The sequence below is a fragment of the Chromobacterium violaceum ATCC 12472 genome (assembly GCF_000007705.1).
GTDB lineage: Bacteria > Pseudomonadota > Gammaproteobacteria > Burkholderiales > Chromobacteriaceae > Chromobacterium > Chromobacterium violaceum.
In genome coordinates this window covers 895,246-951,222 of the sequence record NC_005085.1, presented here as the reverse complement: position 1 = coordinate 951,222, position 55,977 = coordinate 895,246, and the positions used below count along the sequence as shown (strand labels likewise).

Below are 55,977 nucleotides of genomic sequence, written 5' to 3'. Positions count from 1 at the left end.
GCGATTTCGTCTGGAACATCGCCCACACCGACCAGACCTCGCCCGACCTGGAGGCGCCGATGTGGCTGGTCTACCTGGCCATCCCCGCCGGCTCCACGCTGATGTGCTTCCGCTTCCTGCAGGTGGCATGGAACTTCGTCAAGACCGGCGACCTGCCCAAGCATGACCACGGCCACGTGGAAGGCATCGAGGGCAACGAGGCGCTGGACAACCTGCATCCGCACGACATGCATCACGGAGGCCGTCCATGAGCGCCCTGATCATTTTCGGCCTGCTGCTGGCGCTGATGCTGACCGGCATGCCCATTTCCATCTCGCTGGGCCTGACCGTCCTCACCTTCCTGTTCACCATGACCGAGGTGCCGATCACCTCGGTCGCCCTCAAGCTGTTCACCGGCATCGAGAAGTTCGAGATCATGGCGATCCCCTTCTTCATCCTGGCCGGCAACTTCCTGATGCACGGCGGCGTCGCGCGGCGGATGATACGTTTCGCCACCACCCTGGTCGGCCACTGGTACGGCGGCCTGGGCCTGGCCGGCGTGGTGTCCTGCGCGCTGTTCGCCGCCATCACCGGCTCCTCGGTCGCCACCGTCGTCGCCGTGGGCTCCATCATCCTGCCGGCGATGCTGAAACAAGGCTACCCGCAGCGCTTCGGCGCCGGCGTGATCACCACCTCCGGCGCGCTGGGCATCCTGTTCCCGCCGTCGATCAATCTGGTGATGTACAGCATCGCCACCGCCGGCATGGACGTCACCGGCCCCAGCGGCATGAGCGTGTCCACCGCCTCGGTCGGCCAGCTGTTCATGGCCGGCGTGCTGCCCGGCCTGTGCCTGTCCTTCCTCTTGGGCATGACCACCTGGTTCCGCGCCAAGAAGTTCGACTACCCTAGGTTGCCTCGCGCCAGCTGGGGCGAGCGCTGGCTCGCGTTCCGCGAATGCGTGTGGGGCCTGCTGCTGATCGTGCTGGTGATAGGCGGCATCTACTCCGGCGTGTTCACCCCGACCGAAGCGGCGGCGATGGCCGCGGTGTACGCCTTCGTGATCGCGGTGTTCGTCTACAAGGACATGGGGCTGAAAGACGTGCCCAAGGTGCTGATCAACGCCGCGTCGATGAGCGCGATGCTGCTCTACATCATCACCAACGCGGTGCTGTTCTCCTTCCTGATGGCGTCCGAGCAGATCCCGCAAACCATGGCGGCCTGGATGGCCAGCCAGGGCTTCGGCATCGTCGCCTTCCTGCTGTTGACCAACATCCTGCTCTTGGCGGCCGGCAACTTCATGGACCCGTCGGCCATCGTGCTGATCATGGCGCCCATCCTGTACCCGGTGGCGGTGAAGCTGGGCGTCAACCCGGTGCATTTCGGCATCCTGATCGCGGTCAACATGGAGGTGGGCATGTGCCACCCGCCGGTGGGATTGAACCTTTACGTCGCGTCGGGGATCACCAAGATGGGGATCACCGAGTTGACGGTGGCGGTGTGGCCGTGGCTGCTGACCATGCTGGGCTTCCTGCTGGCAGTGACCTTCATCCCGGAAATCTCGCTTTGGCTGCCGCGGATGCTGGGCATGATGAACTGAGTTTCCCGCCCCAAACGACATGCCGCCGCGATGGGCTTTGCCCATCGCGGCTTTTGTCCGACACGGCATAGCCCAGGCCTGGCATAAGCCTTATAATGCGAGGCTGATTCTCCCTTACCGACATAAAAGAACATTTCTCAATCAGGAGCCTGCGAATGGACGAGCAATTGCGCCAAAGCGCACTGGAGTTTCACCAGTTCCCGACACCGGGCAAGATTCAGGTTGCCCCGACCAAGCCGCTGACCACCCAGCGCGATCTGGCACTGGCCTACTCCCCCGGCGTGACCGCCCCGTGCGACGCCATCGTCGAAGACCCGCTCAACGCCTACAAATACACCGCCCGCGGCAACCTGGTGGCCGTGATTTCCAACGGCACCGCTGTGCTCGGCCTGGGCAACATCGGCGCGCTGGCCAGCAAGCCGGTGATGGAAGGCAAGGGCGTATTGTTCAAGAAGTTCGCCGGCATCGACGTGTTCGACATCGAGGTCAACGAGCTCGATCCCGACAAGCTGGTCGACATCATCTGCTCGCTGGAGCCGACCTTCGGCGGCATCAACCTGGAAGACATCAAGGCGCCGGAGTGCTTCTACATCGAGAAGAAGTGCCGCGAGCGCATGGGCATTCCGGTCTTCCACGACGACCAGCACGGCACCGCCATCGTGGCGGCCGCGGCTGTGCTGAACGGCCTGCGCCTGGTGAAAAAGGAAATCGGCGAAGTGCGCGTGGTGGCCTCCGGCGCCGGCGCCGCCGCCATCGCCTGCCTGGACCTGTTGGTGGCCCTGGGCGTGAAGCGCGAAAACATCACCATCTGCGACTCCAAGGGCGTGGTCTTCGTCGGCCGCGACGAGAAGCTGGACGAATCCAAGCTGCGCTACGCCATCCAGGACAACGGCTGGCGCAAGCTGGCCGACGCGATGGCCGGCGCCGACATCTTCATGGGTCTGTCCGGCCCGCGCCTGGTGAGCCAGGACATGGTGAAGAGCATGGCCCGCGATCCGCTGATCCTGGCCATGGCCAACCCGGAACCGGAAATCCTGCCGCCGCTGGTCAAGGAAGTGCGCCCGGACGCCATCATCGGCACCGGCCGCTCGGACTTCCCGAACCAGGTCAACAACGTGCTGTGCTTCCCCTTCATCTTCCGCGGCGCGCTGGACGTGGGCGCGACCACCATCAATGAAGAGATGAAGCTGGCCACCGTGCGCGCGATCGCCGACCTGGCGATGGCCGAGCAGAACGACGTGGTCGCCTCCGCCTACGGCGACCAGGAGCTGTCCTTCGGTCCGGAATACGTGATTCCGAAACCGTTCGACCCGCGCCTGATCGTCAAGATCGCCCCCGCCGTGGCCAAGGCCGCGATGGATTCCGGCGTCGCCACCCGTCCGATCCAGGACTTCGACGCCTACGCCGACCAGTTGGCCCAGTTCGTCTACAAGACCAACCTGTTCATGAAGCCGGTGTTCGCCCAGGCCAAGAAGGATCCGAAGCGCGTGGTGATGACCGAGGGCGAGGACGAGCGCGTGCTGCACGCCACCCAGGAGATCGTCACCCAGGGCCTGGCCAAGCCGATCCTGGTGGGCCGCCCCAGCGTGATCGAGAAGCGCATCGAGAAGCTGGGCCTGAAGATGCGTCCGGGCGTGGACTTCGAACTGGTCAACAATGAATCCGACCCGCGCTTCAACGACTACTGGCAGGACTACTACCAGCTGATGAAGCGCAAGGGCGTGTCGCAGGAGCAGGCCCGCCGCCGCGTGATCGGCAACACCACGCTGATCGGCGCGATGATGGTGCGCCGCGGCGACGCCGACGCGCTGATCTGCGGCACCTACGGCCCGTACCGCCAGCACTTCGACATCCTGGAGAACGTGCTGGGCTACGCCAACAAGGACAAGGTGGCCGGCGCGATGAACGCGCTGATCCTGCCGACCGGCAACATCTTCATCACCGACACCTACGTCAACGCCGAGCCCTCCGCCGAGCAGCTGGCCGCCATCACCAAGATGGCCGCGCAAAGCATCCAGCGCTTCGGCATCCAGCCGAAGGCCGCGCTGCTGTCCAACTCCAGCTTCGGCGCACTTAACACCGCGTCGGCGCAGAAGATGCGCGCCGCCTTCGACCAGATCCGCGCCGCCCAGCCGGAACTGGAAATCGACGGCGAGATGCAGGGCGACGCCGCGCTGGTGGAAAGCATCCGCCAGCAGGCGATGCCGGACTCCACGCTGAAGGGCTCGGCCAATCTGCTGATCATGCCGAACGTGGAAGCCGCCAACATCAGCTACAACCTGCTGCGCGTGTCGGCGTCCGACGGCGTGACCATCGGCCCGATCCTGATGGGCATGGCCAAGCCGGCGCACATCCTGACCCCGATCTCGTCGGTGCGCCGCATCGTCAACATGGTGGCGCTGGCCTCGGTCGACGCCCAGGTCGCCGCGCAACAGGGCTGATCCGGCGCCTCAGGCGTCTTATACTGAACGGGCAAGCGTCGCTTGCCCGTTTTTTCATTGCAGGAAACGTCGATGAGCCAAGACAACCATAACGACCCGTTCGCCCTGTTCCGCCAGTTCTGGCAACAAGCCACGCCGCCCGGCATGCAGGCCTTCCTGCCGCCGATGTCGGAAGAGGAGATCGAGCGCAAGCTGGCCGAACTCAGGGTGGTGGAAGGCTGGCTGACAATGAATCTGGGCGTGCTCTCCATGCAGATCAAGACGCTGGAAATGCAGAAGACCGCGTTGCATTCGATGCGGCCGAAAGATCCGCCTGTTGGCTGAGCGCCCCGCCCCGCTCCGCTGGGCGCCGCTGCTGGCGCTGTGCCTGCTGTGGCTGCTGCCCGGCCTGGTCGGCCACGAGCCCTGGAAACCGGACGAAGCCTACACCTTCGGCCTGGTGCGCCATATCGCCGCCAGCGGCGACTGGGTGGTGCCCACGCTGGCCGGCGAGCCCTTCATGGAAAAACCGCCGCTGTTCTTCATCAGCGCCGCGTGGACCATGCGCCTGTTCGAAGGCTGGCTGGGCGCGCCCGACGCCGCCCGGCTGGCTGCGGGCCTCTGGAACCTGATCGCCTGGCTGGGCCTGGCGACCGCCGCGCGCGCCCTGTTCGGCCCCGGTCACGGCCGCTGGGCGCTGGTGCTGCTGATCGGCACGCTCGGCCTACCGCTGCGCGCCCACCAGCTGATTACCGACACCGCACTGCTGGCCGGCTTCTGCTGGGGGCTGGCCGGGCTGAGCCAGGCGCTGACGTATCCCGCCCGCGCCGGGCTGATGCTGGGCGCCGGCGCCGCCATCGCCTTTCTCAGCAAGGGCCTGCTCGGACCCGGCTGCCTGGCCGCCGCCGCGCTGGCGCTGCTCGCCCGCCGCGACTACCGCCAGCCCGCCTACCTGAAAACGCTGGCCGTCGCGCTGGCGACCGCCTTGCCCCTTCCCCTGTTGTGGATGGCCAGCCTTTATCAACGCGATCCGGGCTTGTTCCACCTCTGGCTGGACGCCAACAACTTCGGCCGTTTCCGCGGCACCGTCAATCTCGGCCCGCGGGCAGGGCACGGCTTCTACGGCCTGACGCTGCCCTGGTATGCGCTGCCGGTCTGGCCGCTGGCGCTGCTGGCGCTATGGCGCGCCGCGCGCGGCCGGATCGCATGGCCGCCGCTGTTGCCGCCTCTCGCCTTGTTCGCTTGCACGCTGGCGGTGCTGGCCGCCGCCGGCTTGCAGAGCGCGCGCAGCCCGCTACGCTGGCCTGGCCACGCGCTGACCCTGCTGCTGCTGGCCCTGCTCGCCTACCTGCTGCTGGTCGCCCATGCGCTCAGCTTCCCGCTGGGCGCGGACTGGGGACGGGAACTGCTCGGCCGGAAATTCAGCGGCTGGACGCCGCAATTCCAGCCCGGGCGCTGGCTGCTGTTTGCCGCGTCTGCCGCCCTGCTCGCCTGGTGCTGGCTGCAACCGCTGGCCGGCGGCTATCGCCTGGCCTGGCGCTGGAGCGTGGGCCTGACGCTGCTATGGTGCGGCATGGCCATTTTGTGGCTGCCGGCCCTGGACCACGGCATGCGCTACCGCGAAGCCTTTGCCGCGCTGAGACCCGGACCGGACACCCTGATCCTCCCCGGCGACTGCGTCGCCAGCCTGGGGCTGGGCGAGCCTCAGCGCGCGCTGCTCGAATACTACGCCGGGCTGCGCACGCGGCGGCTGGAGGTCTCATCGGGCGCCGGGAGCTGTCGCTGGCTGTTGTTGCAGACGCTGCACGACCAGGTGCCCGCGCCTTACAATACATTGCATCCCATTTATACCTTTCAACGTCCAGGAGACCACAAGGAACGCTTCAGGCTGTATAGCCTGCGGTAAATTGGCATTTTTCAGCATGACAGCGCTATCTTGCGTCACATTCCGTCACACTGTCCCACATAACTATTAACAAATTCTTGTGCAAATTTATCTTATCCTGACATTCCCAAGGATGAGGTATTGCATGACTGTCACAAACTCCGTGGATTTGTTCTGGTCGCTGGCGACGGGCGAGTTCTCCCGACGCGATGGATTCGACGAGGGCAAGAACCGCTTCAAATTCGTCTTCCGCGGCATGCTGACGCTGCCGTGGACCTTGCGCTGGCTGGACACTTTCCGCCAGTCGCAGACGCTGTTGAGCTATCTGCGCCGCAATCCACGGCTGGCCAGCAAGCTGCATCGCCCCTACCTGTTCCGTTCGCTGGGCTGCCGCGGCAAGCTGGCGGCGCTGTGCGCGCACTACGAGCTGCTCGAGCAGCGCTTCGGCGCCGACACCCGCAGCCAGTTGCTGTCCAGCGCGCCGCTGCGACTGGCCGACCTCGCCGGCAAGAACGACGGCCGGCTGCAGTTGCTGCTGACGCATCAGCACAATTTCGACAAGGAAGGAGAAATGTCGCTGCAGGTTTGCGACGCCGGCCAAGTGCCGCTGGCGACGCTGACCTTCACGCTGACCCGCCGCGGCGAAGAGATGGTGATGGTGGTGGGCGGACTGCAGGGCCCGCGCAAACCCTACGGCGCCGAACAGGTGCAGCAGGCGACCAAGACCGCCCACGGCCTGTTCCCGAAGCGGCTGGCGATGGAAGCGCTGACCGCGCTGGCGCGCAAGATCGGCGTCGACGACATCCTGGCGGTCGGCAACCGCGAGCATATCTACAGTTCCTGGCGCTATCGCCGCAGCTTCTTCGCCGACTACGACAGCTTCTGGCAGACGCTGGAAGCCGAGCCGGTGGACAACGGCCGCTTCCACCGCGTTCCGCTGACGCTGCCGCGCAAGGCGATGGCCGACATCGCCAGCAAGAAGCGCTCGGAATACCAGCGCCGCTACAACCTGCTGGACGACCTGTCCGCCCAGACCCTGGCCGCGCTCTGACAGCCTGTTCAAAGTCTTTGAACAGGCTGCGGTTCAGGCCGGCCTTTCCAGCGTGAACGCCTCCTCGGCCAGGCTGTAGCGGTTGCCGCCCAGCTTGCCCACCGCCTGCAGCGCCTGCTCGTCTATCGCGCCGTCGCGCCACAAGCCTTCGGCGACGTGGATGCACTTCACCTCGGCCAATACCAGATTGCCCGCCCCGCTGCCGTGGCCGAAAGTCAGGCACTGGTGCAGCGTGCACTCCAGCCGCACCGGCGCCTCGGCCACGCCCGGCGGCTTGACCGTCGAGCTGTCGGTCTTGGCCACACCGGCCAGCTCGAACTCATCGACATCGGCAGGATAGGCGCCGCAACTGGCGTTCATCGCCGCCGCCAGCGGCTGGCTGACGATGTTGACCACCAGCTCCCCGGTCAGGCGGATGTTGGCCAGCGTGTCCTTGTCCCGCTCCGGCGCCTGCTTCAGGATGCTGATGCCCAAGAGCGGCGGGTTGACGCTCATCACGTTGAAGAAGGAAAACGGTGCCAGATTGCACACCCCTTTCAGATCCTGAGTGCTGACCCAGGCGATGGGGCGCGGCAACACGCACCCCACCAGCAGCTGATACAGATTCGTCCGCTCCAATTGCTGCACATTGAACTCCATCTCGTTCTTTCACCTGCGCCAGACTTCGGATGCCAACATTCTAATGTGCATGACCGCCGCCGCACCAGCCGCTTCTTGTCGGCGATTCAACTGGTTTGCCACAGCGCCAGCCGTTAAAATGCCCGGATGAACGCACCCCGCTTTGTCCATCTTCGCCTCCACTCGGAGTTTTCCATCACCGACGGCATCGTCCGCCTCGACGACGCGGTCAAACGCGCCGCCAAGGAACAGATGCCCGCGCTCGGCGTGTCCGACCTGATGAATCTGTTCGGCATGGTCAAGTTCTACAAGAGCTGCCGCAATAAGGGCATCAAGCCCATCGTCTCCGCCGACATCTGGCTGGAAAACGAAGAAGACCGCGACAAGCCTTACCGGCTGATGCTGACGGCGAAGAACCGCGAGGGCTACCGCCGGCTGTGCGAGCTGCTGACCGAGGCGTTCAGCCACAACCAGTACCGCGGCCGCGCCGAGATCAAGCGCGCCTGGCTGGCATCCGGCGACAACAGCAACCTGCTGTGCCTGTCCGGCGCCCACCTGGGCGACGTCGGCATCGCGCTGTCCATGGGCCAGCGCGACGAAGCGCGCCGCCGCGCCGAGTATTGGGAAAGCCTGTTCCCGGGCGCGTTCTACCTGGAAATCCAGCGCGTGGACAGCGCCCAGGTGGAAAACGTGGTGCAGGCGACGCTATGGCTGGCCGGCGAGACCGGGCTGCCGGTGGTCGCCACCCATCCCATCCAGTTCATGGAGAAGGAAGACTTCAAGGCCCACGAGGCGCGGGTGTGCATCGCCGAAGGCTACACGCTGGGCGACAAGCGCCGGCCGCGCAGCTTCAGCGAGTGCCAGTATTTCCTCAGCGCCGAGCAGATGGTCGAGCGCTTCGCCGACATCCCCGAGGCGCTGGCGAATACCGTGGAAATCGCCAAGCGCTGCAATATCTCGGTGGTGCTGGGCAAAAACTATCTGCCGCTGTTCCCGACGCCTGACGGCATGTCGCTGGACGACTTCCTGGTCCACGAGGCCAAGCGCGGCCTGGAGGAGCGGCTGAAGCAGCTGTACCCGGACGAGGCCGAGCGCCAGGAAAAGCGGCCCGACTACGACGCGCGGCTGAAATTCGAGTGCGACACCATCATCCAGATGGGCTTCCCCGGCTACTTCCTGATCGTGGCCGACTTCATCCAGTGGGGCAAGGCCAACGGCTGCCCGGTAGGTCCCGGCCGCGGCTCCGGCGCCGGCTCCCTGGTGGCCTACAGCCTGTCGATTACCGATCTGGACCCGCTGAAGTACGCGCTGCTGTTCGAGCGCTTCCTGAACCCGGAGCGGGTGTCCATGCCCGACTTCGACGTGGACTTCTGCCAGGAAAACCGCTGGCGGGTGATCGAATACACCCGCCGCAAATACGGCGAGGAGGCGGTGAGCCAGATCGCCACCTTCGGCACCATGTCGTCCAAGTCGGTGATCCGCGACGTCGGCCGCGTGCTGGACCTGCCCTTCGGCCTGTGCGACCGCCTGTCCAAGCTGATCCCGCTGGAGGCCAACAAGCCGCTGAGCCTGGAAAAGGCGATGCAAGTGGAGCCGCAGATCGGAGAGATCATCGAAAGCGAGGGCGCGCAGGAGCTGATCGAACTGGCGATGACGCTGGAAGACCTGACCCGCGGCATCGGCATGCACGCCGGCGGCGTGCTGATCGCGCCCGGCAGGCTGACCGATTTCTGCCCGCTGTACATCGCCAGCGGCGACGGCGCCTCTCCCGTCTCGCAGTTCGACAAGGACGACGTCGAGCAGATCGGCCTGGTGAAGTTCGACTTCCTGGGCCTGCGCAACCTGACCATCATCGAGCTGGCGCAGAAGTACATCAAGGATCTCACCGGCGAGGACGTCGACGTCGCCCACCTGCCGCTGGACGACAAGCCGGCCTACAAGGTGTTCGCCACCGCCAACACCACCGCCGTGTTCCAGTTCGAGTCCACCGGCATGAAAAAGATGCTGGTGGAAGCCAAGCCGAGCAAGTTCGAGGAAATTATCGCCTTCGTGGCCTTGTATCGCCCGGGCCCGATGGACCTGATCCCCGACTTCATCCAGCGCATGCACGGCGCCAAGTTCGAGTACCTGCACCCGCTGCTGGAGCCGGTGCTGGCGCCGACCTACGGCATCATGGTGTACCAAGAGCAGGTGATGCAGTCGGCGCAGGTGATCGGCGGTTACTCGCTGGGCGGCGCCGACCTGCTGCGCCGCGCGATGGGCAAGAAGAAGGTCGAGGAAATGGTGGCTCAGCGCGCGATGTTCGTGCAGGGCGCCGCCAAGCAGGACATTCCCGAAGCCAAGGCCAACGAAATCTTCGACTACATGGAGAAGTTCGCCGGCTACGGCTTCAACAAGTCGCACGCCGCCGCCTACGCGCTGGTGGCCTACCACACCGCCTGGCTGAAGGCCCACCACTGCGCGGCCTATATGGCGGCGACGATGTCCACCGAATTGGACAACACCGACCAGCTGAAGGTGTTCTACGACGACTGCCAGGACCCCAAGAACGGCGTCACCTTCCTGCCGCCGGACGTCAACCATGGCTTCTACCGCTTCGTGCCGGTCAGCCGCAAGGAAATCCGCTACGCGCTGGGCGCGATCAAGGGCACCGGCGAATCGGCGGTCAATCACATCGTCGAGGTGCGCGAGGCCGGCGGCCCGTTCACCGACCTGTTCGACTTCTGCAAGCGCACCGACAAGAAGCTGGTCAACAAGCGGGTGATCGAGGCGCTGATCCGCGCCGGCGCCTTCGACGCCATCGAACCCAACCGCGCGCTGTTGTTCGCCAATGTCGGCCTGGCGATGGAGGCCGCCGAGCAGGCGCACGCCAACGCCAACCAGGGCGGCTTGTTCGACATGTTCGGCGACGACGTCGCGCCGGCGGTGGAAATGGCGGCCACCCGTCCCTGGAGCGACGCGGTCAAGCTGGCCGAGGAAAAGCTGGCGATCGGCTTCTACTTGTCCGACCACCCGTTCTCGGCCTACGAGAAGGAAGTACGCGGCTTCATCAAAACCACGCTGTCGCGGCTGACGCCGCGCAAGGAGCCGCAGCTCTTGGCCGGCTTCGTCACCGGCATCCGCGTCAAGGTGGGCAACCGCGGCAAGATGGCTTTCGTGCAGCTGGACGACGGCACCGCCAAGCTGGAAGTCAGCCTGTTCGCCGAGAGCTTCGAGCTGAACCGCGACAAGCTGAAGGAGGACGTGGTGCTGGTGGTGGAGGGCAAGGTCAGCGAGGACAGCTTCTCCGGCGGCCTGCGCATCGTCGTCGACAAGCTGTACAGCCTGGGCGAGGCGCGCAGCCGCTACGCCCGCGGCCTGGCGCTGCAACTGCCGGCCAAGCCCGACATCGCCCGCCTCAAGTCCGAGCTGCATCCGTTCAAGAGCCAGGACGCCGGCTGCCTGGTGCGGCTGGCCTACAACAACGGCAAGGCCAAGGGCGAACTGATGCTGCCGCAGGAATGGGGCGTGCGCCTGGATGACGGCCTGCTGCTGTCCCTGGCGGACTGGCTGGGCGAAGGCAAGGTCAAGGTGCTGTGGTGACGCCGCGGCGCTGAACCGCCCTCCCGCCGCGCCGCCGTTCGCCTGAACGGCGGCGTTTTTCATGCCGGCGCGCCGCCTTGCCAGCCGCCTCGCCGTGCCCCTATTATGCCAACGGGCTCCCCGCCGCCGCGGTCGGCGCCAGCCGGAAACCCAGGCCAGGCGGGCATTGGCGTGCCGCTGTCGCCTGACTGTCGCCCCGCTGTCCTTGTCCATCCCGACGGGCCGAACCACACTGCAGCCAGTGATCGAACGGAGGTTTTATGCTGATACAGAAACTGAGGCTGCAACGCGGCTGGTCGCAACAACAACTGGCCGATCTCAGCGGTTTGAGCGTGCGCACCATCCAGCGCATCGAGCGCGGCCAGGGCGCCAGCGTCGAGTCGCTGAAGTCGCTGGCCTCCGTGTTCGAGATCGACTTCTCGGAACTGAACAAGGAGCCCGCCATGATGGACCCGACCACCCCTGACGCCATCGCCGCGCCCGCAGCCTCCCGCGAGCTGGAGGAAATGCTGGCGCTGCAACATGTGAACCGTCTCAAGCGTTTCTACCGGCACCTGATCCAGTACGCGCTGGTGATGGCCGCGCTGGTCGTCATCAACCTGCTGACCTCGCCCCATCACTGGTGGGTGATGTGGCCAGCGCTGGGCTGGGGCATGGGCCTGCTGGCGCATGCGATCAACGCCTTCGAGCTGCTGCCGGTCCTGGGACCAGACTGGGAGCGGCGCCAGGTGGAGAAGCGCCTGGGCCGCAAGCTGTCGTCCTGACGGGCTGGCTGCCGCTCCGCCCGCCGGAACGGGAGCACGCTCAGCCGGTGACGCTGGCGGCGCCCGTCTCCACGTGGCCGACCAGGCGGCGGACGAAACTGCCGTCGCCGGTGCAGGTGACGGTGAAATCGTACCAACCGTAGACGCCGGACAGGTTCCAGCTCAGCAGCTGGCTGCCCCCCGGCGTCACCACCACCTGTTGCGGCGCCGCGCCGCCGTAGCCGTTGCCGCTGACCTGGAAGGTGGCCACCTTGGCGCCCTGGTTGTTCAATTGCAGCGTCAGCTGCGGCACGCCCGCCACCACCGACACCGCGCTCACCGCCTCCAGCACGCCCATCGCGCTGCGGAGGTTGCCGGCGAAGCGGCGCAGGAAGCCGTTGGGACCGTACACCGTCAGGTCATACAGGCCGCCGCCGTAAGTCTGCGCGTGGAAATAATCCTTGATCTCGCCGCCGCCGGTCACGTCGTATTGCCACGGCCCGTCGCTGCGGTACTGGTTGGCGTAGATGGCGTAATGGACGGCCTGGCTGCCGCTGTTCTGCATGTGCACCCAGAAGATGCCGCCGGCCAAATCGGTGCTGCCGTAGGCGTTGCATTGATAGGGCAGCGCGCGCGCCGGGCGGCGGCCGCCTTCCGGCGCCGGCATCTGGCCCGGCAGCGGCGCGGTCGGCGCCGGCCAGCCCTTGCTCTGCTGCGCCTGGGTCAGCAGCGCGGCGGTGTCCGGGAAGGCGGGCACGCTGGCGTTGCGGCTGGAGAAATCCAGCGCGCTGGAAAGGTCGCCGCAGATCTGCCGGCGCCAGGCCGAGATATTCGGCTCCTGCACCCCGGTCCAGGTCTCCAGGAAGCGGATCACCGAGGTATGGTCGAACACCTGCGAGCAGACGTGCCCGCCGCGGCTCCACGGCGACAGCACCAGCATCGGCACCCGCGGCCCCAGGCCGATGGGCTTGCCGCCGATAAACTCGGCGGCGGTGCCGGCCGGCGGCACCGGCGGCGGCATGTGGTCGAACAGGCCGTCGTTCTCGTCGTAGTTGAGCAGCAGCACCGTGGACGCCCACACGTCCGGATTGGCGGTCAGCGCCTGCAGCACGCGGTCCAGCAGGTAGGCGCCGGCGGCCGGCGGCGCGCTCGGATGCTCGGAATACGCCTCCGGCGCGACGATCCACGACACCTGCGGCAGCGTGCCGTTGACCGCGTCGTTGCGGATGGCGGCCACCAGGTCCTGCACCGAGTTGCCGCTGACCTTGGGCACCGAGCTCATGCCGCGGTCGCACAAGGGATTGCCCGGCTTGGCGCTGCGGTACTGGTTGAACCAGGCCAGCGCGTTGTCGTCGTAGTTGTCGCCCAGCACCTGGTACACCTTCCAGCTGACGCCCGCCGCCTGCAGCCGCTCCGGATAGGTGGTCCAGCTGTAGCCTTTCTCGCTGTTGTCGGTCACCGGCCCGCCGTTCTTGCCGGCCGGGTCCACCATGCCGCTCCACAGATAGAGGCGGTTGGGATTGGTCGGCCCCTGCACCGAGCAGAAATAGTGGTCGCACAGCGTGAAGGCGTCGGCCAGCGCGTAGTGGTAAGGGATGTCGGCGCGGGTGAAGTAACCCATGGTCAAGCTGCTCTTGGCCGCGATCCAGCCGTCGTACTTGCCCTGGTTCCAGGCGGCGTGGGTGCCGGTCCAGGAGTGGTCCAGGTCGGTCAGGTACTGGGCGTTGGTGCGGGTGGTGTCCAGGCGGAACGGGTACTCGCCGTTGGACAGATTGGGCTGGCGGAACACGCTGCTGCCGTTGCGCAGCTGCAGCGCGCTGCGGTCGCCGAAGCCGCGCGCGCCGCCCAACGCGCCGAAATAATGATCAAAGGAGCGGTTTTCCTGCATGAACACCACCACATGCTTGACCGCGGACAGGCTGCGCCCAGCCGGCCGGATCGCCATCGCCGCTGCCAGGCCGGGCGGCAACGCGCCGGCGGCCATGCCGGCGGCGGACAACTTGAGAAACTCACGACGTGACATCTCGCTCATGACAACGCTCCGTAAATTTTCAGGATTCATGACCTCGTCAATCGAGGCCAAACGCGCAGTGTGCGCAAGCAATGTGATGGCTTGATTAAAAAAAAACCGACAAAAACCTCTATGCATATCCGGCGGTCTTTCCCGTCCAGCGCGCATCGATTAACCTTGTCCGCCCGCCACACCCAAGCAGGACGATCTCCCATGCAGCTGCGCCAGGCCCGACGGTCAGACCTATCCGCCGTGTTCGCCATCGAACAGGCGGTGTTCGGCCACCACGTCTATCCCGATTTCTTCTTCCGCCAGGCGCTGGACCTGTGGCCGGACTGGTTCTGGCTGGCCGAAGACGAGGCCGGCGCGCCCGTCGGCTACGCGCTGGGCGCGCCGTCCCAAGAGCCCGACCGGTTGTGGGTGCTGTCGCTGGCCCTGCTGCCGTCCTGCCGCGGCCGCGGCGCCGGCCAGGCGCTGATGCGGGCCGTCCTGCAGGCGATGAAGCCGCGCGCGCGCAGCGTCCGGCTGACCGTGGACCCGGCCAACCCGGCCGCCGGCCTGTACCGCAAGCTGGGATTCGCCGAGATCGCCCGCGAGGACGACTACTTCGGCCCCGGCGAGGCGCGGCTGCTGCTGGAGTGGCAACCCGGCTGACATGCGCTACACTGGCGCTTTTGCCCGATTGAAGCGCCGATGAAGTCCGCATTGCTCCAGCGCCTGCTGGCCGCCCTGTCCCTGGCCGCCTGTCTCGGCTATTTCCTGGTCCTGGCGCTGCGCCCGGACTGGCTGTCCGGCTGCGTCGCCGGCCTGCCGCTGTCCATCCTGCTGGCGCTGGCGGTGATCCTGCTGCTGTGCTTGGTGTCCACGCTGTACAGCCGCGTCGGCGACGGAGAGGACGCATGAGCGCCTCGCAGCTGCTGTTCCTGGCGCTGACGCTGCTGACGCTGGGCCTGACCGCCGCCGCCCGCCGCCGCACCGCCTCCCTCAATGATTTCTATACCGCCGGCGGCCGCCTCCCCCCCTGGCAGAACGGCTTGGCGCTGGCTGGCGACTACCTGTCCGCCGCCGCCTTCCTCGGCGCGGCCGGCATGTATCTGGGCCAAGGTTACGACTCGCTGGCCTACGCGGTGGGCACGCTGGCCGGCTGGCCGCTGCTGCTGTTGCTGCTGGCCGGACCGCTGCGCCGGCGCGGACGCTACACCGTGGCCGGCGTGCTCAGCCAGCGTTTCGACCACCCCGGCGTGCGGCTGGTCAGCATCGCCAGTTCGCTGACGGTGACGCTGTGCTACCTGATCGTCCAGCTGGTGGGCGCCGGCAAGTTGATCGAGCTGTTGTTCGGCCTGCCCTACCTGGCCGCCGTCGGCCTGGTCGGCGCGCTGATGATGGCCTACGTGGCGCTGGGCGGCATGCTGGCCGCCACCTGGGTGCAGATCAGCAAGGCCAGCCTGCTGTTCGTCTGCGCGCTGCTGCTGGCCGCCGGCGTGCTGGCCCGCTACGGCGGCAGCCCGGCCGCGCTGTTCGCCGCCGCCGCCAAGCTGCGCGGCGCGGCGGCCTTCCTGCCCAGCCAGGCGCTGGCCGACCCGGTGGAGGCGCTGTCGCTGGGCCTGGGCCTGAGCCTGGGCCTCTTGGGCCTGCCGCACGTGCTGATGCGTTTCTTCACCGTGGCCGACGCCCGCGCCGCGCGCCGCTCGGTCGGCATCGCCACCTGGCTGGTGGCGGCCTTCTTCCTGCTCAACCTGGTCATCGGCTACGGCGCGATGACCCTGGTCGGCCCCGACCCGCAGTTCCATGCGGTCGACGGCAAGCTGATCGGCGGCGGCAATATGGCGGCGCTGCACCTGGCCGCTCTGCTGGGCGGCGATTTCGCGCGCGCGCTGGTGGCGGCGGTGGCCTTCGCCACCATCCTGGCGGTGGTGGCCGGCCTGATGCTGGCCGGCGCCAGCGCGGTCAGCCACGACCTGTACGCCAGCTGGCTGAAACAGGGCCGGGCCGATCCGCGCAGCGAGCTCAAGGTTTCCCGGCTGGCCACGCTGGGCCTGGGCCTGGCGGCGATGCTGCTGTCCACCCTGTTCCAGCAGCTGAACATCGCGGTGATGATGGGCCTGGCCTTCGCCATCGCCGCCTCGGCCAATTTCCCGTTGCTGCTGCTCGCCTTGCACTGGCGCGGCCTGAGCGCCCGCGGCGTGGTGTGGGGCGGCGCGGCCGGCATCGCCTCCTCGCTGGCGCTGATCGTCTGCGGCCCGGCGGTATGGATGGGCGCGCTGGGCCACGCCGCGCCGCTGTTCCCCTATTCCAACCCGGCGCTGTTCTCGCTGCCGCTGGCCTTCGCCGCGGCCTGGCTGGGATCGCGCCGGGCGAATCAATCAACGCATTCAAGAAAGAAAACGCAATGAGCACGCTGATCCTGTACGGCAACCGCTACTCCGGCCACAGCTACAAGGTGAGGCTGGCGCTGATGCTGGCCGACATTTCCCACGACTACGTCCACATCGACATCTCGCTGCCGCGCGGCGAGCGCCCGGAAGACTTCCGCGCCGCCAGCCGCTTCGGCGAGGTGCCGGTGCTGGTGGCCGACGGCGTGCCGCTGTGCCAGTCCAACGCGATCCTGCAATGGCTGGCCGACAGCTACGGCGCGCTGGGCGGCGCCTTGGGCGAACGCCAGCGCGTGCGCGAATGGCTGAACTGGGAAACCAACCGGCTGGGCCTGTCGTTGCCCAATCTGCGCGTGTCGCGCGCCTACCGCTCCGCCGGCGCGGAAGTGGAAGCCTGGCTGGAAAAACGTTTGCGCGCCGACCTGGCGGTGCTGGAGGCGGAACTGGCCGAGCGCCGCTACCTGGCCGGCGACCAGGTCAGCATCGCCGACGTGTCGCTCAGCGGCTATCTGTGGTGGCTGTCCGACACCGGCCTCGACATCGCCGACTGGCCCCATATCCAGGCCTGGCTCGCCCGCATCGCCGCCCAGCCGGGCTGGCAGCACCCGGACGAGCTGATGGCGGCCGACATTCCTGAATGAATCAGGCGGCCATGGCGAACCGGCAAGTGGTATGGTTGAAGGCGGAGGCGCCGTCCAAACCGCCGCCTGGCCTGCCGTGCAACGGCTGCGGCGTATGCTGCGCCGCCGCGCCCTGCCCCCTGTCGCGACTGCTGCTGGGGCACAGATCCGGTTCCTGCCCGGCGCTGGAATGGCAAGCGCCGCGCTATCGCTGCGGCCTGTTGCGCACGCCGCGCCGCCACCTGCGCCGCCTGTCCGGCTGGACCGAGTCCTGGTTCCGCCGGCTGACGCGCCGCTATCTCGCCATCGGCCGCGGCTGCGACAGCCTGGCCACTACAGAGGAAGACCGATGAGCCGTCCCGACTGCATCAAGCACTGGAGCGAACTGCAAAGCGACAGACCGCGCTATTACTCCGGCAGCCAGGAGCCGCTGTCCCGCGGCAGCGCGCTGGGCAAGCACTACGGTTTCGCCCGGCTCGGCATCAACCACGAACTGCTGGAACCCGGCTGTCGCACCAGTTGGCCCCATGCCGAAAAAACCGAAGACGAATTCGTCCACGTGCTGGAAGGCACGCCCGACGTCTGGCTGGATGGCCGGCTTTACCGGCTGCAGCCAGGCGACTCGGTCGGCTTCAAAGCCGGAGACGGCCTGGCCCACACCTTCATCAACAATACCGAGCAGATCGTCCGCCTGCTCTGCGTCGGCGACACGGACAGAGCGGACAACCGCATCCATTACGCCGTGCATCCCGAGCGCAACCAGTTCCTGGGCGCGCTGCACTGGGACGACGTGCCGGAACGCGAGCTCGGCGGCCACGACGGCCTGCCGGACAAGCTGCGCGACAACAATGGACCGTTCTGAAAGCCATCATGCTGACGCTAGCCGATCCTTCTCTGCCGGCCATCCCGCTCGCCGATGACCCCGAGCCCTTCGTCGACCTGGCCGGCTATCCGGACTGGGCGGTGGACCTGAGCCGCAGCCAGATCGCCAGCCGCAGCCCGCACTTCCTGAAGGCCCGCCGCGCCGTGGCCGAGCGGCTGCGCGAAGCCGCCCGCCATCTGCCCGACGGCCTGCGTTTTTATGTCAAGGAAGCGTATCGCCCGCTGGCCCGCCAACGGCGCTCCTACGACGAGCACCTGGCCCGGCTGCGCGAGCTAAGGCCGGAGCTGGATGAAGCCCAGCTGCTGCGCGAGGCCAGCCTCTACGTCGCGCCGCCGGCGGTCGCCCCGCATCCCACCGGCGCGGCGCTGGACCTGACGCTGATCGACGCCGCCGGCATGGAACTGGACATGGGTTGCCCGTTCAACGCCGACAGCGAGGAATCCGGCGGAGCCTGCTACACCGACAGTCCCGGCCTCTCCGATCAGGCGCGGGCCAACCGCGCCGTGCTGATCCGGGCGATGCAGGCCGCCGGCTTCGTCAATTATCCATCCGAATGGTGGCACTGGTCGTACGGCGACCGCTACTGGGCGGCGCAGACCGGCGCGCCGGCCGCGCTGTACGCCGCCGTGGATGAAAGCCTGCTGGAAGCGATATGAACGATTTTCTGACGCAGCTGGCCGCCATCGTCGGCCCGCGGCACCTCCTCACCGCCGACGCCGACACCGCGCCGTTCACGCTGGACTGGCGCCGCCGCTACCAGGGCGCACCGCTGGCCGTGGCGCTGCCGGGCGATACCGCCGAAGTTTCGGCGCTGGTCCGGCTATGCCGCGCGCACCGGGTGGCCATCGTGCCGCAAGGCGGCAACACTTCCACCTGCGGCGCGGCGACGCCGGACGGCAGCGGCCGGCAGCTGGTGGTCGCGCTGCGGCGGCTGAACGCCATCCGCGGCGTGGACGCCGACAACAACGCGCTGACCGTCGGCGCCGGCGTCACCCTGCAGCAGGCGCAGCAGGCGGCCGAAGCCGCCGGCCGGCTGTTTCCGCTGTCGCTGGCCTCGCAGGGCAGCTGCCAGATCGGCGGCAATCTGTCCACCAACGCCGGCGGCGTCGCGGTGCTGCGCTACGGCACCATGCGCGAACTGACGCTGGGGCTGGAGGCGGTGCTGCCGGACGGCCGCGTGCTGGACCAGCTGCAGGGCCTGCGCAAGGACACCACCGGCCTGGACCTGAAGCAGCTGTTCATCGGCGCCGAAGGCCAGCTGGGCCTGATCACCGCCGCCACGCTGAAGCTGTTCCCGCTGCCCAGCGCCCACGCCACCGCGATGGTCGGCGTCGGCGACATCGAAACGGCGATAGACTGGCTGAACCGGCTGCGCCACCGCTTCGGCGACCGGCTGACCGCCTTCGAGGTGATGGACGCCAGCTGCCAGCAGGTGCTGCTGCGCCACCATCCGTCGCTGATGCCGTTCAGCGCGCCGTGGCTGATCCTGATCGAGCTGTCCGACGGCGGCGATCCGGCGCAATTGAACGACGCGCTGGCCGAATGGCTCGCCACTCAGGACATGCTGGACGGCGTCATCGCGCAGAACGAGACCGAGCGGCGCAAGCTGTGGACGCTGCGCGAGGAGATATCGGAAAGCCAGCGCAAGGACGGCCCCAGCATCAAGCACGACATCGCGGTCCCCACCTCCGCGCTGCCGCGGCTGGTCCGCGATTGCGCGGCGGATCTGAACCAGGCCTTTCCCGGCGTGCGCATCGTCGCCTTCGGCCATGCCGGCGACGGCAATCTGCATTACAACGTCAGCTTCACCCGCCCCGGCAACGCCGATCTGTTCGACGACGAACCGGCGGTCAACGCCATCGTCTACGACCACGTCTACCGGCTGGGCGGCACGCTGGCGGCGGAACACGGCGTCGGCCAATTGAAGAAAGACTGGCTGGTCCGCTACAAGGACCCGCTGGCGCTGGAGCTGATGCGGACGATCAAGGCCGCGCTGGACCCGGACGGGCTGATGAATCCGGGCAAGTGGCTGTAGGGCGGAAGCCCGGCCGCGCCGGGCGTTCCGCCTATCATGGCCTAAGCTTGGCGGAACGCCCCCCTGGGGCTTCCGCCCTACTTGCGGATGCGCAGCATCAAACAGCCGTCGCTCCGGGACCGGCTGATGCAGCCCGGCAACCGGCTGCGCTGGGCGTTCCGCCGCTCACAGCCGGGCGATCGTCTCGCGCCATCCCTCGCCGCGCCTTTGGCGCTGCAGACGAACCGAGTCGTACCACGGCGTCGCTTCGCCATCCCATCCCCAGCGCCAGTCCACATGCTCGCCGGCCAACAGCAGCCGGCAAGGCAGGCCCAGCGCGCCCGCCAGGTGCGCCATCGCGGTGTCCACGGCCACCAGGCCGTCCAGTTCCGCCAGCAGCGCCGCGCTGTCGGCGAAATCCCCCAATTGGGAACCCCACTCCGCCACGCCATGTTCGAGCAACCATTGGCGTTCGACATCGGTCGGCTCCGGCTGCAGCGAAATCCAGTTGGCGCCGGGATCGGCCAGCAGCGGCAGCAAAGCCTCCGGCCCCGGCAAGGAACGGCAATGGTCGAACGGGTGCTCGGCGCGGGCCGGCGCCAGACCAGGCCGATGTTGCGTCCAGGCGGCAAACGCGCGCGCCAGGCCTGCCGCAGCGCCGGATCGGCCTGCAGATAGGTTTCCGCGCGCGGCTCGAAATCGCGCAAGGCCCATGGCAGGCTCATGGAAAAAACATGACAGTCGTGCGGCGGGAACGCCGCCGGGTAGCCGCTCCCCATCGCCAGCCACGCCACCTGCGGCCATTGCCGGGAAAACAACGGCGACAGCGGCTCGCGGCATAGCGCGACGACGCGCGCCGCGCCCTGTTCAAGCAGCGGATTCAGATAGCGGCTGAACTGGATGGCGTCGCCATAGCCCTGCTCGAACAACACCAGCAGCCGTCGTCCCGCCAGGCTCTCGCCCTGCCAGCGCGGCGACGGCAAGGCGGGATAGACGGCCGACTCCAGCCTGGCCTCGTGATGGGCCCAGCCGGCCGCCCAGTCGCCGCGCGCCAGTTGCAGATAGCCCAGGTTCTGCCGCAGGCGGCGGTGGTCCGGCACCGACGCCAGGCCCTGCTCCCAGGCTAGCCCGGCCTCCTCGTCCCGGCCCTGCTCCCGCAGGGCCAGTCCCAGCAGGTTCAGCCAGTCGGCGCGGCCGGGTTCCGCCGCCAGCGCCTGCCGCGCCAGGGTTTCCGCCTCCGCCGCACGCCCGGTGGCCAGCAGCAGCGAGGCCAGATTGGGTAGCGCGGCGCCGGGCTGCGCGGCATGGGCGGCGCGCAACGGCGACTCCGCCTCGTCCCAGCGCCGCTGGGCCATCAGCAGCAAGCCCAGGTTGTTGCCGGCGGCGGCATGGCCCGGCGCCGATTCCAGCGCGCGCCGCAACATGGCTTCGGCCTCCCCGGCCTCGCCCCTCTCCTCCAGCAGCCGCCCCAGCAACTGCAGCGCCTCGACATCGTCGGGCGTCTCGTCCAGACAGGCGCGCAGCTGCGCCTCGGCCTCGCCGTTCCGGCCCCGCTCAGCCAGCAGCCGGCCCAGCTGGTAATGGGCGGCGGCGCCGGGCTGAATGGCCAGCCTGCGGCGGAAGCAGGTCTCTGCCTCGTCCAGGCGGCCCGCGTCCTGCAGCAGATTGCCCAGATTGCCCAGGCTGGAACAATGATCGGGGTCGCGCGCCAATTCGGCGCGGTAATGCGCGTCGGCGGCGGCCGCGTCGTCCCGCTCCGACGCCAGGCAGCCCAGGTTGTAATGCGCGTCCGGCGTGGCCGGGTCCAGCGACAAGGCCTGGCGCCAGCACTGCTCGGCCAGCGCGGCCTGGCCCAGGCGCGCGGCGCAGACGCCGAGCAGGTTCCACAGCGGCGCGTTGCCGGGCTCGGCCTGCAAGCCGGCCTGCGCCGCGCGCAGCGCGCCGGCCAGGTCGCCTTCGGCCAGCAGGCGGGCGGCGAGCAGGGTGTCGGGAGAAAGCGGGATCATCGGGCGTGGGCCAATCGGAACGGTTGCCTCGGATCATCGACGCAAAAACGCCGCCTGGCAAGGCGGCGTTCGGCGCGGCGGATGGGCATTACAGCCGGAATTTGTTGAACTCGGCGTCCATCTTGCCGGCGCTGCCGGCCAGTCCCTGCAGCGTGCTGCTGACGTTCTGCAGCACGTCGTCGTTTTCCAGCACGTGGCCGTTGATCGCTTCCGAGCTCTGCGCGATCAGCGTGGTGGCCTTGTGCTGCTCCTGGGTGGAGTTGGAGATCTCGCTCATCTTGGCCACCACCTCCAGCATCGACGCGCGGATCGCGGCGATGTTGTCCACCGCCTCGCGGGTCAGGCCCACGCCCTCGTCCACCGCCTGCACCGTGTTGTTGACGTCGCCGACGGCGCGGCCCGTTTCCTCGCGGATCGCGCCCACCATATTGGAGATTTCCAGCGTGGCCTGGGCGGTGCGCTCGGCCAGCTTGCGCACCTCGTCGGCCACCACCGCGAAGCCGCGGCCCTGCTCGCCGGCGCGCGCCGCCTCGATGGCGGCGTTCAGCGCCAGCAGGTTGGTCTGGTCGGCGATGTCGCGGATCACGTTGGTGATGCCGGAAATCTCCTGCGAGCGCTTGTCCAGCGAGGACAGCATCTCCTCCAGCCCGCGCACCGACTGCACGGTGTTCTCCATGCCGGACGACAACCGCTGCATATTGTCGGCGCTGGCGGCCAGGTTGTGGCCGGTGGCGCTGGCCAGCTCGTCGGCCTGGCGCGCGCTGTCGGCGATATGGGAGATGGAGACGGTGATCTGCTCCAGCGTGGCCGCGTTGGACGAGGACACGTCGGAGATGTGGCGCGAGCTCTGCGCGACGTCCGCCACCAGCTGGCTGGCGTCCTGCACGCCGCCGACCACGCCCTGCGCGTCGCCCTTCAGGCCGCGGAACAGTTGGCCCAGCTGGGCGACGAAGGTGTTGAACGCGCGCGCGGTGGCGGCGATCTCGTCCTGGCCGTCGTCCTTCAGCCGCAGCGTCAGGTCGCCCTGGCCGCGGGCGATGTCCTCCATCGCCGCCTTCAGCCGCACCAGGCCGGCCAGCATCTTGCCGATTACCAGGCTGGCGAACGGAATCATCAGCGCGAACACCAGCAGGGTCAGCCCGCCTATCGTGTACAGCAGGGTGTGCAGCGGTGCCAGGATCTCGTCGCGGTCGGACACCAGCGCCAGCACCCAGCTGGTGCCGGGAATGGCCTGCGCGGAAATCAGCATGCTCTTGCCGCCGATGTCGACATCGGAAGCCTTGTCATTCTGCACCAGCTGCGCCAGCCGGTCGGGCGTCAGCGCCGGCACCACGCTGGTGATCGGCTTCAGCGTCAGGTCGGCCTGCGGGTGGGCGATGACGGTGCCCTTCTTGTCGACGATGAAGGCGTAGCCGTTGCCGCGCACTTTCAGCGACAACACCGACTTCACCAGCGTGTCCACCATCACGTCGCCGCCGACCACGCCGGCGAAGGCGCCGTTGTGGTTGAACGGCGCGGCGATGGTGACGGTCAGTTTCTTGGTGGCCTCGTCGACGTAGGGATCGGTGACGATGGGCTGGCCGGCGTCCTTGGCCAGCTTGTACCAGTCGCGGTCGGCCACCTTGTAGTCGGCGGGGGCCACCCAGTCGTCGGAGAACAGCGAGCGCCCGTCGGCGTAGCCGGTGTAGTTGACGTTGAAGCCGCCGGCCTTGGTGCCCACCTTGAGGAAACGCAGCGCGTCGGCCTCGCTGGCCACCGCGGTCTGGGCGACGATCTGCTGCTTCTTCTCCGCCAGCCAGGTGGTCACCACCGAGCTCTGCCCTTTCAGGCTGGCGGCGAACTCGTTGTCCAGCCCCTCCAGGATTTCCGCTCGCATCTGCATGAAGACTATGGTCACCAGGACCAGGCCGAACAACGCCATCAACAAGGCGTTGAACGCTATCAGGCGGCTACGGAGTGATTTCATCGCATTCCCTTCATTTCTACGCTGTATAGCCCGGGCGAAAGCCGGCCATTCCTCGGTGGACTGGTTGTAATTTTTTGGAAAGCCGGATGGATACGCTAAACCAAGCAAGCGCAAAGGCGCTTGATCAAGCTCATGCCATTTTCACAATATGATAGGTGCAACGATGATGACAGTCGATGTGAATAACGCATCGAAACAGGCAAAAAAACACCCCTGCGGCATCGCGGCAGGGGTCAACACGAGGAAGAAACATCGGACCGGCCTCGGCCAGCGCGATATTTCGAGGGGCTAACACCTCAAAACCTTGCGGTTCTCAGTGCAGCGGGCATTCTAACGTAATTGCTCTACGAAAATCCAGCGCTTTAGAGCAATTCATCCAATTTTCATCATTCCGGCCAGCGATGGTCCCGGAACTGCTCGCGCAGCTTCATCTTCAGCAGCTTGCCGGTGGCGGTGTGCGGCAGCTCGTCGACGAAGGCGATGTCGTTGGGCGTCCACCACTTGGCGATCTTGCCGTCGAAGTAGGCCAGCAGCTCTTCCCGCGTCGCGCGCGCGCCGGGCTTCAGCGTCACCACCATCAACGGCCGCTCGTCCCACTTGGGATGCGGCACGGCGATCGCCGCCGCCTCCGCCACCGCGGGGTGGCCGACCAGGATGTTCTCCAGGTCGATGGAGCTGATCCATTCGCCGCCGGACTTGATCACGTCCTTGGTGCGGTCGGTGATGCGCATGTAGCCGTCGGCGTCTATCGTCACCACGTCGCCGGTATGGAACCAGCCGTCGGCGCTGTGGTTGGCGTCCAGTTCGCGCTTGAAGTACTGCGACAGCACCCAGGGGCCGCGCACCTGCAGGTTGCCGAAGGAGACGCCGTCGTGCGGCAGCGGCAGGCCGGCGTCGTCGACGATGCGGATGTCCACCCCGTACACCGGCCGGCCCTGCTTGGTCAGCAGCGCGTTCAAGTCCTTGCCGGCCAGGCCCTGATGCTTGAGCTTCAGCGTGCAGGTGGTGCCGAACGGCGACAACTCGGTCATCCCCCACAGCTGGCGCATCTCGATGCCCCGCTCCGCCAGCTGCTCGATCATGCTTTCCGGCACCGCGGAGCCGCCGGCGATCACCCGCTTCAAGGGCGCCAGAGACAGCTGCTCGCGCTGGCAGTGCTGCAGCAGCTGCAACCAGACGGTGGGCACGCCTATGGTGGTGGTGACGCCCTCTTCCGCGATCAGTTGCTGCAGGCTGGCGCCGTCCAGCTTCGGCCCCGGCAGCACCAGCTTGCTGCCGTTCATCGCGCAGCTGTACGGCAGGCCCCAGGCGTTGGCATGGAACATCGGCACCACCGGCATCACCACCGCGCGCGCCGAGAGATCGAAGCTGTCCGGCAGCGAGCTGCCGTAGGCGTGCAGCACGGTGGAGCGGTGCGAGTACAGCACGCCCTTGGGATTGCCGGTGGTGCCGGAGGTGTAGCACAGGCTGGAGGCGGCGTTCTCGTCCAGCCGCGGCCAGTCGTAGACGTCGCTGTGGCCGTGCACCAGGTCTTCGTAGCTGAGCAGATCGGGGATGCCGCTGTCGGCCGGCAGGCTGGCGTGGTCGGCCAGCAGGACGAAGCGCTCCACGGTCTTCAACTGGTCCGCGATCTGCGCCACCAGCGGCAGGAAGCTCGAATCGAACATCAGCACCTTGTCTTCGGCGTGGTTGACGATCCAGGCGATCTGTTCGGGAAACAGGCGGGGATTGACGGTGTGGCAAACGGCGCCGCTGCCGGACACCGCGAAATAGATCTCGAAATGGCGGTAGCCGTTCCAGGCCAGCGTGCCCACCCGGTCGCCCGGGGCCACGCCCAGCGACGGCAGCGCGTTGGCCAGTTGCCTGGCGCGGCGGGCGGCGTCGCGGTAGGTGTATCGGTGCATCGGACCTTCCACCGTGCGCGACACGATCTCGGTGTCGCCGTGGAAACGCTCGGCATGGGCGAGCAGGTCGGCGATCAGCAAAGGCTGATCCATCATCTGTCCAAGCAACATCGCGCATCTCCCCATTATTGGTATGGAAATAGCACGTTACGCCGCATTGGAGCATTCGCTCCAATCACATTTTCTGATGGACCGCCATTGTATGATTTATATATTCGTCATTGCGATTGACTCAGCTCCTGACCGGCTTCTTGGCCAGCATCCGCTGCACGGTGCGGCGGTGCATATTGAGCGCGCGCGCGGTGGCGGAGATGTTGCCGTCGTGCTCGGCCAGCACCCGCTGCAGATGCTCCCAGGTGACGCGGCGCAGCGACATCGGCTGCGGCGCCAGCGGCAGCTCCGGGTTGGCCGACAGCTGCGCGAAGGCGGCCAGGATCTCGTCGACGCTGGCCGGCTTGGCCAGATATTGCACCGCGCCCAGCTTGGTGGCCTCCACCGCGGTGGCGATGCTGGCGTAGCCGGTCAGCACCACCACCGCGCTGTCCGGGCTGGCGGCACGCAGCGCCGGCAGCAGCCGGAGGCCGCTGTCGCCGTCCAGGTTCAAATCCAGCAGGATGCGCGCCGGCCGCTCGGCCGCCCGCGCCAGCGCCTCGGCGGCGTCGCGCGCCCAGGCGACCGCATGGCCGCGCCGCGCCAGCGAGCGCGTCAGCACCATGGCGAAGGCCTCGTCGTCGTCTATCAGCAGGAAATCGCTCACTTGCTCTCCTCCAGCGGCAGCTCGATGCGGGCGTGGACGCCGCCCTCGGCGCGGTTGTCCAGGCTCAGCGTGCCGCCCAGCCGCGCCAGCGTGGCGTGGCTGAGCAGCATGCCCAGCCCCAGGCCGGCTGGCTTGGACGAGTCCAGCGGCGCCAGTCCGGCCCGCGCCAGCTGCGCCTCGCTCAGGCAGCCCTGGCGGTTGACGATGTCCAGCCGCAGCCGGCCGCCGCTCAGGCCGGCCGACACCGCCACCTCGCCGCCGCCGGCCTCGGCCGCGTTGTTGATCAGGTTGAACAGCGCCGGCCAGAACGCCGCATCCAGGCTCACCCGCGGATCGTCGCCGTCCGGGGCCCGCCATTCCAGCCTCACGTCCGGCCGCAGGCTGCGCCAGCCTTCCAGCCGCTCGGCCAGCGACGCGAACAAGGGCTGCGGCCCGGCGCTGGGCTCGGAGCCGTGCTTGAGCCGGGACAGCGTCGCGCGGCAGCTGGCCAGCTGCGCCCGCATCAGTTGCAGGTCCTGGGACAGCGCGGCGTCGCCGGCCCGCTCGCTGATCAGTTCGTCCACCAGCAGGGTCAGCGTGTTCAGCGGCGTGGACAGCGAATGGGCGGCCCCGGCCGCCTGCATGCCCACCGCCAGCAGCTGCTCGTCGCGCAGCTGGGTCTCGCGCGCCTGCGCCAGCGCGTCGCCCTGGTGGCGCAGCTGGCGGGCCAGCCAGGACACGAAGCCGGCGATCAACAACGCCGACAGCGCGAAGGAAATCCACATGCCGGACAGATGCAGATTGAAGGCGTAGGCGGCGTTGCCGCCGTCCAGCGGCCAATCCATATGCCATTCGAACAACAGGCGGTAGGCCGCCACGCTGAGCGCGGCCAGCAGCCAGGCGAACCAGCCCGGCGACAGCAAGGCGGCGAACAGCACCGGCGGCAGGTACAGCGAAGCCAGCGGATTGGCAGCGCCGCCGCTGAAGGCCAGCAGCTCGGTCAATACCAGCACGTCGGCCAGCAGACCCAGCCGCAGCGCCTGCTTGGCCGGCAGCCCCCAGGCCGGCAAACGCGGCAGCAGCAGATTGACCGCCGCCAGCGTGGCCAAAGCCTGGCCGACCAGCAGCCAGGGCAGCGCCACCCGCTCCAGCGCGCAGCCGGCCAGCGCCGCCATGGCCAGCCACAGCATCAGCCAGCGCAGCCGCCGCACCCGCGCGCCGGCCTGCGAGGCGTCGGCGGCCAGCGCCGGCGCGAACATTGCATTCCTATTCATGGCCTGAACTTTACCATCAAGCCGGCGGCGCGGCGGCTGCGACACTTTGCCGCATTGGTGGCCAGGGCGGCTTCCACTACCATCCCGGGCAATAATTCCAACACAAACCTGTTCCGTGATGACAATCCGCTATCTGCTCCCCCTGCCGCTCGCGCTGGCCGTCGCCCACGCCTGCGCGGCGGAACCGCCCGCCTTCGTCGGCGAAGAAGTGCTGGTGACCGCCACCCGCCTCGACCAGCCGCTGCAACTGTCGCTGGACCCGCGCGCGCCGCGCCAGCCGGCGCCGGCCGCCGACGGCGCCGCGCTGCTGAAGAACATTCCCGGCTTCAACGTCGCCCGCAAGGGCGGCAGCTCCGGCGATCCGCTGCTGCGCGGCCTGGGCGGCTCGCGTCTGGCCATCCTGGCCGACGGCGGCTTCGTCTTCGGCGGCTGCGGCGGCCGCATGGACCCGCCCACCGCCTACCTGTTCCCCGACGCCTACGACGTGGTGGACGTGGTCAAGGGTCCGCAGAGCGTCAAGCTGGGCCCCGGCCTGGTGGCCGGCGGCGTCAACTTCGAACGCAAGACGCCGCGCTTCGACCAGCCCGGCGTCCGCTTCAACGGCAGCCTGCTGGGCGGCAGCGGCGACCGCAACGACGCCTACGCCGACTTCGCCGCCGGCTCTCAATACGGCTACGCGCGCATCCTGGCCAGCCGCAACCACGGCGGCGACTACCGCGACGGCGACGGCCGCCCGGTGCACTCCGCCTTCGAACGCGACAGCCAGACCGCCATCGTCGGCCTGACGCCGGGCCGCGACACCACGCTGGAAGTGTCCGCCGACCGCAGCCGCGGCCAGGCCGCCTACGCCGACCGCAGGATGGACGGCAGCCGGTTCGACCGCGACGCCTGGGGCGTCAAGCTGGAGCAGCGCCGGCTCGCCGGCTGGCTGGACGCGCTGCGCCTGCAGCTGAACCACAGCTATGTCGACCACGTGATGGACAACTTCTCGCTGCGTCCAGCGCCGGCGATGAAGATGCTGGGCAATCCCGATCGCGAGGCCGACACCGGCCGGCTGAGCGCCGACCTGGCCTTCGGCGACTGGGAAATCACCGCCGGCTTGGACTGGCTGCGCGACCGCCACAGCAGCCGGGGCGGCGTCGACTACCTGCAGCAGCCGCGCCTGCCGGACATCAGCTTCGACAACCAGGGCCTGTACGCCGAAGCGTCCACACCGCTGGGCGCGCAGGGCAGGCTGATCGCCGGCCTGCGCCGCGATGCCACCCTGGCGGTGCTGGAGGCCGCATCCAATGGCGGCATCCGCGGCGAAAACCGCTATCACATGGACTCCGGCTTCGTCCGCTACGAGCTCAAGACCGGCGGCTGGACACATTACGTCGGCCTGGGCCAGGCGCAGCGCGCGCCCGACTACTGGGAACTGAACCGCAACGATGGCCTCGGCAAGGAAGGCAATCTGCAGCTGGACGCCGGCCTGCTGTACCAGGACGACAAGCTGCAAGGCTCGCTGTCCGCCTACCTGAGCCGCGTCGGCGGCTTCATCCTGGTCGACAACAATAGCCCGCAGATGGCGCGCAACGTCGACGCCCGCCGCTACGGTCTGGAGAGCGAGGCGCGCTGGCGCTTCGCGCCGCAATGGACGCTGTCCGGCAGCGTGGCCTGGGTCTGGGCGGCCAATCTGGACGACGGCCGGCCGCTGGCGCAGACGCCGCCGCTGGAAGGCAAGCTGGCCCTCAAGTGGGACGATGGCCGCTACGGCGCCGGCGCCGCCTTGCGCGCGGTGCAGCGCCAGGACCGCGTCGCGCCCGGCCAGGGCAATATCGTGGGCCAGGACATCGGCGTCGCGCCCGGTTTCGCCACGCTATCGCTGGACGCGGGCTGGAAGATCAGCAAGCGCTTCAAGCTGCTGGCCGGCGTCGACAATGTGTTCAACCGCGCGTACGCGGAAAGCGTCAGCAAGGGCGGCGCCATGGTGGCCGGCTACACCCGGACCACCCGCGTCAACGAGCCCGGCCGCACGCTGTGGACCAAGCTGCAGCTCGAGCTGTAAATATCCGTCCGTCCTCTCGTCTCGGGGCTTCCAGTCTGCTAGGCTGGAAGCCTTTTTCACGATGGCGGCGGCATGAAGATTCCCTATTTCAAGATCCTGGCCTGCGGCCTGACGCTGTTCATCCTGCTGGGGCCGCTGGTGGCGCTGCTGGCCAGCGGCGTGGTGCCGATGATGGCCTATCTGATGGGCGCGGTGCCGGCGCTGGTCTTCGGCTTCCTGCTGTGCCTGCTGCGCATCGCGCTGGCCGGCCCGGTGGCGCGCTGGCAGCGGCAATGGCCGGCCTGGCTGCTCGCCGTCGCCGCCTTCGCGCCCGGCGCGGTCAGCGGCAGCGCGGTCACCCTGCTGTACGCCCGCGTCGCCGAACCCCTGCTGTACAACGACTGGATGACCCTGTATTTGGGCGCGATGGCCGGCGGCGTGTGCAACGCGCTGTTCTGGCGCATGCGCTTCAATGCGCCCGCCCAACCACACCAAGAATAGCGAGAACCCCATGCCCCACTGCGTGATCGAATGCTCGGCCGAAATCGCCGGCCACCCGGATATCGACCGCCTGCTGCATGCCGTCCATGAGGCCACCGACGCCAGCGGCCTGTTCCAGGGCGCCGACATCAAGGTCAGGCTTCAATCCTACGACGATTTCCTGGTAGGCGGCCGCGACCAGGACTTCGTCCACATCACCTGCCACATCCTGGCCGGCCGCAGCGACGATCAGAAGGGACTGCTGGCGGAACGTCTGGTCGGCGCGGTCTGCGAGCGGCTGCCGGGCGTGCAGTCCATCAGCTGCGAGGTGCGCGACATGGCGCCGGCGGCCTACCGCCGGCGCGACAAGCCGCAAGCCCGCGGCTGAGCGCGCGCCCTATTCCCTTGACGCGCCGATAAAAAAAGCCCGCCGGGTCATGGCGGGCTTGCAACCTTTGTCTACCGGACGCCTGTCGCGCCCGACCTTCACCGCATACCTCGGCGCGGCGCGCCCGGCCTGCGGCGGATTGTCGCAGTCAGCGCCGCGCCAGCCTGGCCTCCAGACCGCCGTCCGGCCGATTGCGCAGCGTCAGCCGCAGGCCATGCAGCTCGGCGATGCGCTCGACGATGGACAGGCCCAGGCCGCTGCCCGGCTGCTCCTGGCCCGGCGGGCGGAAGAAGCGCTCGCGCACCCGCTCCAGCCATTCCGGCGCGATGCCCGGCCCGCGGTCCAGCACGCTGACCGCGTCCTCCTCCAGCCTCAGTTCCACCGCGCCGTCGGCCGGGCCGTAGCGGCAGGCGTTCTCCAGCAGATTGCGCAGCATCAGTCCGAGCAGGGTGGCGTCGCCGGCCAGCGGCAGCGCCTTCTCCGGCGCGCAGCGCCAGTCCAGCCGCCATTCCACGCCGTCGGCCGCGGCCGCCAGCTCAGCCATCAGGCCCTCGGCCAGCCGTCCCCAGTCCACCGGCTCGCGCTGCCCCGGGTCTTGCAAAGGATCCAGCCGCGACAGCGCCAGCAGCTGCTCGACCAGGCGGCCGGCGCGCGCTATGCCCAGCTGCAGCTGCGACAGCGCGTGGCGGCGGCCGCCTTCGTCCGGCGTCAGCGCCAGCACCTCGGCCTGCACCCGCAGCGCCGCCAGCGGCGTGCGCAGCTCGTGGGCGGCGTCGGCGGTGAAGCGCCGTTCGTGCTCCAGCATCTGCCCGATGCGGACGAACAGCGCGTTCAGCGCCCGCACCAGCGGCAATACCTCCTGCGGCACCTCGGCCGGCACCGGGCTGTTGTCGTCCGGCGCGCGCGCGGCGATCGCGTCGGCCAGGCGGCGGAACGGCGCCAGCTCCCGGCGCAGCGCCATCAGGATGGCCGCCAGCATCAGCGGCAGGCCGATCAGCCAGGGCAGCAGCTGGGCCTGGACCACGCTCCACACCATCTCCTGCCGCAGCCCCAGCTTCTGCCCAACCGCCACCATCCGCGAACCGTCGGGGGCCGGCAGGTAGAGCAGCCGCCAGTCGTGGTGATGGTCGCGGCCGGCGAAATTCTGGAAGCCGCGCCGCGCCGGCTCGTAATCGAAACGGCGGCCGCGGCCGTCGCACAGCACCTGCCGCCCCTGCGCGTCCCAGATCGCCAGCCCCATGTCGTCGTTGTCCATCCGCCCCTTGTCGGCGCCGGCCAGCAGGTGCTTGAGCTTGGGCGGATCGTCCGGCTGCATGCCGTGCACGTCTATCGCCAGCAGCTGGCGGGCGAACTGCGCCATCTGGGTGTCGAACAGCTCGTCCACCTCGCGCTGAGCCAGCCACACCGCGGCCGCCGACGCCGCCAGCCAGGTGGCGGGCACGATCAGCAGCAACACCAGCATCAGCCGGGCCTGCAGGCTGCGCGGCTGCCTCACGCCGGCTCTCCCAGCGTGTAGCCTATGCCCCGCAGCGTGCGGATGAAGCCTGCGCCCAGCTTCTTGCGCAAATGGTGGACATGCACTTCCAGCGCGTTGCTCCCCAACTCCTGTCCCCAGCCGTACAGTTTTTCCTCTATCAGCTCGCGCGACAACACCCGGCCCTTGCTGCTGAGCAGCAGCTCCAGCAGCGCCAGCTCGCGCGCGGTCAGCTCCAGCAGCGCGCCGTCCAGCGTCGCCGTCCGCGCCACCGGGTCCAGGCTGAGCCGGCCGTGGCTGAGCAAGGGGCCGCATTGGCCGTGGCGGCGGCGGGTCAGCGCGCGCAGCCGCGCCGCCACCTCGGACAAGGCGAAGGGCTTGGCCAGGTAGTCGTCGGCGCCGGCGTCCAGGCCGCCGACGCGGTCGGCCAGCGCGTCGCGCGCGGTCAGCACCAGCACCGGCTCGTCGCGCCCGGCGCGGCGCCAGGCGGCGAGGATGTCCATGCCGTCCATGCCGGGCAGGCCCAGGTCCAGCACCACGGCGTCGTAAGGCGCGGCCGGCAGCGCGGCCAGCGCTTGCCGGCCATCGCGCAGCCAGTCCACCGCGAAACCCAGTTGTTGCAGGCCCATCTTGAGGCCGTCGCCGATCTGCGCGTCGTCCTCCACCACCAGTATCCGCATTCGTTTCTCCCACTCGCTCAGAGTCCCTTATCCCACAGACAGCTTAAACCATGCTTAAGCGCCGGCTGTCCGCCCATGCTGTCATTGAACGGCATAGGACTATTCACCTTCCCGTCAACAAAACCTCATTTCCCTGTCACGTCCGCATTGCAGCATGGTGGCGTCATCCCGGCCCACGGATCCGCCATGCAGCCAGATACCGCTTCCGACGCCTCCCGCCGACTGCGCAGCATCTGGATTTCCGACGTCCATCTCGGCACCGCAGGCTGCCGCGCCGAACACCTGCTCGACTTCCTGCGCGAGCACGACTCCGAATACCTGTACCTGGTCGGCGACATCGTCGACGGCTGGCAGCTGAAGAAGTCCTGGTACTGGAAACAGAGCCACAACGACGTGGTGCAGAAGCTGCTGCGCAAGGCGCGCAAGGGCTGCCAGGTGATCTACATCCCCGGCAACCACGACGAGGCGGCGCGCCAGTACTGCGGGCTGGACTTCGGCGGCGTCGCCATCCGCCACGAGGCCGAGCACTTCACCGCCGACGGCAAGCGCCTCTTGGTGCTGCACGGCGACGAGTTCGACGGCGTGATCCAGTACGCGAAGTGGCTGGCCTACGTCGGCGACAATCTGTACACGATGATCCTGGAGCTGAACCGCGGCTTCAACTGGGTGCGGCACCGGCTGGGCCTGCCCTACTGGTCGCTGTCGCAATACCTGAAGCACAAGGTGAAAAACGCGGTCAACTTCATCAGCCAGTTCGAAGCCATACTCGCCGGCGAGGCGCGTCGGCGCGGTTTCGACGGCGTGGTCTGCGGCCACATCCACAAACCGGAAGTGCGGATGATAGACGGCATCCTGTACGGCAACAGCGGCGACTGGGTGGAAAGCCTGTCGGCGCTGGTGGAGCACCCGGACGGACGGCTGGAAGTGCTGCACTGGACGGCGCTGAGCGTTGCCGTTCCCATCGCTGAATCGCCCGAGCCCATCCCTTCGGAGGAGTCCACATGCGCATCATGATCGTCACCGACGCCTGGAAACCCCAGGTCAACGGCGTGGTCCGCTCGCTGACCGAAACCGTCCGCGAACTGGACGGCTTCGGCCACCAGGTCAACATGATCACGCCGCTGGAATTCCGCACCATCCCCTGCCCCACCTATCCGGACATCCGGCTGTCGCTGCTGCCCTACCGCCAGGTGGCGCAACGCATCGCCGGCTTCGCGCCGGACGCGATCCATATCGCCACAGAAGGCCCGCTGGGCCTGGCGGCGCGCCGCTTCTGCCTGCGCGAAGGGCTGGCCTTCACCAGCGCCTACCATACCCGCTTCCCGGAATACATCCACGCCCGCTGCCGGCTGCCGCTCTCCGCCAGCTACGCCTGGATGCGGCGCTTCCACAACGCGTCGCAGGCGGTGATGGTGCCCACCCGCTCCATCGCCAACGACCTGGAAGCGCGCGGCTTCGGCAACGTCAAGCTGTGGAGCCGAGGCGTGGACACCGCGATGTTCAGCCCCGGCGAACGCCAGCGGCTGGACGAATCCGCTCCGCCGCGCTTCGTCTACATCGGCAGGGTGGCGGTGGAGAAGAACATCGAGGCCTTCCTGAAACTGGACTTGCCCGGCAGCAAATGGGTGGTCGGCGATGGGCCGCTGCTGCCGCGCTTGAAACAGCAATACCCGGAGGTGTACTTCGCCGGCGTGTTCCCCCAGCACGAGCTGGCCCGTTTCTACCGCGCCGCCGACGTGTTCGTCTTCCCCAGCCTGACCGATACCTTCGGCCTGGTGCTGCTGGAGGCGATGGCCTGCGGTTCGCCGGTGGCCGCCTTCCCGGTGGCCGGCCCGCTGGACGTGGTGGGCGACTCCGGCGCCGGCGTGCTGGACTGGGATTTGCGCGCGGCCTGCCTGAAAGCGCTGGAGCTGGACCGCGCCCACGTGCGCAGGGTGGCCGAGGGCTACTCCTGGCAGGCCGCCAGCCGCCAGTTCGAATCCCACCTGCGCCCCAACGCCCCCGCCTCCGCGGGGCTCAGCCCCATCGCCGATTAAACGCGCCTTGCTTCATCAGCTGTAAGCTCTATATTGAAAACGTTGAAGCACATACGCTCGGATGTTTTCGGCGAGCCTGTGCGGCGACCCGCGCACGAATCGGCATTGCGACCGCGCCCGCGATAGGACAGTCGGTCGGCACCGGAGGTGTCTGCAATGCCCAAAGCAGCATCCAGGACGGATGCATCTCTCCGCGGCCGCCGGCAAGCCCGCCCCCATCGCAACTGACGGCCTGGCGCGCGGGCAGTACCGCATCATCCGGAAACATATTTCCGTCCAGGCGCCCGTCGCGGCGCAAAATGGCGCGCCGGCCAAGCGCGATGCATCCGCAGCGCTCTGCTTCAGGGTGGCGTGCAGCTTGATACGCGCGCCGGTCGCAGACAGGTCCGCGCCATGCGTGCTTCAGGCGGCGCGGCCGCGATGTAAAGTCCCCTTTCATTCATACGGAGGGCGTCCCCGCTGCGGGACGCCCTCTTGCTTAATATCAAGCGCAGACTGTTCTACCCAGCCCAAATAACGGAAAACGATAAAAAAATCAGCAAACAATCTTCCGCATGCTATGCACTGTCGGTTACCATTCCTCAACCGCGCGCCACGGCCTGGACAATCCGCCAGGCGCCATTCACGATCGCGTCCGTTCCGGCGCATGCCGGGCGCGCCGCCGTCCCAAGCACAGGCAGACATGCCGCCATACAACACCCGAAGCCGCACGAACAAGCAGGGGGCCGGCAAACGGGTTAGAATCCTTGCAGCACAATATTGTCCGATCTTTAAATTTTGTGAGTCGCACGAGCTTATGTCCTCTCCTAATCTGACCGCTGAAAAGGTCCTGTCCGTCCATCACTGGAACGACACGCTGTTCAGCTTCACCTGCACCCGCGACGCGGGCTTGCGTTTCATCAACGGCCAATTCGTGATGATAGGCCTGGAGGTGAACGGCAAGCCGCTGATGCGCGCCTACTCCATCGTCAGCTCCAATTACGAAGAGCACATGGAGTTCTACAGCATCAAGGTGCAGGATGGCCCCCTGACCTCGCGCCTGCAGCATCTGCAGGTCGGCGACACCGTCATGATCAGCAAGAAGCCCACCGGCACCCTGGTGCAGGACAACCTGCTTCCGGGCAAGAACCTGTACCTGCTGTCCACCGGCACCGGCCTCGCCCCGTTCATGTCCATCATCAAGGATCCGGACGTGTACGAGCGCTACGACAAGGTGATCCTCACCCACGGCGTGCGTTGGGTCAGCGAGCTGGGTTACCACGACTACATCACCAAGGAACTGCCGGAAAACGAATTCTTCGGCGAAATGGTGAGCGAGAAGCTGATCTACTACCCGACCGTCACCCGCGAGCCGTTCCGCAACCAGGGCCGCCTGACCGACCTGATCACCAGCGGCAAGCTGTGCGCCGACATCGGCCTGCCGCAGTTGAATCCGGAACACGACCGCGTGCTGATCTGCGGCAGCCCGAGCATGCTGCACGACCTGTGCGAGATCCTGAACGGCATGGGTTTCAAGGAATCGCCGCGGATGGGCGAGCCGGCCGACTACGCGATCGAGCGCGCCTTCGTCGAGAAGTAAGGCCATCCGCCCATCTGCCCGGCGCAGATGCGAAACGCCCCGCAGGCTTTGGCCCGCGGGGCGTTTTTTTATGCGCGCCGCCGGATCGGGGCGCAAGCCGGCCGCCGCGTGCTCCGCCGTTCGCCGAAACCGGCAGGCAAAACAAAAGGGAGGCCGAAGCCTCCCCAGTTTTTATGCGAGCCAGACTGGCAGTCTGCTGGATTACTTGGCTGCCGAAGCGGCTGCCTTGTGGGCCTTCTTGGCGTGGTGCTTGTGAGCCTTCTTGGCCGGAGCCGAGGCGTCGGACTTGGCGGCCTGAGCCTTCTGCGCGGAAGCTTCCTTCTTGGCGGCGTGCTTCTTGGCATGCTTGTGAGCGGCCTTCTTCGCCGGCGCCGAAGCGTCGGACTTGGCGGCCTGAGCCTTCTGCGCGGAGGCTTCCTTCTTCACAACGTGCTTCTTGGCGTGGGACTTGTGAGCCTTCTTGGCCGGCGCCGAAGCGTCGGACTTGGCGGCCTGCGCCTTCTGGGCGGAGGCTTCAGCCTTCTTGGCCGCATGCTTCTTGGCGTGCTTGTGGGCGGCCTTCTTAGCCGGGGCGGAGGCTTCAGCCTTGGCGGCCTGGGCCTTCTGCGGAGCGGAAGCGGCTACCTTTTCGCCTTTCTTGGCGTGGTGGATCTTGGCCGGGGTCTTTTTCTCGGCCTTCTTGGCGGCCGGAGCAGCCTTGGCGGCGGGAGCGGAAGCCGGGGCGACCTGTGCGGCGAAACCTGCGGCGGAGCTCAGGCCGAATACGGCGGACAGGGCAAGAAGGGTCAGCTTTTTCATGATTTCATCTCCAGGTCGGTAACGGAAGCTTCCACCTCCGCAAGGCACCGTGTTTGGTGTTTCCTTGAGACGTATCCTAGTCCCGCCCCCCCTAGCCGTCTGTTAGCGCCTTGTAAGCCCATGTAACGCGACGTACAAGCGAGAAAACCGCCTACCCTGCCTTGCGCCTCCTTGCCTTACCCTGCCCCGCGCTGGAAGGGCTTGACCGGCGGCCCTCAATCCCGGCGGCGGGCGGTCACGATCTGGTACACGCCGCCGAACACGGTGCGCTTGCTCCAGTCGAACCGGGCCGCGTCGCGCGCGTAGGCGGAGATTTCCTTGTTCCACAGCGCTTCGGCGAACGGCTCCAGCACGCGGTTCACCCATTTGAGCAGCCAGCCTATCGGCTGCCAGGGGCGGGGACAGTGGTAGTCGACGAACATCGCCCGGCCGCCCGGCGCCACCTGGGCCAGCATGTTGTCGACGATGGCGGACTTCATGTCTTCCGGCACCTCGTGCAGCAGGAAGAAGCTGCATGCCAGATCCGGCTGCCGCTCGGCCTGGAAGCGCGCCGCGTCGGCGCGCACCACGGCGGCCTGCGGCGTACCGGCCAGCTTGCCCTCGGCCAGCTCCACCTGGATGGGCGTGACGTCGGTCAGCGTGAAGCTGCCGCTCTCGCCGACCCGCGCCGCGGCCCGCTGCACCAGGTCGCCGTAGACGTGGGCCACCTGCCACACCCTGTCCCCGTCGCGGATCTCGTTCAGATAGGCCCGCATAAGCCGCTGGTCGTTGCCGAACAGCAGCGTGCGCACCACCAGCTTGTGGTCCAGCAGCCTGGCCTTGCGCGGATTGACGTAGGCCCAGTCGTAGACCTCGGTCATGTAGGCGGGAACGTCCTGGTAGTAGGGATCGGCGGTGGTGCGGGTGGGCAATGTGGTCATGACGGGCTACCGTTCGATGTTATTGGATGGAAACAGCTTAGCAAGCCATGCTCCAAGCCGGCTTGAGCCAGGCCAAACCTTGCCCGGAGCGGATCTCAATGCTGACCGGCATGCTCCTCCGCGTCGGCATAGGCCAGGGCGACTTCGACAAAGGCCTGCTCCACCGCCAGGAAGGCGTCGACCACGTCCGGGTCGAAGTGCGTGCCCCGGCCGGCGACGATGACGTCCTTCGCCTGGGCATGCGGCATCGGCGGCTTGTAGATGCGCCGGTTGATCAGCGCGTCGTAGACGTCGGCCAGCGCCATCAGCCTGCCGGCCACCGGAATCTCGTCCCCCTTCAAACCGAAGGGATAGCCGCTGCCGTCCCATTTCTCGTGGTGCGAACATGCGATCTCCTTGGCGAATTTCAGGAACGCCACTTCCAGGCCCAGCTGGCGCTCGGCGGCGACGATGGCGTCCCGGCCCAGCGCGGCGTGCTGTTTCATGATGGCGAATTCGTCGTCGGTCAGCTTGCCGGCCTTGAGCAGGATGTGGTCGGGGATGCCGACCTTGCCGATGTCGTGCAGCGGCGCCGACTTGCAAATCATGTCGATGTTGCGCTCGGTCAGATACTGGTCGAAGCGCGGGTGGCCGCTCAACTGCTCGGCCAGCAGCTTGACGTAGGATTGGGTGCGCTTGATGTGGTTGCCGGTTTCGTTGTCGCGGGTTTCCGCCAGCGAGGCCAGCGCCCAGATCGCCACGTTCTGCACGGTCTCGGTCTCCCGGGTGCGTCGCCTGACCTCTTCCTCCAGGTAGTCGTTCTGGTTCTTCAGGATATCGCGCGCGGCCTTGACGTCCAGCTGGTTGCGCACCCTGGCCATCAGGATGCCGGGATTGATGGGCTTGTGGATGTAGTCGGCGGCGCCCAGCTGCAGGCCGGCGGTTTCCTCCTCCGCCTCCTGCATCGCTGTCAGGAAGATCACCGGCACGTCGAAGTCCGCCCGGCTCGCGCGCAGGCGGCGCAACACCTCGTAGCCGTCCATGTCCGGCATCAGCACGTCCAGCAGGATCAGGTCGGGCTCGCCGGCGGCGACGATGCGCAGCGCCTTCGCGCCGCCGGTCGCCACCTTGACGCGGTAGTCGCGGTGCAGCAGATCGTTGATCAGCGCCAGGTTGTCCGGCGTGTCGTCCACGACCAGGATGGTGGGCCGAGTGTCAGACTGATTGTCCATGTCCGCCCTCCCGCATGCCGGCGCGCGCCTCGCGCAGCCGGGCCAGCGCGTCGTCGAAACGGTATTGCCGCAAGGCCTGCTCGAAGGCGGCGGCGGCCTCGCCCAGCGCCGGCCTCACCCTGCCCGATTCGGCGCCGTACACCTCCACCGCGTCGGCGTCGTCCTCCGCCAGCAAGGCCTCCAGCCGGTCCAGCACCGCCGGGTCCGCCTCGCCGTCGGCGGCGGGCGGGGCCGACTCCGGCAGCGCCGCGCCCAGCGCGCCGATCAGGCGGCCCAGCTCCGCCTGCGCCTCCGCCATCTCCGCGTCCAGCCCCGATAGCTGCAGCCCCGCCTGCAGCGCCGCCTCCAGCCGGCCCGACAATTGCTGCAGATGGTCGGCGCCTACGGTGCCGGCCAAACCTCTGAGCGTGTGGGCGCCGCGCACGGCGGCGTCGCGGTCATCGCGCGCCAGCGCCAGCCTCACCTGCCCGAACGCGTCGGCCTGGTCGGCGACGAAGCGGCGCAGCAGGCCTTCGTACAAGGGCCGCCTGCCCATCATTCGCCTGAGCGCGCCGCCGACGTCGAGTCCGGGAATCCGCCGCAGCGGATCGTCGGAGTCTTCCTGGTCCGGCCGCTCGCGCGCGGCGCTCGCCGCCGGCTCGGCGGCATCGGCCCGCCCGGCGCGCGGGTCCCAGCGCTTCAGCGCGGCGAACAGCTTGTCCGGGTCGATGGGCTTGGTGACGTGATCGTTCATGCCGGCCTCCAGGCAGCGCTCGCGGTCGCCGCTCATCGCGTTGGCGGTCATCGCCAGGATGGGCCGCTTCCCCCACGATGCCAGCCGCCGCAGGCGGCGCGTCGCCTCCAGCCCGTCCATCACCGGCATCTGCATGTCCATCAGCGCCAGGTCGAAAGGCTGGGCTTCGGCCAGGCTCAGCGCCTCTTCCCCGTTGCTGGCGACGGTCACCTCGATGTCGGCGGCGCTCAGCAACTCGGTGGCCACCTGCTGGTTGAGTTCATTGTCTTCGGCCAGCAGCACCCGCATGCCGCGCAGCGGCGACAGGTCGATCTCATCCGCCGCCGGCGCCGCGCGCGCCCCCGCGGCCGCCTCGCCGCCGAACAGCCGCATGGTCGAGTCGAACAGCACCGAGGCGCTGACCGGCTTGATCAGGGTCATTTCGATGCCGGCGTCCTCGGCCAGGCGGAACACTTCCTCGCGGCCGTAGCCGGTGACCATCACCCGGTGCGGCCGCAGCGCCGCGTCGTGCCGCATCAGCCGCCTGGCCGCCTCGATGCCGTCCATGCGCGGCATCCGCCAGTCCAGGAAGACCACCTCGTAGCGGTCGCCGTCGCGCTCGGCCTGCTCCACCCGCTCCAGCGCCTGCTCGCCGTCCTCGGCCTCGTCGACACGGAAGGTCATGCCGCGCAGCTGCTCGGCCAGTATCTCGCGCGCGGCCCGGCTGTCGTCGACCACCAGCGCCCGGCGGTTGCGCATGCCGACACCGGGCAGCCGCTCCGGGTGCGGCTCGCCCTTGCCCAGCCGCGCGGTGAACCAGAAGGTGCTGCCCTTGCCGGGCTCGCTGTCCACGCCGACCTCGCCGCCCATCATCTCCGCCAGCTTCCGGGAGATGGCCAGGCCCAGGCCGGTGCCGCCGTATTTGCGCGAGGTGGAGGTGTCGGCCTGCTGGAAGGACTGGAACAGCTTGGCCTTCTGCTCGGCGCTCAGGCCTATGCCGGTGTCGCTGACCTCGAAATGCAGCAGCAGGCTGTCGCCGCGTTCCTCGCGGCAGCGCGCCCTGACCGTCACCTCGCCGCGCTCGGTGAACTTGACCGCGTTGTTGGCGTAATTGATCAGGATCTGGCCCAGCCGCAGCGGATCGCCGATCAGCGACCGGTCCAGGCCGGGGCCGATGTCGAAGATCAGCTCCAGCCCCTTGGCCTCCGCCTTCTCGCCCAGCAGCGCGGCCAGATTGTCCAGCACCCGCTCCAGGTCGAATTCGGCGTTCTCCAGGTCCAGCTTGCCGGCCTCTATCTTGGAGAAGTCCAGGATGTCGTTGATGATGCCCAGCAGGTGCTTGCCGGAGTTGTGTATCTTCTGCAGGTAATCGCGCTGCTTGGGGTCGAGGCCGGTGCGCAGCGCCAGGTGGGCAAGGCCGATGATGGCGTTCATCGGCGTGCGGATCTCGTGGCTCATGTTGGCGAGGAAGTCGCTCTTGGCCCGGGTGGCGCTCTCCGCCTCCTCCATCGCCTGCTTGAGCTTGCCCTCCTGCAGCTTGCGGTTGCTGATGTCGCGGATGAACAGGGTGCCGGTGCGCTCGCCCGACATGTCCACCACCGTCAGCCCTGCCTCGACCTGGGTCGCCGATCCGTCCGCCCGCCTCAGCAGCAGCTCCCAGAATTCGCCGGACAGCGCGGCCAGGTCCGCCCCGGCCAGGCCCCGGCTCAGCGCGCCGGGCAGCGGCCCGTCCCCTTCCAGCCTGGCCAGCCCGCCGAGCGTGGCCGGCAAGCCGGCGCCGGCCTCCACGCCGAACACCGCCAGCGCGGTGCGGTTGATGTCCTTGATAGCGCCGGCGCCATCCACCACCACCACGCCCACCGGCGCGCCGGCGATGATGGACTGGGACAGTTTCTCGCTCTGCCGCAAGGCCTCGGTGCGGCGCACGATCTCGGCCTCCAGCCCCGCCTGGTAGCGCGACAGCGCGGCGTTGCTGGCCACCACCTCGGCCAGCAGCTCCTCGCGGCTCTTCTCGTCCAGGATGCCGCGTATCACCTCCGGATCGGTCTCCCCCATGCCGGGCGCGTCTATCGCCACGCAGCAGCGCTTGCCGCGCCGCTCCAGCCGCCAGCGCGGGTCGCAGAGCTCAAGGCCGGTGCAGTAGGGCGTGTCGAGGCACAGGTACAGGGTGTCCCACTCCACCTCCAGCACGCAGTCGGCGAAACCCCGCGCCTGCAGCTGGCGCAGCAGGCTGAACAGCGTCACCGCGTGGCGTTCGAGCGAGCCGCCGCCCAGCCAGGACAGCTCCATCAGCTTGAGCATCTTGCTCCTGGCGCGGTACAGGCTGTCCTCCCCCAGCAGGGAGAGGTTCAACTGTTCGCTCATGGGTTCCATCTCGCGACTATGCAAGCGGCGTCGTCGTGCCACTTGGCGTGATTGCTCATCAACTGACTCCCCATCCTGCCGGCGGGCAAGCCGGCCAACGCCTCCAACGCATCGGCGGGCAGATGCTCAGGCACGCCGTCGGTGGTCAACAACAGCAAGGCTCCGGCCCGCAGCTGCAAGCGCCGCTCCCTCAGCCGCGGCAGCGCCTGCCCCACGGTGCCGGGCTGGCCGGCGATCAAGCTCAACTCCGGCTGCAGCACCCTCAGCAAGGCATTGCCGACGCTGGCGCAAGCCAGCAGGCCGGATGGCTGCACCGTGGCCAGGCAAACGGCCGCGCCCAGACTGCCCTGGAAGCGCCGGTGCAGGCGCGCCAGCCGCTCCGCCGGCGGCTGCGGCGGCTCCCGCTCCAGCCACGCCTCCATCTCCCGCGCCAGCACGTGCGCTTGCGCGCCGTGGCCCAAGGCGTCCAATATCGCCAGCGTCACGCCGCCGTCGGTCTCGGCCCGCGCCACCATGCCGTCGCCGCATACCGTCTCTCCGAAGCAGGGCCGCGACACCAGGGCCAGCTCGCCCAGGCCTGGCGGCGGCGCAAACGGCGTCAGCGCCATTTGCGCACGCACACCTGGGTGCCGGCGCCGGGAGCGCTGTCTATCCAGAACTCGTCCATCAGCCTGCGTGTGCCGGGCAGCCCCAGGCCCAGCGTGCCCTTGCTGCTGAAGTGCTCCCGCATCGCCAGCTCCAGGTCGGCGATGCCGGGGCCGCGGTCCCGCGCCTGGATTTCCATGCCGGAGGCCCCGCCGGCGGCCACCCCCTGCCAGCGCATCCGGCCGCCGCCGGCGTACTTGAGCATGTTCATCGCCAGTTCCGACGCCGCCGTCGCCAGCTGGGTGCAATCGACTTCGGAAAATCCCATCCCCGCCGCCAGCGCGCGCACGCGGTACACCAGCAGCCGGACGTCGCCCTCGCTGCGGATATCCAGCGCATCCCCGCCGCCCAGGCTGCGCGCCGGACGCAGCGGCGACATGCTGTCCGCGCTCATTGCTTCATCGCCAGCGCCTGTTCCAGCGAGATCGCCCCGCGGAAGGCGCCCAGATCGGCCCCGACCTGGGACAGGCCCTGGATCACGCCCGGCCGCAGCCCCACCAGCACCGTGGACGCCCCCATCAGCGAGATGGTGCGCTTCATGTCCACCAGCGCCTGGTAGGACTCCAGGTCCAGGAAGCGCACCTCGGACACGTCCAGCATCACCCTGCGCACCGCCTTGCCGCTGATGCGCTCCAGCAGCCGGCTCTGCATCTGCCGCACCAAAGCCGGCCGCAGCTCCGCCTGCACGCAGGCGAGCAAGGCGTCGCCTATCTGCGACAGCGTGATCCTGGCCTCTGCGGCGTCGTCGCTCATATGCCCTTCCTCATCCAAGCTGGCGTATCGCCAGCCCGCAGTTGCGGAACGCCTCTTCCAGCGCGTCGCGCAGGGTGGCGAAGGTGGAAATCTGCTCGGTGTCTATGCCTAGGTGGACGATGGTCTGCGCGATGGCGGGGGACAGGCCCGATACCAGGCTCTCGCACCCCATCAGCTGGGTGGCTTTGGTGATCTTGATCAGGTGGTTGGCCACCGCCGAGTCCACCACCGCCACGCCGGAGATATCCATGATGAAGACCCGGGCCCGGGTGGTGGATATCTTGCTCAGGATGCCTTCCATGATGCCCTGGGAGCGCTGGGAGTCGATGATGCCGACAATGGGCAGCAGCAGGATGTCCTGCCAGATCATCGATACCGGCGTGGACATTTCCATCATCGCCCGGCTCTGCTCCAGCACCCGCTCGTGCAGCAGCCGGCTGTAGGTCTCGACCACCAGCGCGGTGTCCATGTGCAGCAGCTTGGCGGTGGACAGCAGGGTCTGCGACGCCGTCTCGCGGCTGCCGCTTTTCAGATAGCCGCAAAACAGCGTGAACGCGTAGTTGACCCCGGCGAAATAGGAGCTGAGCGGCAGCCCGATGCGGGCATGGGTTTCGCCGGCGCACACGCGCTCGGCAAGATAGGCGGCGTCCACCACGCCGGAAAAGAAGCTGCGCCAATAGGCGGCCTGGGCCTCCCGCGCGTTGCGCAGCGCCGACGGCCGGGCGAACAGGCCTTCGTACTCAGGCAGGGACGGCAGCCATTCGTAGAAGCGATCCATCGCCTCGTCCAGCCTGGGCAGCACCGCCTCGCCCATCGCCCTCACACGTTTCAGGTCATCCTCCTGGATGGCGAAGGTGTGCAGAAACTCTCCCGCCTCGGTCAGACTCGTAGGATCCATGGCCCCGCGCGCTCCCGCCCGTCATTAATCGATAGCTTGCCGTCTATAGCTATCTATAGGACAGTTTCGCCCCCTGGACGGAAACGGCGCGCAGACAAACGAAACGGCCCGGACAGGGCCGGGCCGTTGCGCGCGCGTGGAAACCGGCTCAATCGGCCAGGGTCAGCACCACCGGAGTGTGGTCGGACGGGCGCTCCCACTTGCGCGGCGCCTTGTCGATCTCGCAGGCCTGCGCGCGGGGTTTGAGCGCGTCGCTGACCAGGATGTGGTCGATGCGCACGCCCTTGTTGCGGCGGAACATCATCTGGCGGTAGTCCCACCAGCTGTACTGCTTTTCCTCCTGGTTGAACAGGCGGAAGCTGTCGGACAGGCCCAGCGCGATCAGGCGGCGGAAGGCGTCGCGCTCCGGCGTGCTGCACAGCACCTGCTCGCGCCAGCCCTCCGGATCGTAGACGTCGCGGTCTTCCGGCGCGATGTTGTAGTCGCCCAGCAGCAGCAGCTGCGGATGCCTGGCCAGCTCGGCGGCGACGTAGCCCTCCAGCTTGGACAGCCATTCCAGCTTGTACGGGTACTTGGGCGAATCCACCGCCTCGCCGTTGACGAAATAGCCGCAGATCACCCGCACGCCGTTCACGGTGGCGGCGATCACGCGGCGCTGCTCGTCGCCGTAGCCGGGGATGCCGGCGACCACGTCGGTCATTTCCAGCGGCGTGCGCGCCAGGATGGCGACGCCGTTGTAGGTCTTCTGGCCGAACCAGACCGCGCGGTAGCCGGCCGCCTCGATCTCCGCCAGCGGGAAAGCGCCCTGGTCCATCTTCAGTTCCTGCAGGCACAGCACTTCGACGCCGGTTTCGGCCAGCCACTGCAGCACCTGCGGCAGGCGGACTTTCAGGGAATTGACGTTCCAGGTGGCAAAGCGCATCGGCGGGGACTCCAGAATGGGAAAGGATGAAGGCCGACACCATAGCAGCAGCCGGCCCGGCTGTTGAGGGATTTTCGCGCCTCGCCGCCGGCAAGGCAAAAAAAAGCGCCTCCGCAGTCGGCGGAGGCGTCAATAGACACTATATCACTACCCCTGATACGCGTCTGGCTCGCTTGCTGCTCCGGAAGACAACCCTGAGCAAAAGATTAGAGCCGGACTATTCCAGGCGAGTTCCGGGAATCGGAAATTTTTTTACGCCGCCTCCGGCGCCATGCCGGAGTGGCGCAGCAGCGCGTCGATTTCGGGATCGCGGCCGCGGAAGGCGCGGAACGACTCCAGCGCCGGGCGGCTGCCGCCGACCGCCAGGATTTCGTCCCAGAACTGGCGGCCCACCTGCGGATTGGCGCCGCCGGCCTCCTCGAACGCGGCGTAGGCGTCGGCGGACAGCACTTCCGCCCACTTGTAGCTGTAGTAGCCGGCCGCGTAGCCGCCGCCGAAGATGTGGCTGAAGCTGTTGGGGAAGCGGTTGTAGGCCGGCGGACGGTTGACCGCCACCTCGTCGCGCACCTGCTCCAGCAGCGCCAGCCAGTCCACGCTGTCGGGATTGCCGGCGGTGTACAGCAGCATGTCGAACAAGGAAAACTCCAGCTGGCGCACCATCTGCATGCCGGACTGGAAGTTCTTGGCGGCGATCATCTTGTCGTACAGCTCGCGCGGCAGCGGCTGGCCGCTTTCGCTGTGCGCGGTCATGCCCTGCAGCACGTCCCACTCCCAGCAGAAGTTTTCCATGAACTGGCTGGGCAGCTCGACGGCGTCCCACTCCACGCCGCTGATGCCGGCCACGCCGGCCACCTCGATGCGGGTCAGCAGGTGGTGCAGGCCGTGGCCGCACTCGTGGAACAGGGTGATCACCTCGTCGTGGGTGAAGTAGGCCGGCTTGTCGCCCACCGGGCGGCTGAAGTTGCACACCAGGTAGGCCACCGGGGTCTGCACCTGCTCGCCCTTGCGGCGGCGGCCGCGCACGTCGTCCATCCACGCGCCGGGGCGCTTGCCGTCGCGGGCGTAGAGGTCGAGGTAGAAACCGCCCAGCAGGGTGTCGCCCTGGAAGATCTCGAAGTAGCGCACGTCAGGGTGCCACGTGGCGACCCGGCGCTCGGCGAAACGCACGCCGTACAGGGTGCCGACCACGCCGAACAGGCCCTGCAGCACCTTGGGCTCGGGGAAGTACTGCTTCACTTCGTGCTCGGAGAAGGCATAGCGGGCGACGCGCAGCTTCTCGCTGGCGTAGCTGATGTCCCAGGCCTGCAGCGCGTCCAGGCCCAGCTCGTCGCGGGCGAAGGCCTCCAGCTCGGCGCGGTCCTGCTCGGCGTAGGGCTTGGCGCGGCGGGCCAGGTCGCGCAGGAAGGCGATCACCTGCTGCGGGCTTTCCGCCATCTTGGTGTACAGCGACAGCTCGGCGTAGTTGGCGAAGCCCAGCAGTTGCGCCTCCTCGGCCGCCAGCTTCAGCTTCTCGCGGATCAGCGGGCCGTTGTCCTGCTCGGCCGGACCGAACTCCGACGCGCGCTTGGCGTTGGCTTCGTACAGTTTTTCGCGCAAAGCGCGGTTGTCGGCGTACTGCAGCACCGGGAACAGCAGCGGGAATTGCAGGCCCAGCTTGTATTTGCCCGGCTGGCCGTCGGCCTCGGCCATCGCGGCGTACATGGCCAACGTGTCCTCTGGAATGCCGGCCAGCTCGGCAACGTCTTCGATGTACAGGCTGAAGCCGTCGGTGGCGTCCATCACGTGCTGCGAAAACTGGTTGGACAGCTCGGCCAGCCGGCTGGACAGTTCGGCGAAGCGCGCCTTTTGCGCGTCCGGCAGCTCGGCGCCGGCCAGGCGGAAGTCGCGCAGGTCGTTTTCGATCACTTTCTTCTGCGCGGCGCTGGCGGCGGCGAATTCAGGGTTGGCCGCCACCGCCTTGAAGCGGGCGAACAGGTCGAGGTTCTGCCCCAGTTCGGTGAAGAAGGCGGAAATGCGCGGGATTTCGGCGTTGTACGCCTCGCGCAGGCCCTCGGTGTTGCCCATCACGCCGTTCAGATGGCCGACCACGCCCCAGGCGCGGCCGAGTTTCTCGGTGGCGTCGGTCAGCGGCTCCACCACGGCGTCCCAGCTGTCTCCGCCGGCGGCGACGACGGCATCGATGGCGGCGCGGGCGTCGGCCAGCAATACATCGAGGGCGGGGGTGATGTGCTCCGGCTTGATGGCGTCGAAGCGCGGCAGGTCGGAGAAATCAAGTAAGGGGTTCTGGCTCATGGCTTCAACATCCTGTCGGGGCGGACCAATTATGATAAGGGAATTTGCGCGCCGGCGCGCGCGGCCGGCACAATGCATGCTCCCAGAGATAAGGACGAAACGATGAAAAGCAATATCCGCCAGTACGACGGCCACCATCCGGAGATCGCGGACGGCTGTTACATCGACCCGGCTGCCGTGGTCATCGGCGAGGTGAAACTGGAGACTGGCGCTTCGGTCTGGCCGTGCGCGGTGATCCGCGGCGACGTCAACCGCATCCACGTCGGCGAGAACAGCAATGTGCAGGACCACGCCATGTTGCACGTCAGCCACAGAAGCGCCGCCGATCCGGAGGGCGCGCCGCTGATCATCGGCCGCCACGTCACCATCGGCCACCACGTGACGCTGCACGGCTGCACCATAGGGGACGAGGTGCTGATCGGCATCGGCAGCATCGTGCTGGACCGCGCGGTGATCGAGGACCGGGTGCTGATCGGCGCCGGCAGCCTGGTGCCGCCGGGCAAGCGGCTGCAGTCCGGCTACCTGTACCTGGGCAATCCGGTCAAGCAGGCGCGGCCGCTGACCGACAAGGAGCTGGCCTACTTCAAATACTCGGCCGAGCACTATCTGCGCGTGGCCGACAAGCACAAGGTCAATCTGGAGGATTGAGCGATGGCGGATGTACCGGAAATCCATGAACAAGAGCTGGAATACGTCGGTTTCTGGGCCAGGGTGCTGGCCAGCCTGGCCGACACCATTCTGCTGCTGATCGTGTCGGCGCCGCTGCTGTGGCTGCTGGCCGGACGCGAAGCGGCGTCGGCCGGCGGGCTGCCGGACCTGGCTGAGCTGAGCGGCGCCGGCTCGCTGGCGGAATGCCTGGTCAACTACCTGCTGCCCGCCGTCGCCATTATCCTGTTCTGGATCTACAAGAGCGCGACGCCGGGCAAGATGATGCTGGGCGTGCGGGTGGTGGACGCCGACACCGGCGCGCCGCTGAAGCCTGGCCAGGCGGCGCTGCGCTACCTGGGTTATTTCGTCGCCACCATTCCCTTCGGCCTGGGCCTGCTGTGGGTGGGCATCGACGCCCGCAAGCAGGGTTGGCACGACAAGCTGGCGCGCACCGTGGTGGTGCGCCGCAAGCCGCGGCCGGCGGCTTTCCCCGCACGCCGCTAAGCCGGCGACAGCCGCGCCCGCCCGCGCGGGACCATCGTCCGCTCAGCCGCGCCGCCGGCCGGCGCATCCAACCGGAACCAAGCCAGCGCCCGGTTGAGCCCGCCGGCGGATTCCGCCAGCTGCTCCATCAACGGTTCCGCCTCGCGCATCTGCTGCTCGATGTGCTGGGCCAGGCTGGCCAACTCATGGCCGTGCTGGCGGATATTGCCGCCGGCCTGGGTCTGCCGCTCGCGCGCGGCGCCGATGTCGGCCATCAGTTCGCCCAGGCCGGCCAGCGCGCCGTCCACCGCCGCCAAAGCCCCGTCCAGCGCCAACTGCGCGTCCTGGCCATCCCGGCCCGCCCTGCCGGCGGCGGCGATCGCCTCCCCCAGCGCGCCCTTGGCCTGCTCCATCTGCCGCAGGCTGTCGAAAATGCCGCTGGTGGCGGAGGCGGTGCGCTCGGACAGCTTCCTCACCTCGTCGGCCACCACCGAGAAGCCGCGGCCGGCCTCGCCGGCGCGCGCCGCCTCTATCGCGGCGTTCAAGGCCAGCAGATTGGTCTGATCCGCCACGTCGCGTATCAGCGCGCTGATCTGACCGATCGCCGACAGCGCCTGGCCCAGCGTCTGCATTTCCTGGTTGGCGGTGGCGATGCGTCCGGCCAGCAGGTTCATCGTTTCCGCGTTGTGCTCGCCCTGCCGGCGCGCGTCCTCGGTGGCCGCCGCCGCGCCGCGCGCGCAGTCTAGCGCCGCCTCGATATGCAGCCCCACCCGCTCCGCGTGGCCGGCGATCTCCGCCGCCGCCTCGTTGCTGAGCTGGCTCTTCTGCGTCTGCAGGCGGCTGGCGTCGGCGCTCTGCCGGGTCAGCAGCTGCAAGCGCCGGCTGTCGTCCTGGTTGGCGCCGGCGTGGCGGCGCACCTCGTCCAGCAGTCCAGCCAAATGGTCCAGAAAACGGTTGATGCGCGACGCCGCGTGCGCCAGCTCGTCGCCGCCGCGGTCGGGTAGGCGCACGGCCAGGTTGCCCTCGCCCAGCGCGTCGGCGGCCTGCGCCATCGCCGCCAGCTGGCGGCGCAGCCTTCGCGCCAGCGTCAGCTGGATCAGCACCACCAGCGCGCTGGCCAAGGCCAACGGCCCCAGGATCAGCGGCGCCAGCCGCGACAGCGCCGCGGCCAGCCCGGCTTTTTCCCCCGCCAGCTCGCCGTCGCGCTGCTTCAGTTGGGCGTCGATCTGCGCGACCAGCGGCGCCAGATCGTTCTGATAAGCCTGCTCCGGAATCGACAGCGCGTCCTGCGGCGCGGTCTCGGCGATGCGGATAGCGCTGCCCAGATTGGCGGCGTAAGCCTGCCAATGGTCGCGCAGCGCGCCGTCGAAGGCGCCGGCGTCGGCCGCCGGCAACGCTTCATGGATGTCGCGGCGCAGAGCGGCCACCTGCCGTTCCGCCTGCTTCAGCCGCTCGGCGGTTTCCGGCAACAAGGGATCGGCGCGGGAAAACGACAGGGAGACAGCCTTCAGCTGTTGCAAATTCGCCGCCAGCTGCTGCAGACGGTTGTAGTTGTCGACGTGGCGGGTGAAGGAATACAGCTGCTGGCCGGTCAGCGCCATCGCCAGCGCCAGGCTGGCGAGGGTAAAGGCGATGGTCAGCCACAGGCGTTTGATCAGGGACATGGCGGGTGCTGCGTGAGACTTCGGGGCCCCCATCGTAGCCGCCATTGATGACAAGAAGATTTCAAGACATATAAGTTGTAGCAAAAATTGTTCACATTACGTTACAATCCGCGCACCTGAAAATTCGGGTCGATATGTCGGACAAAATTCAGAGAAACGCCGGCAGTCGGGCGCAACATCATGATTTCCGTCGTCGGCCGAAGCCGGCCGTTTCGACACCCCCTGGCCGCTGCGGCGCTACCGCCGACGCGGTCCGCCTGCCCGGCAGGCAGGCGCGATTTACATAAGACCGGGCCCACCCGGCTATGTGGGCAACTTCCTCCAGGCACGTCCGGCGCGTGCGCGCCGCCGCGGGAGAGTCGTTGCCCGTCATCGTTCAAATGACTGGAGATTCGCCCTTGCAACAACAACACTCCCGCCACATCGGTCCGATCGCGCTGATGCTGACCGGCCTTGGCTCCATCATCGGTTCCGGCTGGCTGTTCGGCGCCGCCCACGCGGCGCAGATCGCCGGCCCGGCCGCCATCGTCGCCTGGATTGTCGGCATGGTGATCATTCTTTCCATCGCGCTGAGCTACGCCGAACTGGGCGCCATGTTCCCGGAATCGGGCGGCATGGTGCGCTACGCCCGCTACTCGCATGGCTCGCTGCTCGGCTTCATCGCCGCCTGGGCCAACTGGATCGCCATCGTGTCGGTGATTCCGATCGAGGCCGAAGCCTCGGTGCAGTACATGAGCACCTGGCCCTATCCGTGGGCGCAGAACCTGTACCACAACGGCGAGCTGAGCACCGTCGGCCTGTCCTTCGCCGCCGTGCTGGTGATCGCCTACTTCCTGCTCAACTACTGGGGCGTGAAACTGTTCGCCAAGGCCAACAGCGCCATCACCATCTTCAAGGTGATCGTGCCGGCGGTGACCGTGGGCGCGCTGATCTACAGCGGCTTCCACTCGGAGAACCTGAACAACCCGGCGATGGGCGGCTTCGCGCCGTTCGGCTGGGCCAGCGTGATGACGGCGGTGGCCACCAGCGGCATCGTGTTCAGCTTCAACGGCTTCCAAAGCCCGATCAACCTGGCCGGCGAAGCCCGCAATCCGGGCAAGAGCGTGCCCTTCGGCGTGGTCGGCTCCATCCTGCTGGCCGCGGTGATCTACGTCGCGCTGCAGGTCGCCTTCCTGGGCGCGCTGTCGCCGTCCGAGCTGGCGCACGGCTGGAAAGGCCTGGACTTCAGCTCGCCGTTCGCGCAGCTGGCGATGGCGCTGGGCCTGAACTGGCTGATGATGACCCTGTATTTCGACGCCTTCGTCAGCCCCAGCGGCACCGGCGCCACCTATATGGCGTCCACCTCGCGCATGATCTACGGCATGCAGCGCAACGGCACCATGCCGGAGATCTTCGGCCGCATCCACCCGCTGTACCGCATTCCGCGCCCGGCGATGTGGTTCAACCTGGCGGTGTCCTTCGTGTTCCTGTTCTTCTTCCGCGGCTGGGGCACGCTGGCGGCGGTGATCTCGGTCGCCACCGTGATCTCCTACCTGACCGGCCCGATCAGCGCCGCCGCGCTGCGCCGCTGTGCGCCGGATCTGCCGCGCCCGCTGCGCCTGGCCGGCCTGTCGGTGGTCGCGCCGTTCGCCTTCGTCTGCGCGTCGCTGGTGCTGTACTGGGCGCGCTGGCCGCTGACCGGCCAGATCCTGTTCCTGATCGTGGCCGCGCTGCCGGTCTACATCTGGTACCAGGCCAAGGCCGGCTGGCCCGAATTCGCCCGCGAGCTGAAGGGCGCGCTGTGGATGGTGCTCTACCTGCCGGCGATGGCGCTGCTGTCCTATATCGGCAGCGTCGACTTCGGCGGCATCGGCCTGCTGCCGTACGGCGTCGACATGGCCGTGGTGGCCGCGGCCTCGCTGGGCTTCTACTTCTGGGGCGTCAACAGCGGCTGGTACACCCGCTACCTGCGCGACGAGCACGACCCGAAACTGGTGGAGGCGATGCAGCAGGAAGCCAAGGCATCCGGCAAGCTGGCTGAGCAGCGCGGCTGAGCGCGCCGGTCCCGCATGCGAAAAAGCCGACCTCGCGGTCGGCTTTTTCTTTGCCTGCGACAAATGGCTTGCCGCGTTACAGCGCCGCCAGGGCGGCTGCGTAATCCGGCTCGTCGGCGATCTCGCCCACCAGCTGGCTGTGCAGCACCTTGTCGTCGGCGTCCAGCACCACCACCGCGCGCGCGGTCAGGCCGGCCAACGGGCCGGAGGCCAGCTTGACGCCGTAGGCTTCGGCGAAGCTGCCGTTGCGGAAGGTGGACAGGGTCACCACGTTTTCGATGCCTTCGGCGCCGCAGAAGCGCTTCTGCGCGAACGGCAGGTCGGCGGACACGCACAACACCACGGTGTCGGCCAGCGCGGCCGCCTTCTCATTGAACTTGCGCACGGACGTCGCGCAGGTCGGGGTATCCACGCTGGGGAAGATGTTGAGGATCTTGCGCTTGCCGGCGTAGCTGGCCAGCGACACCTCGGCCAAATCGGCGCCGGTCAGTTGCAGCGCCGGGGCCTGCTCGCCCTTGGCCGGCAGCTTGCCCGCCACGTCCACCGGATTGCCGCGCAGGGTTACGGTTGCCATGTTCTGGATTCCTCGTCTGGGTTGGTGATGGCGCTAGTGTGGCGCAAAGATGGCGGAATGCAACCCTGCCCCGCGCATGGTTGTCATCGCTACCAGCCGCCAGCCTACCTTCCCGATGGGCATAAAATTCCAAACTGTTCTAAATGACGGCGATTTTTATTTTTATCCGTTATATAAAGTGCGGGTGGCGCCGCTACCGTGGCGCCGCGAATAGGCAATTCGGGACGCGCGCTTACCGGCGCCGTCAACTGTCATCCGATTCAAAGGAGTCTCTCATGGCTAGCCAAGATCGCGATCAGAAGTCCGGACTGTTCATCGTCAGCTACAACGTCTTCAAGCCCGGCGTGGCCGGCGGCTACAACCTGCACCTGCAGCTGTCGGTCTATCCGCCGGCCCGCCAGGTCAGCGGCCGCGCCGTCATCACCCAGGCGCTGCAGCACCCGCTGATTTTCGAAAACCCGGTGCAAGGCCGCTACGAGGAAAAGGGCGGCGACATCGAGCTGTTCCTGAACGGCTTCCGCCTGCCCATCGACCCGGCCTCCCCGCGCGTCGGCGACTTCCACTTCGACGGCCACCTGAAGGGAGGCTGGCACGCCGAGAACGGCTCGCGCGCCCGCTACGCCTTCCTCCAGGCCGGCCACTGGGTCGAAGAATTCGGCCAGGACATCCAGCTGTCCGATGAGGTGCGGCACACCGTCAAGGCGCTGAACCTGCGCTAAACGGCCCGTCCCCAGGCCGCCGCCGCCTCACGCGGCGGCGGCCTGCGCCTTTTCCCCTGTCCATCCGGCCATGGCGGCCACCAGAACATCCCGAATCGTGCTTGCATGCGTGATCGACCACGGCGCACCCGCGCCCCCTGACCCCTTTAGGAGATCGCCATGCCCGACCCGAACGCCGAACTCTCCCGCCGCGGCTTCCTGCTTTCCGCCGCCGGTTCGCTGGCCGCCCTGGCCCTGCCCGGCCTGCCAGGCGCCGCCCATGCCTCGTCGGCCCAGGTCCTGCCGCCGCTGCCCTACGCCGACAATGCGCTGGAGCCGGTAATCTCGGCGCGCACCATAGGCTTCCACTACGGCAAGCACCACAAGGCTTACCTCGACAACCTGAACAAGCTGATCGCCGGCCGCGACTACGCCGACCTGCCGCTGGAGGACATCCTCACCCGCTCCTTCGGCCCCGCCAGCGATGCCGCCGTGTTCAACAACGCCGCCCAACTGTGGAACCACACTTTCTATTGGCGCAGCATGCGGCCGAAAGGCGGCGGTATCCCGCCTCAAGGGCTGAGGGAAAAAATAGAAGCCTCGTTCGGCAGCGTGGACGCCTGTAAGCGGCAGCTGGCCGGCGCCGCCATTTCCCAGTTCGGCAGCGGCTGGGCCTGGCTGGTGCAGGACGGCGACAAGCTGCGCGTGGTGAAGACCGGCAACGCCGACAATCCGCTCACCTCCGGACTGACTCCGCTGCTCAATGTCGACGTGTGGGAGCACGCCTACTACCTGGACTACCAGAACCGCCGCGCCGACTATGTCAACGCGGTGCTGGACAAGCTGATCGACTGGGAATTCGCGCAGCGCAACCTGAAGGCCTGACGCCCGCCAGGCTCACAGCTGATCGTAGACGCCGCCCAGCGCGCGCAGCACTTCGGCGGCGGCGTCCAGCGTCCGGTCGTCCATCTCCCGCAGCGCGCGCTGCAGCACCTCGGCCAGCACGCGCTCGCGCTCGCGGTGGCGCGCGAGGCCCAGTTCGGTCAACCGCACCAGCACCGAACGCTTGTCCGCCAGCGATTTCGCCTTCTCCACATAACCCTGCTCGCTCAGGCCGTTGACCAGCTGGGTAACGCCGGCGCCGGTGGTCTCGGTCAATTCCGCCAGCCGCGCCACCGGCAACGCGCCCTCCTCGGCCAGTATCCGCAGCACTCTCGCGTGCGACAGCGACAGCGCGCCGGCCTGGCGCGTGGCGCGGCCGCGCAGCCGCGCGTCGGCGGCGCTCAGGCTGTAGGCGGCGCGGCTCAGCCTCGCCAACGCCTGCTGGCGCGCTTCTCCCGCCTCGCTGGGCAAGGCATCCCCCTGGGGTTTGGTTGACATGCGTTCCGGCTCCACAATAATATAACTAAGTACTTAGTTATTTTTTGGTACGATCAATTTACGAGGTGAAAATTATGTCACGTTCAGAAGCGCAAAGCTGGTCGCTGGACATCGCGCTGGCACAGGGCGGTTTCGATGCCCTGCATCCGGAAGGCAAGAACACCCTGCTGCAGCTGGGGCACGATCCGGCCGATTTCGACGCCGTGTTCGAACAGGTGAAAAGCGGCGCGATGCTGCCCAAGGCCTGGGCCGAGGTGGCGGCCCGCGCCGAACGCCGCGCCGCCCACTACGAGCGCGACGGCTACCGCCGCACCGCCACCGACCTCTACCTGCGCGCCGCGGTGATGTGGGGCCGCGCGCAGTACTCGATCTTCGACACCGCCGATCCGCGCAAGGCGGTGCTGCGCGCGCGCTGCAACCACTGCGTGGCGCGCATCGGCGAGCTGCGCGACGGCCGGGTGCGGCGGGTGGAGATTCCGTTCGAGGGCGGCCTCATCCACGCGCTGCTGCACCTGCCTGACGGCGAAATCCGCCAGGCGCCGGCGGTGATACTCGGCCCCGGTATGGACATGATCAAGGAAGACTACCTGTACGCCGCCGAACGCTACTACACCTCGCGCGGCATGGTGGCGCTGTCGATAGAAGGCCCCGGCCAGGG

At 67.8% G+C, this 55,977-nt stretch carries 50 protein-coding genes (2 of these 50 cut by a window edge); 28 read left to right on the top strand and 22 right to left on the bottom strand.

What is annotated here, in order from left to right; genetic code table 11:
- From CV_RS04470 to CV_RS04445, 6 genes are all read left to right on the top strand, one after another.
- Positions 1-251 carry the final stretch of a TRAP transporter small permease gene (locus CV_RS04470; RefSeq protein ID WP_011134473.1) on the top strand. The gene continues 340 nt to the left of window position 1, outside the view, so 251 of the gene's 591 nt are visible here — the last part of the coding sequence; its start codon lies off the left edge, out of view; its stop codon occupies positions 249-251.
- Positions 248-1,576 (top strand): TRAP transporter large permease, encoded by a 1,329-nt coding sequence (locus tag CV_RS04465; protein WP_011134472.1) that lies wholly within the window; start codon positions 248-250, stop codon positions 1,574-1,576. The genes CV_RS04470 and CV_RS04465 overlap by 4 nt, the downstream gene beginning before the upstream one ends.
- A gap of 155 nt (positions 1,577-1,731) precedes the next feature.
- The gene (locus tag CV_RS04460) at positions 1,732-4,017 is read left to right on the top strand and encodes an NADP-dependent malic enzyme (protein WP_011134471.1); all 2,286 of its coding nucleotides are present in this window, start codon (positions 1,732-1,734) and stop codon (positions 4,015-4,017) included.
- Positions 4,018-4,089: 72 nt separating this feature from the next.
- Positions 4,090-4,341 (top strand): PhaM family polyhydroxyalkanoate granule multifunctional regulatory protein, encoded by a 252-nt coding sequence (locus CV_RS04455; protein ID WP_043595517.1) that lies wholly within the window; start codon positions 4,090-4,092, stop codon positions 4,339-4,341.
- Positions 4,334-5,902: an ArnT family glycosyltransferase gene (locus CV_RS04450; protein ID WP_011134469.1), complete on the top strand. Its 1,569-nt coding sequence runs from the start codon at positions 4,334-4,336 to the stop codon at positions 5,900-5,902. The genes CV_RS04455 and CV_RS04450 overlap by 8 nt, the downstream gene beginning before the upstream one ends.
- A gap of 124 nt (positions 5,903-6,026) precedes the next feature.
- Positions 6,027-6,932, top strand: coding sequence for a VirK/YbjX family protein (locus tag CV_RS04445; RefSeq protein ID WP_011134468.1), 906 nt, complete (start codon positions 6,027-6,029; stop codon positions 6,930-6,932).
- 33 nt (positions 6,933-6,965) lie between these two features.
- Here CV_RS04445 and CV_RS04440 read toward each other — a convergent pair whose 3' ends face one another.
- Positions 6,966-7,571: a flavin reductase family protein gene (locus CV_RS04440; protein ID WP_011134467.1), complete on the bottom strand. Its 606-nt coding sequence runs from the start codon at positions 7,569-7,571 to the stop codon at positions 6,966-6,968.
- 126 nt (positions 7,572-7,697) lie between these two features.
- Between CV_RS04440 and dnaE the strand changes: the two genes are divergently transcribed.
- Positions 7,698-11,132 (top strand): DNA polymerase III subunit alpha, encoded by a 3,435-nt coding sequence (gene dnaE / locus CV_RS04435; protein WP_011134466.1) that lies wholly within the window; start codon positions 7,698-7,700, stop codon positions 11,130-11,132.
- A gap of 260 nt (positions 11,133-11,392) precedes the next feature.
- On the top strand, positions 11,393-11,896 hold the full coding sequence (locus tag CV_RS04430; RefSeq protein ID WP_011134465.1) for a 2TM domain-containing protein: 504 nt from the start codon (positions 11,393-11,395) through the stop codon (positions 11,894-11,896).
- A gap of 40 nt (positions 11,897-11,936) precedes the next feature.
- On the opposite strand, the gene CV_RS04425 is transcribed toward CV_RS04430, so the two are convergent.
- Positions 11,937-13,907 carry a phosphocholine-specific phospholipase C gene (locus CV_RS04425; RefSeq protein WP_011134464.1) on the bottom strand — a complete coding sequence of 657 codons (1,971 nt, stop codon included), beginning with the start codon at positions 13,905-13,907 and terminating at the stop codon, positions 11,937-11,939.
- Positions 13,908-14,099: 192 nt separating this feature from the next.
- Here CV_RS04425 and CV_RS04420 point away from each other — a divergent pair, with 192 nt between their 5' ends.
- Genes CV_RS04420 through CV_RS04385 form a run of 8 tightly spaced genes read left to right on the top strand, consistent with a single transcriptional unit; the run spans position 14,100 to position 19,796 of the window.
- Positions 14,100-14,540, top strand: a complete 441-nt coding sequence (locus CV_RS04420; RefSeq protein WP_011134463.1) for a GNAT family N-acetyltransferase — start codon at positions 14,100-14,102, stop codon at positions 14,538-14,540.
- Between the two features lie 39 nt (positions 14,541-14,579).
- Entirely contained in the window at positions 14,580-14,789 is a 210-nt protein-coding gene (locus tag CV_RS04415; protein ID WP_011134462.1) for a DUF485 domain-containing protein, read from the top strand.
- Positions 14,786-16,279 carry a sodium:solute symporter family transporter gene (locus tag CV_RS04410; protein ID WP_011134461.1) on the top strand — a complete coding sequence of 498 codons (1,494 nt, stop codon included), beginning with the start codon at positions 14,786-14,788 and terminating at the stop codon, positions 16,277-16,279. Before CV_RS04415 ends, CV_RS04410 begins: the two co-directional genes overlap by 4 nt.
- A complete protein-coding gene (locus CV_RS04405; protein ID WP_011134460.1) occupies positions 16,276-16,899 on the top strand; it encodes a glutathione S-transferase family protein in 624 nt (207 codons plus the stop codon). The genes CV_RS04410 and CV_RS04405 overlap by 4 nt, the downstream gene beginning before the upstream one ends.
- Before the next feature lie 11 nt (positions 16,900-16,910).
- Positions 16,911-17,231, top strand: coding sequence for a hypothetical protein (locus CV_RS04400; RefSeq protein WP_043595510.1), 321 nt, complete (start codon positions 16,911-16,913; stop codon positions 17,229-17,231).
- Positions 17,228-17,740 carry a cupin domain-containing protein gene (locus CV_RS04395; protein WP_011134458.1) on the top strand — a complete coding sequence of 171 codons (513 nt, stop codon included), beginning with the start codon at positions 17,228-17,230 and terminating at the stop codon, positions 17,738-17,740. Before CV_RS04400 ends, CV_RS04395 begins: the two co-directional genes overlap by 4 nt.
- Before the next feature lie 8 nt (positions 17,741-17,748).
- Complete coding sequence (locus CV_RS04390; protein WP_043595508.1) at positions 17,749-18,417, top strand: M15 family metallopeptidase; 669 nt, start codon at positions 17,749-17,751, stop codon at positions 18,415-18,417.
- Complete coding sequence (locus CV_RS04385) at positions 18,414-19,796, top strand: FAD-binding oxidoreductase (protein WP_011134456.1); 1,383 nt, start codon at positions 18,414-18,416, stop codon at positions 19,794-19,796. Before CV_RS04390 ends, CV_RS04385 begins: the two co-directional genes overlap by 4 nt.
- 77 nt (positions 19,797-19,873) lie before the next feature.
- On the opposite strand, the gene CV_RS04380 is transcribed toward CV_RS04385, so the two are convergent.
- The 5 genes from CV_RS04380 to CV_RS04360 all read right to left on the bottom strand — a co-directional run bounded on the left by CV_RS04380 (position 19,874) and on the right by CV_RS04360 (position 27,661).
- Positions 19,874-21,781, bottom strand: coding sequence for a tetratricopeptide repeat protein (locus CV_RS04380; RefSeq protein WP_011134455.1), 1,908 nt, complete (start codon positions 21,779-21,781; stop codon positions 19,874-19,876).
- An 88-nt stretch (positions 21,782-21,869) separates the two neighbouring features.
- On the bottom strand, positions 21,870-23,747 hold the full coding sequence (locus CV_RS04375) for a methyl-accepting chemotaxis protein (RefSeq protein WP_076226588.1): 1,878 nt from the start codon (positions 23,745-23,747) through the stop codon (positions 21,870-21,872).
- A gap of 386 nt (positions 23,748-24,133) precedes the next feature.
- Entirely contained in the window at positions 24,134-25,762 is a 1,629-nt protein-coding gene (locus CV_RS04370; RefSeq protein ID WP_011134453.1) for a 3-(methylthio)propionyl-CoA ligase, read from the bottom strand.
- Between the two features lie 121 nt (positions 25,763-25,883).
- Complete coding sequence (locus tag CV_RS04365) at positions 25,884-26,408, bottom strand: response regulator transcription factor (protein ID WP_011134452.1); 525 nt, start codon at positions 26,406-26,408, stop codon at positions 25,884-25,886.
- A complete protein-coding gene (locus CV_RS04360; RefSeq protein ID WP_043595502.1) occupies positions 26,405-27,661 on the bottom strand; it encodes an ATP-binding protein in 1,257 nt (418 codons plus the stop codon). Before CV_RS04360 ends, CV_RS04365 begins: the two co-directional genes overlap by 4 nt.
- A 118-nt stretch (positions 27,662-27,779) precedes the next feature.
- Between CV_RS04360 and CV_RS04355 the strand changes: the two genes are divergently transcribed.
- The 3 genes from CV_RS04355 (at position 27,780) to CV_RS04345 (ending at position 30,555) form a co-directional block, all read left to right on the top strand.
- Positions 27,780-29,708 (top strand): TonB-dependent copper receptor, encoded by a 1,929-nt coding sequence (locus CV_RS04355; RefSeq protein WP_011134450.1) that lies wholly within the window; start codon positions 27,780-27,782, stop codon positions 29,706-29,708.
- A gap of 72 nt (positions 29,709-29,780) precedes the next feature.
- Positions 29,781-30,188: a hypothetical protein gene (locus tag CV_RS04350; RefSeq protein ID WP_011134449.1), complete on the top strand. Its 408-nt coding sequence runs from the start codon at positions 29,781-29,783 to the stop codon at positions 30,186-30,188.
- Between the two features lie 10 nt (positions 30,189-30,198).
- Positions 30,199-30,555, top strand: a complete 357-nt coding sequence (locus tag CV_RS04345; RefSeq protein ID WP_011134448.1) for a 5-carboxymethyl-2-hydroxymuconate Delta-isomerase — start codon at positions 30,199-30,201, stop codon at positions 30,553-30,555.
- Positions 30,556-30,703: 148 nt separating this feature from the next.
- Here CV_RS04345 and CV_RS04340 read toward each other — a convergent pair whose 3' ends face one another.
- On the bottom strand, positions 30,704-32,050 hold the full coding sequence (locus CV_RS04340; protein WP_011134447.1) for an ATP-binding protein: 1,347 nt from the start codon (positions 32,048-32,050) through the stop codon (positions 30,704-30,706).
- Positions 32,047-32,709: a response regulator gene (locus CV_RS04335; RefSeq protein ID WP_011134446.1), complete on the bottom strand. Its 663-nt coding sequence runs from the start codon at positions 32,707-32,709 to the stop codon at positions 32,047-32,049. Before CV_RS04335 ends, CV_RS04340 begins: the two co-directional genes overlap by 4 nt.
- Positions 32,710-32,895: 186 nt before the next feature.
- Here CV_RS04335 and CV_RS04330 point away from each other — a divergent pair, with 186 nt between their 5' ends.
- The 3 genes from CV_RS04330 to CV_RS04320 all read left to right on the top strand — a co-directional run bounded on the left by CV_RS04330 (position 32,896) and on the right by CV_RS04320 (position 36,324).
- Entirely contained in the window at positions 32,896-33,723 is an 828-nt protein-coding gene (locus CV_RS04330) for a UDP-2,3-diacylglucosamine diphosphatase (RefSeq protein WP_043595500.1), read from the top strand.
- Positions 33,711-34,745, top strand: coding sequence for a glycosyltransferase family 4 protein (locus CV_RS04325; RefSeq protein WP_011134444.1), 1,035 nt, complete (start codon positions 33,711-33,713; stop codon positions 34,743-34,745). Before CV_RS04330 ends, CV_RS04325 begins: the two co-directional genes overlap by 13 nt.
- 796 nt (positions 34,746-35,541) lie before the next feature.
- Positions 35,542-36,324: a ferredoxin--NADP reductase gene (locus CV_RS04320; RefSeq protein ID WP_011134441.1), complete on the top strand. Its 783-nt coding sequence runs from the start codon at positions 35,542-35,544 to the stop codon at positions 36,322-36,324.
- A gap of 201 nt (positions 36,325-36,525) precedes the next feature.
- Here the strand turns inward: CV_RS04320 and CV_RS04315 are convergent, their stop codons facing one another.
- The 10 genes from CV_RS04315 to CV_RS04270 form a co-directional block, all read right to left on the bottom strand.
- A complete protein-coding gene (locus tag CV_RS04315; protein WP_011134440.1) occupies positions 36,526-37,122 on the bottom strand; it encodes a hypothetical protein in 597 nt (198 codons plus the stop codon).
- Between the two features lie 215 nt (positions 37,123-37,337).
- The gene (gene rquA / locus CV_RS04310) at positions 37,338-38,042 is read right to left on the bottom strand and encodes a rhodoquinone biosynthesis methyltransferase RquA (RefSeq protein WP_011134439.1); all 705 of its coding nucleotides are present in this window, start codon (positions 38,040-38,042) and stop codon (positions 37,338-37,340) included.
- A 95-nt stretch (positions 38,043-38,137) separates the two neighbouring features.
- Positions 38,138-39,253, bottom strand: coding sequence for a response regulator (locus CV_RS04305; protein WP_043595498.1), 1,116 nt, complete (start codon positions 39,251-39,253; stop codon positions 38,138-38,140).
- The gene (locus CV_RS04300) at positions 39,237-42,329 is read right to left on the bottom strand and encodes a response regulator (protein WP_158303299.1); all 3,093 of its coding nucleotides are present in this window, start codon (positions 42,327-42,329) and stop codon (positions 39,237-39,239) included. Before CV_RS04300 ends, CV_RS04305 begins: the two co-directional genes overlap by 17 nt.
- On the bottom strand, positions 42,326-42,949 hold the full coding sequence (locus tag CV_RS04295) for a SpoIIE family protein phosphatase (RefSeq protein ID WP_139791285.1): 624 nt from the start codon (positions 42,947-42,949) through the stop codon (positions 42,326-42,328). The genes CV_RS04300 and CV_RS04295 overlap by 4 nt, the downstream gene beginning before the upstream one ends.
- Positions 42,928-43,368 carry an anti-sigma regulatory factor gene (locus CV_RS04290; RefSeq protein WP_210542402.1) on the bottom strand — a complete coding sequence of 147 codons (441 nt, stop codon included), beginning with the start codon at positions 43,366-43,368 and terminating at the stop codon, positions 42,928-42,930. The genes CV_RS04295 and CV_RS04290 overlap by 22 nt, the downstream gene beginning before the upstream one ends.
- Positions 43,365-43,727 (bottom strand): STAS domain-containing protein, encoded by a 363-nt coding sequence (locus CV_RS04285; protein ID WP_043595495.1) that lies wholly within the window; start codon positions 43,725-43,727, stop codon positions 43,365-43,367. The genes CV_RS04290 and CV_RS04285 overlap by 4 nt, the downstream gene beginning before the upstream one ends.
- 10 nt (positions 43,728-43,737) lie before the next feature.
- Positions 43,738-44,625 carry a protoglobin domain-containing protein gene (locus CV_RS04280; protein WP_011134433.1) on the bottom strand — a complete coding sequence of 296 codons (888 nt, stop codon included), beginning with the start codon at positions 44,623-44,625 and terminating at the stop codon, positions 43,738-43,740.
- 148 nt (positions 44,626-44,773) lie between these two features.
- On the bottom strand, positions 44,774-45,547 hold the full coding sequence (gene xth / locus CV_RS04275; RefSeq protein ID WP_011134432.1) for an exodeoxyribonuclease III: 774 nt from the start codon (positions 45,545-45,547) through the stop codon (positions 44,774-44,776).
- A 252-nt stretch (positions 45,548-45,799) separates the two neighbouring features.
- A complete protein-coding gene (locus CV_RS04270) occupies positions 45,800-47,839 on the bottom strand; it encodes a M3 family metallopeptidase (protein WP_011134431.1) in 2,040 nt (679 codons plus the stop codon).
- Positions 47,840-47,941: 102 nt separating this feature from the next.
- Between CV_RS04270 and CV_RS04265 the strand changes: the two genes are divergently transcribed.
- Complete coding sequence (locus CV_RS04265) at positions 47,942-48,487, top strand: gamma carbonic anhydrase family protein (RefSeq protein ID WP_011134430.1); 546 nt, start codon at positions 47,942-47,944, stop codon at positions 48,485-48,487.
- Between the two features lie 3 nt (positions 48,488-48,490).
- A complete protein-coding gene (locus tag CV_RS04260) occupies positions 48,491-48,991 on the top strand; it encodes an RDD family protein (protein ID WP_011134429.1) in 501 nt (166 codons plus the stop codon).
- Here the strand turns inward: CV_RS04260 and CV_RS04255 are convergent.
- Positions 48,988-50,634 carry a methyl-accepting chemotaxis protein gene (locus CV_RS04255; RefSeq protein ID WP_052278762.1) on the bottom strand — a complete coding sequence of 549 codons (1,647 nt, stop codon included), beginning with the start codon at positions 50,632-50,634 and terminating at the stop codon, positions 48,988-48,990. The genes CV_RS04260 and CV_RS04255 overlap by 4 nt on opposite strands.
- A gap of 398 nt (positions 50,635-51,032) precedes the next feature.
- Here CV_RS04255 and CV_RS04250 point away from each other — a divergent pair, with 398 nt between their 5' ends.
- Complete coding sequence (locus tag CV_RS04250) at positions 51,033-52,667, top strand: APC family permease (protein ID WP_045052234.1); 1,635 nt, start codon at positions 51,033-51,035, stop codon at positions 52,665-52,667.
- A 76-nt stretch (positions 52,668-52,743) separates the two neighbouring features.
- Here CV_RS04250 and tpx read toward each other — a convergent pair whose 3' ends face one another.
- Positions 52,744-53,241 carry a thiol peroxidase gene (tpx, locus tag CV_RS04245; protein WP_011134425.1) on the bottom strand — a complete coding sequence of 166 codons (498 nt, stop codon included), beginning with the start codon at positions 53,239-53,241 and terminating at the stop codon, positions 52,744-52,746.
- A 275-nt stretch (positions 53,242-53,516) separates the two neighbouring features.
- Between tpx and CV_RS04240 the strand changes: the two genes are divergently transcribed.
- Both CV_RS04240 and CV_RS04235 read left to right on the top strand, forming a co-directional pair.
- Positions 53,517-53,960 (top strand): DUF1842 domain-containing protein, encoded by a 444-nt coding sequence (locus CV_RS04240; protein ID WP_011134423.1) that lies wholly within the window; start codon positions 53,517-53,519, stop codon positions 53,958-53,960.
- Positions 53,961-54,119: 159 nt separating this feature from the next.
- A complete protein-coding gene (locus tag CV_RS04235; RefSeq protein ID WP_011134422.1) occupies positions 54,120-54,824 on the top strand; it encodes a superoxide dismutase in 705 nt (234 codons plus the stop codon).
- Positions 54,825-54,836: 12 nt separating this feature from the next.
- Here the strand turns inward: CV_RS04235 and CV_RS04230 are convergent, their stop codons facing one another.
- Positions 54,837-55,319, bottom strand: a complete 483-nt coding sequence (locus tag CV_RS04230; RefSeq protein ID WP_011134421.1) for a MarR family winged helix-turn-helix transcriptional regulator — start codon at positions 55,317-55,319, stop codon at positions 54,837-54,839.
- A 74-nt stretch (positions 55,320-55,393) separates the two neighbouring features.
- Here CV_RS04230 and CV_RS04225 point away from each other — a divergent pair, with 74 nt between their 5' ends.
- On the top strand, positions 55,394-55,977 hold the 5' portion of the coding sequence (locus tag CV_RS04225) for an alpha/beta hydrolase (protein ID WP_011134420.1). Its footprint extends 658 nt past the window's final position; only the first 584 of its 1,242 coding nucleotides appear in the window; the start codon lies at positions 55,394-55,396; its stop codon lies off the right edge, out of view.

What these genes read in the sequence shown, in the direction of transcription:
- CV_RS04405 (WP_011134460.1), top strand. Translation starts at nt 16,276, where the DNA reads ATGAGCACGCTGATCCTGTACGGCAACCGCTACTCCGGCCACAGCTAC.
- CV_RS04395 (WP_011134458.1), top strand. Translation starts at nt 17,228, where the DNA reads ATGAGCCGTCCCGACTGCATCAAGCACTGGAGCGAACTGCAAAGCGAC.
- CV_RS04355 (WP_011134450.1), top strand. Translation starts at nt 27,780, where the DNA reads ATGACAATCCGCTATCTGCTCCCCCTGCCGCTCGCGCTGGCCGTCGCC.
- CV_RS04235 (WP_011134422.1), top strand. Translation starts at nt 54,120, where the DNA reads ATGCCCGACCCGAACGCCGAACTCTCCCGCCGCGGCTTCCTGCTTTCC.
- CV_RS04390 (WP_043595508.1), top strand. Translation starts at nt 17,749, where the DNA reads ATGCTGACGCTAGCCGATCCTTCTCTGCCGGCCATCCCGCTCGCCGAT.
- rquA (WP_011134439.1), bottom strand. Translation starts at nt 38,042, where the DNA reads ATGACCACATTGCCCACCCGCACCACCGCCGATCCCTACTACCAGGAC.
- CV_RS04270 (WP_011134431.1), bottom strand. Translation starts at nt 47,839, where the DNA reads ATGAGCCAGAACCCCTTACTTGATTTCTCCGACCTGCCGCGCTTCGAC.
- CV_RS04465 (WP_011134472.1), top strand. Translation starts at nt 248, where the DNA reads ATGAGCGCCCTGATCATTTTCGGCCTGCTGCTGGCGCTGATGCTGACC.
- CV_RS04385 (WP_011134456.1), top strand. Translation starts at nt 18,414, where the DNA reads ATGAACGATTTTCTGACGCAGCTGGCCGCCATCGTCGGCCCGCGGCAC.
- CV_RS04400 (WP_043595510.1), top strand. Translation starts at nt 16,911, where the DNA reads ATGGCGAACCGGCAAGTGGTATGGTTGAAGGCGGAGGCGCCGTCCAAA.
- CV_RS04410 (WP_011134461.1), top strand. Translation starts at nt 14,786, where the DNA reads ATGAGCGCCTCGCAGCTGCTGTTCCTGGCGCTGACGCTGCTGACGCTG.
- CV_RS04300 (WP_158303299.1), bottom strand. Translation starts at nt 42,329, where the DNA reads ATGAGCGAACAGTTGAACCTCTCCCTGCTGGGGGAGGACAGCCTGTAC.
- CV_RS04335 (WP_011134446.1), bottom strand. Translation starts at nt 32,709, where the DNA reads ATGCGGATACTGGTGGTGGAGGACGACGCGCAGATCGGCGACGGCCTC.
- CV_RS04305 (WP_043595498.1), bottom strand. Translation starts at nt 39,253, where the DNA reads ATGGACAATCAGTCTGACACTCGGCCCACCATCCTGGTCGTGGACGAC.
- CV_RS04430 (WP_011134465.1), top strand. Translation starts at nt 11,393, where the DNA reads ATGCTGATACAGAAACTGAGGCTGCAACGCGGCTGGTCGCAACAACAA.
- CV_RS04420 (WP_011134463.1), top strand. Translation starts at nt 14,100, where the DNA reads ATGCAGCTGCGCCAGGCCCGACGGTCAGACCTATCCGCCGTGTTCGCC.
- CV_RS04260 (WP_011134429.1), top strand. Translation starts at nt 48,491, where the DNA reads ATGGCGGATGTACCGGAAATCCATGAACAAGAGCTGGAATACGTCGGT.
- CV_RS04445 (WP_011134468.1), top strand. Translation starts at nt 6,027, where the DNA reads ATGACTGTCACAAACTCCGTGGATTTGTTCTGGTCGCTGGCGACGGGC.
- CV_RS04325 (WP_011134444.1), top strand. Translation starts at nt 33,711, where the DNA reads ATGCGCATCATGATCGTCACCGACGCCTGGAAACCCCAGGTCAACGGC.
- CV_RS04375 (WP_076226588.1), bottom strand. Translation starts at nt 23,747, where the DNA reads ATGAAATCACTCCGTAGCCGCCTGATAGCGTTCAACGCCTTGTTGATG.
- CV_RS04350 (WP_011134449.1), top strand. Translation starts at nt 29,781, where the DNA reads ATGAAGATTCCCTATTTCAAGATCCTGGCCTGCGGCCTGACGCTGTTC.
- CV_RS04285 (WP_043595495.1), bottom strand. Translation starts at nt 43,727, where the DNA reads ATGAGCGACGACGCCGCAGAGGCCAGGATCACGCTGTCGCAGATAGGC.
- CV_RS04425 (WP_011134464.1), bottom strand. Translation starts at nt 13,907, where the DNA reads ATGAGCGAGATGTCACGTCGTGAGTTTCTCAAGTTGTCCGCCGCCGGC.
- CV_RS04290 (WP_210542402.1), bottom strand. Translation starts at nt 43,368, where the DNA reads ATGAGCGCGGACAGCATGTCGCCGCTGCGTCCGGCGCGCAGCCTGGGC.
- CV_RS04315 (WP_011134440.1), bottom strand. Translation starts at nt 37,122, where the DNA reads ATGAAAAAGCTGACCCTTCTTGCCCTGTCCGCCGTATTCGGCCTGAGC.
- dnaE (WP_011134466.1), top strand. Translation starts at nt 7,698, where the DNA reads ATGAACGCACCCCGCTTTGTCCATCTTCGCCTCCACTCGGAGTTTTCC.
- CV_RS04440 (WP_011134467.1), bottom strand. Translation starts at nt 7,571, where the DNA reads ATGGAGTTCAATGTGCAGCAATTGGAGCGGACGAATCTGTATCAGCTG.
- CV_RS04320 (WP_011134441.1), top strand. Translation starts at nt 35,542, where the DNA reads ATGTCCTCTCCTAATCTGACCGCTGAAAAGGTCCTGTCCGTCCATCAC.
- CV_RS04455 (WP_043595517.1), top strand. Translation starts at nt 4,090, where the DNA reads ATGAGCCAAGACAACCATAACGACCCGTTCGCCCTGTTCCGCCAGTTC.
- CV_RS04415 (WP_011134462.1), top strand. Translation starts at nt 14,580, where the DNA reads ATGAAGTCCGCATTGCTCCAGCGCCTGCTGGCCGCCCTGTCCCTGGCC.
- CV_RS04265 (WP_011134430.1), top strand. Translation starts at nt 47,942, where the DNA reads ATGAAAAGCAATATCCGCCAGTACGACGGCCACCATCCGGAGATCGCG.
- CV_RS04230 (WP_011134421.1), bottom strand. Translation starts at nt 55,319, where the DNA reads ATGTCAACCAAACCCCAGGGGGATGCCTTGCCCAGCGAGGCGGGAGAA.
- CV_RS04280 (WP_011134433.1), bottom strand. Translation starts at nt 44,625, where the DNA reads ATGGATCCTACGAGTCTGACCGAGGCGGGAGAGTTTCTGCACACCTTC.
- CV_RS04330 (WP_043595500.1), top strand. Translation starts at nt 32,896, where the DNA reads ATGCAGCCAGATACCGCTTCCGACGCCTCCCGCCGACTGCGCAGCATC.
- CV_RS04255 (WP_052278762.1), bottom strand. Translation starts at nt 50,634, where the DNA reads ATGTCCCTGATCAAACGCCTGTGGCTGACCATCGCCTTTACCCTCGCC.
- CV_RS04370 (WP_011134453.1), bottom strand. Translation starts at nt 25,762, where the DNA reads ATGTTGCTTGGACAGATGATGGATCAGCCTTTGCTGATCGCCGACCTG.
- tpx (WP_011134425.1), bottom strand. Translation starts at nt 53,241, where the DNA reads ATGGCAACCGTAACCCTGCGCGGCAATCCGGTGGACGTGGCGGGCAAG.
- CV_RS04460 (WP_011134471.1), top strand. Translation starts at nt 1,732, where the DNA reads ATGGACGAGCAATTGCGCCAAAGCGCACTGGAGTTTCACCAGTTCCCG.
- CV_RS04380 (WP_011134455.1), bottom strand. Translation starts at nt 21,781, where the DNA reads ATGATCCCGCTTTCTCCCGACACCCTGCTCGCCGCCCGCCTGCTGGCC.
- CV_RS04240 (WP_011134423.1), top strand. Translation starts at nt 53,517, where the DNA reads ATGGCTAGCCAAGATCGCGATCAGAAGTCCGGACTGTTCATCGTCAGC.
- CV_RS04345 (WP_011134448.1), top strand. Translation starts at nt 30,199, where the DNA reads ATGCCCCACTGCGTGATCGAATGCTCGGCCGAAATCGCCGGCCACCCG.
- xth (WP_011134432.1), bottom strand. Translation starts at nt 45,547, where the DNA reads ATGCGCTTTGCCACCTGGAACGTCAATTCCCTGAAAGTCCGCCTGCCG.
- CV_RS04360 (WP_043595502.1), bottom strand. Translation starts at nt 27,661, where the DNA reads ATGAATAGGAATGCAATGTTCGCGCCGGCGCTGGCCGCCGACGCCTCG.